The sequence below is a fragment of the Paraburkholderia ginsengiterrae genome (assembly GCF_001645125.1).
Lineage (GTDB): Bacteria > Pseudomonadota > Gammaproteobacteria > Burkholderiales > Burkholderiaceae > Paraburkholderia > Paraburkholderia ginsengiterrae.
This window is the reverse complement of record NZ_LXKA01000176.1, coordinates 57672-112711: the sequence shown is the minus strand read 5'-3', so window position 1 is coordinate 112711 and position 55040 is coordinate 57672. Positions and strand designations below refer to the sequence as shown.

Annotated in this window: 59 protein-coding genes and 2 pseudogenes (2 of these 61 cut by a window edge); 29 read left to right on the top strand and 32 right to left on the bottom strand. The window is 63.2% G+C overall.

What is annotated here, in order from left to right:
• The 4 genes in view from A6V37_RS14175 to A6V37_RS14165 are tightly spaced (at most 7 nt apart) and all read right to left on the bottom strand, a layout consistent with a single transcriptional unit that may run on beyond the window.
• Nucleotides 1-673, bottom strand: partial view of an ATP-binding protein gene (locus A6V37_RS14175; RefSeq protein WP_064265363.1) — the 5' portion only. Its footprint begins 653 nt before the window's first position; 673 of the gene's 1326 nt are visible here — the first part of the coding sequence; the start codon lies at nucleotides 671-673; the stop codon falls past the left edge of the window.
• Entirely contained in the window at nucleotides 670-1410 is a 741-nt protein-coding gene (locus A6V37_RS14170; protein WP_064265362.1) for a response regulator, read from the bottom strand. Before A6V37_RS14170 ends, A6V37_RS14175 begins: the two co-directional genes overlap by 4 nt.
• A gap of 7 nt (nucleotides 1411-1417) precedes the next feature.
• A complete protein-coding gene (locus A6V37_RS42825) occupies nucleotides 1418-1540 on the bottom strand; it encodes a hypothetical protein (protein WP_278185255.1) in 123 nt (40 codons plus the stop codon).
• Nucleotides 1537-1908, bottom strand: a complete 372-nt coding sequence (locus A6V37_RS14165) for a GFA family protein (protein ID WP_064265360.1) — start codon at nucleotides 1906-1908, stop codon at nucleotides 1537-1539. The genes A6V37_RS42825 and A6V37_RS14165 overlap by 4 nt, the downstream gene beginning before the upstream one ends.
• Before the next feature lie 300 nt (nucleotides 1909-2208).
• Between A6V37_RS14165 and A6V37_RS14160 the strand changes: the two genes are divergently transcribed.
• Together A6V37_RS14160 and A6V37_RS14155 are read left to right on the top strand one after the other, a co-directional pair.
• A complete protein-coding gene (locus A6V37_RS14160) occupies nucleotides 2209-2688 on the top strand; it encodes a thioredoxin family protein (protein WP_064265503.1) in 480 nt (159 codons plus the stop codon).
• 211 nt (nucleotides 2689-2899) lie between these two features.
• The gene (locus A6V37_RS14155) at nucleotides 2900-3154 is read left to right on the top strand and encodes a DUF4148 domain-containing protein (protein WP_064265358.1); all 255 of its coding nucleotides are present in this window, start codon (nucleotides 2900-2902) and stop codon (nucleotides 3152-3154) included.
• Between the two features lie 133 nt (nucleotides 3155-3287).
• Here A6V37_RS14155 and A6V37_RS14150 read toward each other — a convergent pair whose 3' ends face one another.
• The 10 genes from A6V37_RS14150 to A6V37_RS14105 form a co-directional block, all read right to left on the bottom strand.
• A complete protein-coding gene (locus A6V37_RS14150) occupies nucleotides 3288-3797 on the bottom strand; it encodes a nucleoside deaminase (RefSeq protein ID WP_064265355.1) in 510 nt (169 codons plus the stop codon).
• A gap of 131 nt (nucleotides 3798-3928) precedes the next feature.
• Complete coding sequence (locus A6V37_RS14145; protein WP_064265353.1) at nucleotides 3929-4594, bottom strand: OmpA family protein; 666 nt, start codon at nucleotides 4592-4594, stop codon at nucleotides 3929-3931.
• Nucleotides 4595-4609: 15 nt separating this feature from the next.
• Nucleotides 4610-5374, bottom strand: coding sequence for a flagellar motor protein (locus A6V37_RS14140; RefSeq protein ID WP_064265351.1), 765 nt, complete (start codon nucleotides 5372-5374; stop codon nucleotides 4610-4612).
• Between the two features lie 33 nt (nucleotides 5375-5407).
• Nucleotides 5408-6652: a Crp/Fnr family transcriptional regulator gene (locus A6V37_RS14135; protein ID WP_064265349.1), complete on the bottom strand. Its 1245-nt coding sequence runs from the start codon at nucleotides 6650-6652 to the stop codon at nucleotides 5408-5410.
• A gap of 278 nt (nucleotides 6653-6930) precedes the next feature.
• The gene (locus A6V37_RS14130; protein WP_131799794.1) at nucleotides 6931-7431 is read right to left on the bottom strand and encodes a lysozyme inhibitor LprI family protein; all 501 of its coding nucleotides are present in this window, start codon (nucleotides 7429-7431) and stop codon (nucleotides 6931-6933) included.
• 315 nt (nucleotides 7432-7746) lie between these two features.
• Nucleotides 7747-8598: a carbohydrate ABC transporter permease gene (locus tag A6V37_RS14125; RefSeq protein WP_064265345.1), complete on the bottom strand. Its 852-nt coding sequence runs from the start codon at nucleotides 8596-8598 to the stop codon at nucleotides 7747-7749.
• A 10-nt stretch (nucleotides 8599-8608) separates the two neighbouring features.
• Complete coding sequence (locus A6V37_RS14120) at nucleotides 8609-9586, bottom strand: carbohydrate ABC transporter permease (RefSeq protein WP_064265343.1); 978 nt, start codon at nucleotides 9584-9586, stop codon at nucleotides 8609-8611.
• A 153-nt stretch (nucleotides 9587-9739) separates the two neighbouring features.
• Nucleotides 9740-10993: an ABC transporter substrate-binding protein gene (locus A6V37_RS14115; protein WP_064265342.1), complete on the bottom strand. Its 1254-nt coding sequence runs from the start codon at nucleotides 10991-10993 to the stop codon at nucleotides 9740-9742.
• A 78-nt stretch (nucleotides 10994-11071) separates the two neighbouring features.
• A complete protein-coding gene (locus A6V37_RS14110; protein WP_064286072.1) occupies nucleotides 11072-13057 on the bottom strand; it encodes a beta-galactosidase in 1986 nt (661 codons plus the stop codon).
• A gap of 11 nt (nucleotides 13058-13068) precedes the next feature.
• A complete protein-coding gene (locus A6V37_RS14105; RefSeq protein WP_064265340.1) occupies nucleotides 13069-14223 on the bottom strand; it encodes an ABC transporter ATP-binding protein in 1155 nt (384 codons plus the stop codon).
• Between the two features lie 192 nt (nucleotides 14224-14415).
• Here A6V37_RS14105 and A6V37_RS14100 point away from each other — a divergent pair, with 192 nt between their 5' ends.
• The 6 genes from A6V37_RS14100 to A6V37_RS14075 all read left to right on the top strand — a co-directional run bounded on the left by A6V37_RS14100 (nucleotide 14416) and on the right by A6V37_RS14075 (nucleotide 21049).
• Nucleotides 14416-15453 (top strand): LacI family DNA-binding transcriptional regulator, encoded by a 1038-nt coding sequence (locus tag A6V37_RS14100; protein ID WP_064265339.1) that lies wholly within the window; start codon nucleotides 14416-14418, stop codon nucleotides 15451-15453.
• 262 nt (nucleotides 15454-15715) lie between these two features.
• Entirely contained in the window at nucleotides 15716-16498 is a 783-nt protein-coding gene (locus A6V37_RS14095) for a flagellar brake protein (RefSeq protein WP_082902560.1), read from the top strand.
• A 357-nt stretch (nucleotides 16499-16855) separates the two neighbouring features.
• Nucleotides 16856-17860, top strand: a complete 1005-nt coding sequence (locus tag A6V37_RS14090; protein ID WP_064265337.1) for a sugar ABC transporter substrate-binding protein — start codon at nucleotides 16856-16858, stop codon at nucleotides 17858-17860.
• Between the two features lie 107 nt (nucleotides 17861-17967).
• Nucleotides 17968-18954 carry an ABC transporter permease gene (locus tag A6V37_RS14085; protein WP_064265336.1) on the top strand — a complete coding sequence of 329 codons (987 nt, stop codon included), beginning with the start codon at nucleotides 17968-17970 and terminating at the stop codon, nucleotides 18952-18954.
• A gap of 34 nt (nucleotides 18955-18988) precedes the next feature.
• A complete protein-coding gene (locus A6V37_RS14080; RefSeq protein WP_064265335.1) occupies nucleotides 18989-19786 on the top strand; it encodes an ATP-binding cassette domain-containing protein in 798 nt (265 codons plus the stop codon).
• 36 nt (nucleotides 19787-19822) lie between these two features.
• Complete coding sequence (locus A6V37_RS14075; protein WP_064286071.1) at nucleotides 19823-21049, top strand: ROK family transcriptional regulator; 1227 nt, start codon at nucleotides 19823-19825, stop codon at nucleotides 21047-21049.
• 46 nt (nucleotides 21050-21095) lie between these two features.
• On the opposite strand, the gene A6V37_RS14070 is transcribed toward A6V37_RS14075, so the two are convergent.
• On the bottom strand, nucleotides 21096-24182 hold the full coding sequence (locus A6V37_RS14070; protein ID WP_064265333.1) for a transglycosylase domain-containing protein: 3087 nt from the start codon (nucleotides 24180-24182) through the stop codon (nucleotides 21096-21098).
• Between the two features lie 539 nt (nucleotides 24183-24721).
• Between A6V37_RS14070 and A6V37_RS41785 the strand changes: the two genes are divergently transcribed.
• The 4 genes from A6V37_RS41785 to A6V37_RS14050 are packed head-to-tail and all read left to right on the top strand — an operon-like array spanning nucleotide 24722 to nucleotide 27024.
• Entirely contained in the window at nucleotides 24722-25411 is a 690-nt protein-coding gene (locus tag A6V37_RS41785) for a PAAR domain-containing protein (protein ID WP_207547564.1), read from the top strand.
• Nucleotides 25408-25956, top strand: coding sequence for a PAAR domain-containing protein (locus A6V37_RS14060; protein WP_064265331.1), 549 nt, complete (start codon nucleotides 25408-25410; stop codon nucleotides 25954-25956). Before A6V37_RS41785 ends, A6V37_RS14060 begins: the two co-directional genes overlap by 4 nt.
• Nucleotides 25956-26552, top strand: a complete 597-nt coding sequence (locus A6V37_RS14055) for a lysozyme (RefSeq protein ID WP_131799793.1) — start codon at nucleotides 25956-25958, stop codon at nucleotides 26550-26552. The genes A6V37_RS14060 and A6V37_RS14055 overlap by 1 nt, the downstream gene beginning before the upstream one ends.
• Complete coding sequence (locus A6V37_RS14050) at nucleotides 26536-27024, top strand: lysozyme inhibitor LprI family protein (RefSeq protein WP_064265329.1); 489 nt, start codon at nucleotides 26536-26538, stop codon at nucleotides 27022-27024. Before A6V37_RS14055 ends, A6V37_RS14050 begins: the two co-directional genes overlap by 17 nt.
• A 59-nt stretch (nucleotides 27025-27083) precedes the next feature.
• Here the strand turns inward: A6V37_RS14050 and A6V37_RS14045 are convergent.
• Nucleotides 27084-27707: pseudogene (locus A6V37_RS14045) on the bottom strand (LysR substrate-binding domain-containing protein); the annotation flags it as partial.
• Here A6V37_RS14045 and A6V37_RS14040 point away from each other — a divergent pair.
• The 5 genes and pseudogenes from A6V37_RS14040 to A6V37_RS14020 form a co-directional block, all read left to right on the top strand.
• Nucleotides 27699-28259 (top strand): annotated as a pseudogene (locus tag A6V37_RS14040) (dihydrodipicolinate synthase family protein); the annotation flags it as partial. The pseudogenes A6V37_RS14045 and A6V37_RS14040 sit on opposite strands and share 9 nt — an antisense overlap.
• 107 nt (nucleotides 28260-28366) lie before the next feature.
• Complete coding sequence (locus A6V37_RS14035) at nucleotides 28367-28936, top strand: RNA polymerase sigma factor (RefSeq protein WP_064265328.1); 570 nt, start codon at nucleotides 28367-28369, stop codon at nucleotides 28934-28936.
• Nucleotides 28936-29718 carry an anti-sigma factor gene (locus A6V37_RS14030; protein WP_064286070.1) on the top strand — a complete coding sequence of 261 codons (783 nt, stop codon included), beginning with the start codon at nucleotides 28936-28938 and terminating at the stop codon, nucleotides 29716-29718. Before A6V37_RS14035 ends, A6V37_RS14030 begins: the two co-directional genes overlap by 1 nt.
• Nucleotides 29719-29841: 123 nt before the next feature.
• Complete coding sequence (locus A6V37_RS14025) at nucleotides 29842-31131, top strand: NAD(P)/FAD-dependent oxidoreductase (RefSeq protein WP_064286069.1); 1290 nt, start codon at nucleotides 29842-29844, stop codon at nucleotides 31129-31131.
• A 106-nt stretch (nucleotides 31132-31237) separates the two neighbouring features.
• Nucleotides 31238-31948, top strand: coding sequence for a TetR/AcrR family transcriptional regulator (locus A6V37_RS14020; RefSeq protein WP_064265325.1), 711 nt, complete (start codon nucleotides 31238-31240; stop codon nucleotides 31946-31948).
• Nucleotides 31949-32027: 79 nt separating this feature from the next.
• Here the strand turns inward: A6V37_RS14020 and A6V37_RS14015 are convergent, their stop codons facing one another.
• From A6V37_RS14015 to aroQ, 3 genes are all read right to left on the bottom strand, one after another.
• Complete coding sequence (locus A6V37_RS14015; RefSeq protein WP_064286068.1) at nucleotides 32028-33389, bottom strand: MFS transporter; 1362 nt, start codon at nucleotides 33387-33389, stop codon at nucleotides 32028-32030.
• 70 nt (nucleotides 33390-33459) lie between these two features.
• The gene (locus A6V37_RS14010) at nucleotides 33460-34344 is read right to left on the bottom strand and encodes a shikimate dehydrogenase (protein WP_064265323.1); all 885 of its coding nucleotides are present in this window, start codon (nucleotides 34342-34344) and stop codon (nucleotides 33460-33462) included.
• Entirely contained in the window at nucleotides 34341-34796 is a 456-nt protein-coding gene (gene aroQ / locus A6V37_RS14005; RefSeq protein WP_064265322.1) for a type II 3-dehydroquinate dehydratase, read from the bottom strand. Before aroQ ends, A6V37_RS14010 begins: the two co-directional genes overlap by 4 nt.
• A 319-nt stretch (nucleotides 34797-35115) precedes the next feature.
• Here aroQ and A6V37_RS14000 point away from each other — a divergent pair, with 319 nt between their 5' ends.
• The 3 genes from A6V37_RS14000 (at nucleotide 35116) to A6V37_RS13990 (ending at nucleotide 37939) form a co-directional block, all read left to right on the top strand.
• Nucleotides 35116-36999, top strand: a complete 1884-nt coding sequence (locus A6V37_RS14000; RefSeq protein WP_064265321.1) for a bifunctional sugar phosphate isomerase/epimerase/4-hydroxyphenylpyruvate dioxygenase family protein — start codon at nucleotides 35116-35118, stop codon at nucleotides 36997-36999.
• Nucleotides 37000-37188: 189 nt separating this feature from the next.
• A complete protein-coding gene (locus A6V37_RS13995) occupies nucleotides 37189-37521 on the top strand; it encodes a hypothetical protein (protein WP_064265320.1) in 333 nt (110 codons plus the stop codon).
• Between the two features lie 157 nt (nucleotides 37522-37678).
• A complete protein-coding gene (locus A6V37_RS13990; RefSeq protein WP_064265319.1) occupies nucleotides 37679-37939 on the top strand; it encodes a hypothetical protein in 261 nt (86 codons plus the stop codon).
• Nucleotides 37940-37961: 22 nt separating this feature from the next.
• On the opposite strand, the gene A6V37_RS13985 is transcribed toward A6V37_RS13990, so the two are convergent.
• The 6 genes from A6V37_RS13985 to A6V37_RS13960 all read right to left on the bottom strand — a co-directional run bounded on the left by A6V37_RS13985 (nucleotide 37962) and on the right by A6V37_RS13960 (nucleotide 42846).
• Nucleotides 37962-38288 (bottom strand): hypothetical protein, encoded by a 327-nt coding sequence (locus A6V37_RS13985; RefSeq protein ID WP_064265318.1) that lies wholly within the window; start codon nucleotides 38286-38288, stop codon nucleotides 37962-37964.
• A 10-nt stretch (nucleotides 38289-38298) separates the two neighbouring features.
• Complete coding sequence (locus A6V37_RS13980; protein WP_064265317.1) at nucleotides 38299-39066, bottom strand: AraC family transcriptional regulator; 768 nt, start codon at nucleotides 39064-39066, stop codon at nucleotides 38299-38301.
• A 142-nt stretch (nucleotides 39067-39208) separates the two neighbouring features.
• Nucleotides 39209-40489, bottom strand: a complete 1281-nt coding sequence (locus tag A6V37_RS13975; RefSeq protein ID WP_064286067.1) for an FAD-dependent oxidoreductase — start codon at nucleotides 40487-40489, stop codon at nucleotides 39209-39211.
• Complete coding sequence (locus A6V37_RS13970) at nucleotides 40486-40773, bottom strand: 2Fe-2S iron-sulfur cluster-binding protein (protein ID WP_064286066.1); 288 nt, start codon at nucleotides 40771-40773, stop codon at nucleotides 40486-40488. The genes A6V37_RS13975 and A6V37_RS13970 overlap by 4 nt, the downstream gene beginning before the upstream one ends.
• Nucleotides 40766-41893, bottom strand: a complete 1128-nt coding sequence (locus A6V37_RS13965) for an NAD(P)/FAD-dependent oxidoreductase (protein ID WP_064265314.1) — start codon at nucleotides 41891-41893, stop codon at nucleotides 40766-40768. Before A6V37_RS13965 ends, A6V37_RS13970 begins: the two co-directional genes overlap by 8 nt.
• A complete protein-coding gene (locus A6V37_RS13960; RefSeq protein WP_064265313.1) occupies nucleotides 41890-42846 on the bottom strand; it encodes a 4-hydroxyproline epimerase in 957 nt (318 codons plus the stop codon). Before A6V37_RS13960 ends, A6V37_RS13965 begins: the two co-directional genes overlap by 4 nt.
• A gap of 348 nt (nucleotides 42847-43194) precedes the next feature.
• Between A6V37_RS13960 and A6V37_RS13955 the strand changes: the two genes are divergently transcribed.
• Nucleotides 43195-44100, top strand: a complete 906-nt coding sequence (locus tag A6V37_RS13955) for a dihydrodipicolinate synthase family protein (protein WP_064286075.1) — start codon at nucleotides 43195-43197, stop codon at nucleotides 44098-44100.
• 44 nt (nucleotides 44101-44144) lie between these two features.
• On the opposite strand, the gene A6V37_RS13950 is transcribed toward A6V37_RS13955, so the two are convergent.
• Entirely contained in the window at nucleotides 44145-44867 is a 723-nt protein-coding gene (locus tag A6V37_RS13950) for a response regulator transcription factor (RefSeq protein WP_064265312.1), read from the bottom strand.
• Nucleotides 44868-45265: 398 nt separating this feature from the next.
• Between A6V37_RS13950 and A6V37_RS13945 the strand changes: the two genes are divergently transcribed.
• Entirely contained in the window at nucleotides 45266-46567 is a 1302-nt protein-coding gene (locus tag A6V37_RS13945; protein WP_064286065.1) for an MFS transporter, read from the top strand.
• Nucleotides 46568-46744: 177 nt separating this feature from the next.
• On the top strand, nucleotides 46745-48220 hold the full coding sequence (locus tag A6V37_RS13940; RefSeq protein ID WP_064286064.1) for an MFS transporter: 1476 nt from the start codon (nucleotides 46745-46747) through the stop codon (nucleotides 48218-48220).
• Between the two features lie 140 nt (nucleotides 48221-48360).
• On the opposite strand, the gene A6V37_RS13935 is transcribed toward A6V37_RS13940, so the two are convergent.
• From A6V37_RS13935 to A6V37_RS13915, 5 genes are all read right to left on the bottom strand, one after another.
• Nucleotides 48361-48633, bottom strand: a complete 273-nt coding sequence (locus A6V37_RS13935) for a hypothetical protein (protein WP_064265309.1) — start codon at nucleotides 48631-48633, stop codon at nucleotides 48361-48363.
• Between the two features lie 64 nt (nucleotides 48634-48697).
• Nucleotides 48698-49129: a DoxX family protein gene (locus A6V37_RS13930; protein ID WP_064265308.1), complete on the bottom strand. Its 432-nt coding sequence runs from the start codon at nucleotides 49127-49129 to the stop codon at nucleotides 48698-48700.
• Between the two features lie 194 nt (nucleotides 49130-49323).
• On the bottom strand, nucleotides 49324-49788 hold the full coding sequence (locus tag A6V37_RS13925; RefSeq protein ID WP_064265307.1) for an RbsD/FucU family protein: 465 nt from the start codon (nucleotides 49786-49788) through the stop codon (nucleotides 49324-49326).
• The gene (locus A6V37_RS42310) at nucleotides 49782-50297 is read right to left on the bottom strand and encodes a hypothetical protein (protein ID WP_242665702.1); all 516 of its coding nucleotides are present in this window, start codon (nucleotides 50295-50297) and stop codon (nucleotides 49782-49784) included. Before A6V37_RS42310 ends, A6V37_RS13925 begins: the two co-directional genes overlap by 7 nt.
• Before the next feature lie 28 nt (nucleotides 50298-50325).
• A complete protein-coding gene (locus A6V37_RS13915) occupies nucleotides 50326-50694 on the bottom strand; it encodes a nuclear transport factor 2 family protein (protein WP_064265306.1) in 369 nt (122 codons plus the stop codon).
• A gap of 125 nt (nucleotides 50695-50819) precedes the next feature.
• Between A6V37_RS13915 and A6V37_RS13910 the strand changes: the two genes are divergently transcribed.
• The 6 genes from A6V37_RS13910 to flhC all read left to right on the top strand — a co-directional run bounded on the left by A6V37_RS13910 (nucleotide 50820) and on the right by flhC (nucleotide 54776).
• Nucleotides 50820-51359, top strand: a complete 540-nt coding sequence (locus A6V37_RS13910; protein WP_341271995.1) for a type II toxin-antitoxin system RelE/ParE family toxin — start codon at nucleotides 50820-50822, stop codon at nucleotides 51357-51359.
• Nucleotides 51356-51658, top strand: a complete 303-nt coding sequence (locus A6V37_RS13905) for an addiction module antidote protein (RefSeq protein ID WP_064265305.1) — start codon at nucleotides 51356-51358, stop codon at nucleotides 51656-51658. The genes A6V37_RS13910 and A6V37_RS13905 overlap by 4 nt, the downstream gene beginning before the upstream one ends.
• 180 nt (nucleotides 51659-51838) lie before the next feature.
• Nucleotides 51839-52690: a helix-turn-helix domain-containing protein gene (locus A6V37_RS13900; protein ID WP_479724534.1), complete on the top strand. Its 852-nt coding sequence runs from the start codon at nucleotides 51839-51841 to the stop codon at nucleotides 52688-52690.
• A complete protein-coding gene (locus A6V37_RS13895) occupies nucleotides 52690-53226 on the top strand; it encodes a GNAT family N-acetyltransferase (protein ID WP_064265304.1) in 537 nt (178 codons plus the stop codon). Before A6V37_RS13900 ends, A6V37_RS13895 begins: the two co-directional genes overlap by 1 nt.
• A gap of 645 nt (nucleotides 53227-53871) precedes the next feature.
• Complete coding sequence (flhD, locus tag A6V37_RS13890) at nucleotides 53872-54192, top strand: flagellar transcriptional regulator FlhD (protein ID WP_007177882.1); 321 nt, start codon at nucleotides 53872-53874, stop codon at nucleotides 54190-54192.
• A gap of 14 nt (nucleotides 54193-54206) precedes the next feature.
• Complete coding sequence (flhC, locus tag A6V37_RS13885) at nucleotides 54207-54776, top strand: flagellar transcriptional regulator FlhC (RefSeq protein ID WP_007177883.1); 570 nt, start codon at nucleotides 54207-54209, stop codon at nucleotides 54774-54776.
• A 130-nt stretch (nucleotides 54777-54906) separates the two neighbouring features.
• Here flhC and A6V37_RS13880 read toward each other — a convergent pair whose 3' ends face one another.
• Nucleotides 54907-55040 carry the final stretch of an Nramp family divalent metal transporter gene (locus tag A6V37_RS13880; protein WP_064265303.1) on the bottom strand. The gene runs 1195 nt beyond the window's last position, so 134 of the gene's 1329 nt are visible here — the last part of the coding sequence; the start codon falls outside the window, past its right edge; it ends in the stop codon at nucleotides 54907-54909.

Genomic DNA, 55040 nt, shown 5'->3' with positions numbered 1-55040 from the left:
TCCGGTCCTGCATCGCGTTGAAGGCGCGCGCGGCGCGCGACACTTCCGACGGGCCGTCCTCCGGCAAGCGGGACGCCTTCAGATCAGGCCCAAGCGTATCCGCGGCGAGCGCGAGCTGATGCAGCGGCCGCGTGGCGAGCCGCACCGCCAGCCAGCAGCACGCGGCGAGCACCGCCAGTTGCACGATGAGCACGAACGGCAGCCAGCCCGACAGCGGCGCGCCCTGCATGGGCCGCATGTCGATGGTGAGCGGCGTGCCGTCGGTCAGTTTCAGATGAACCTGCAGGCGCTCCCGGTCGCCGGGGACGGCGTTCACCGTCAGCGGATAATGCGTGCCGATACTGTTCTCGATGGATTGCGCGAAGCGCGTGGACAACTGTGCGTCGACGGGTCCGCCCGTCACACCCGGCCCGAGAGTGAACTCGTAGCTGCGCCGCGCGAGCCGCGGCAACCATTGAGCGCGCTCGCTGGCGGGCAAATGATCGAGCAATGCCACCGAACTGGTCACTTCGCGCCCGACGTAACCCATCATCACGTTGGTCATGCTCTGGTCGCGCTCCGTCATGGTGAGCCAGAACGACAGCGTCTGCGCCAGCGCCAGACTCACGAACAGAATCAGCGCGAGCCGCGCGAACAGCGTGCGCGGCCAATGCAGCCACGACCATGCCTTCATTCCGGCTCCCCAATGGCGGTCACCGCCGCGGAGAACACATAGCCCTCGCTGCGTAGGGTCTTGATGTAACGCGGCTCACGCGCTTCGTCGCGCAGGCGCTGGCGCAGACGGCTCACCAGCAGGTCGATCGAACGGTCGAACTGATCGGCCTGGCGGCCCTGCGTCAGATTGAGCAGTTGATCGCGCGTCAAGACCCGCTGCGGGTTATCGAGGAACACGCGCAGCAAGCGGTACTCGGCGCCGCTCAGCGCGACCATGGTGCCTTCGGCGTCCAGCAGATGGCGCGCGGTGGTGTCGAGGCGCCAGTCGCCAAACACCAGCATCGGCGCCGATTCCGTCACTTCCATGCCGGGCGGCAGCATGCGGGTGCGGCGCAGCACGGAGCGAATGCGCGCGAGCAGTTCGCGCACGGCGAACGGTTTGGTCAGGTAGTCGTCGGCGCCCATCTCCAGACCAACGATCCGGTCTGCTTCCTCGTCGCGGGCGGTCAGCATCAACACCGGCACCGCGCGGAACTTGCCGGCGCGCAACTCGCGGCATAGCACCAGACCGTCCTCGCCCGGCATCATCAGGTCCAGCACGATCAGATCGGGCGCGCCCTGCTCCAGCGCGGCACGCATCTGCCGCCCGTTGGCGGCGAGCGTCACCCGCATGCCGTTCTTCTCGAGATAGCCCGCGAGCAGTTCGCGGATGCCGCGGTCGTCGTCGACGATCAGTACGTGGTCAGTGGTTTCCATCAAGGTCTCATCTCTTTCGGCGTTTGAGCTCCGCCCGGCTCGAAGAAATCAGCGAACAGTGCACCGGATGCGCGAGTTCGGCGGCGAATCCGCCGGTCACGAAGACGAGAATGGCCAGCAGGCGTTTCATGCGTCCTCCACCACGGACAGGCTGGCGCCGTTTGCCACTTCGGCTTCCAGGCTATAGGGGTCGACACCCTCCAGGCAACCGATGTTGACGCGCCACTGCTGCGGGTCCTTACGCGGCCGATGAAACGGATAAATGCCGCAATGCTTGCAGAAGTAGTGCCGGGCTGTCTTCGTATTGAACTGGTAAAGCGTCAGCGCGTCTTCGCCGCTGAGAATCGTCAGTTGGCTGGCGGGAACGAGCGGCGTCATCAACGCCCCTTTACGCCTGCAGAGGCTGCAGTTGCAGCGCTGGGCCGGGACGATCGCAGCTCGAAGTTCGAATTTGACGGCCCCGCAGTGGCAGGACCCTTGCAGCTTGTCGGCGCTCATGGAGTTCTCCGTGTTTGGCAATGCCTGCTTTATAGCGCGGCTCGCACGGTGAATTGTGTCGCAGTGTATCTGGAGCTTGTACAGATACACAACATTGCATCCGCGCAGTGTAGCCGACACAAGCCAGATACCTGAGGACGCTCCAATAGGGTCATTCGCGGCACACGCCCGAACCGCCTCGAACCACCGCTTCCTCGACCTCACTCAAAGGAGTCTGACATGCTCTCCAATTTAAAACTCAAAGTTCTTGCCGGCGGTGCCCTGGTTGCCGCCGCTGCGGCAACCGGCATCGCGGCCGCCATGTCGGGGGGCACCGCCACCGTTGACCGCCCGCTCACCAACGCGTCCGCGCCCGAACTCACCGGTATTTCGAACTGGATCAACAGCGATCCGCTGACCCTGCAGCAGCTGCGCGGCAAGGTGGTGCTGGTCGACTTCTGGACCTATACCTGCATCAACTGCATCAACACGCTGCCTTACGTGAAGAGCTGGAATGAGAAATACAAGGACCAGGGACTGACGGTGATCGGCGTGCACACGCCCGAGTACCCGTTCGAGCGCGACACCGGCAACGTGAAGACCGCCGTCAAGCGCTTCGGCATCACCTACCCGGTGGCACAGGACAACAGCTACGCCACGTGGCGCGCCTACGGCAACGAGTACTGGCCGGCGTTCTATCTGATCGACAAGACAGGGAAGATCGTCTACACGCATTTCGGCGAAGGCGACTATGCGAAGACCGAAGCGGAAATTCAGACCTTGCTTGCGCAAAAGGGCTAGGAACCGCTTCGTATCGGAATGTATCCGCGGTGACGGGCGATACACAACATTGCAAATCGCCCGTTTCCCGACACATGCCAGATACGCCCGCGCGGTTCAATGTATCAACGCCGCTTCATTGAAGCAATTGCATCGCAGCAGACCCCCGTTGGCTTCTGCTCACACTTGCGGATTGGCGGGCGCCACTATCCAACCGTTCCAGGAGAATGACATGAAAGTTTCCATGATTGCTTTGACCTTCGCAGCTCTCACGATCGGCGGCGTTGCTCATGCGGCCAATCCGGCGGCCGACCAGGCTGGCGCCCTCGCGAAGAACGCGGCGACGCAAGTGGTGCAGACGCAATGGTCCGTAGACTCGGCCAGCGCCGCGCCGAAGACGCGCGCGCAGGTTCGTCAGGAACTCGCGCAAGCGGAGAAAGGCGGCCAGCTTGCCCGCCTGAATCAGGAACTGTATTCGGGTAGCTGATTGCCCGCACGGCGCGGATCGTTGCCGAACGCATGACACGTGGTACGTCCCGCATCGCGCGGGGGGCTGGCAACAGCCTCCCGCGCTTTGCGCTTCATAGGGCGCTTTTTTGCAGGTGGCGTTTCTACAGTTTCTACACCCAGAAGCCGATATGGGATTGCGCCGCTTCATCCTCCAGCAACGGACCCACCACTTCGACATGCCGCTGGCCGCGTACGAAGACTTCCCGACATGGCAGCGAGAAAGTCGGATTCTCCGGATGATCTCCCGTGAGACCCAGCAAGCGGTGCTCAGAGAGCGCGTACACCACTCTGCCGATATTGCACCAGTAGATCGCGCCCGAGCACATACAGCAAGGCTCAGCGCTCGTGTAAAGCGTGCATTTCGCGAGTTCCTCGGGTGAGAGCAAGCGCGCGGCCATCGCCGCGGCTCGCAGCTCGGCATGCTGCGTCGGGTCGCCTTCGGGCGGCATCGAATTATTTCCCGCCTTGGCCACGATTTCGCCGCGCTCATTGGCAACGATCGCCGCAAACGGATGGCGGCCGTTCTGTTTCGATTCCTCTGCCAATTCGATTGTCGCCCGCAACAGCGACAGATCCGTTTCCGACAGATTCGACGCGGTAGATCCGGCTTCTATGCTCATGATCCGACTCCTTCCTGAGATGGGGCTAGAGAGCGCCGGACACTCGCCAGGCGCTACTCCCTCAATCAGCGTGAAATGTTCGCCCGGGTAGTCAAGCCCGTCAAGGACGATGTGGATCTGGGAATTGCGGCTCAGTACTCGACAAGAATGGTCACGCGCCGGTTCGCGGCGCGCGCCGTTGCGTCGTCGCCGATAATCAAGGGGAAATTGTCGGCACGGCCGATGGCGGCCATTCTGTGCGCTTCGATGCCTTTATCCGCAAAGTAGCGAACCACCGCCCCTGCCCTCGCCGACGACAGTTCCCAATTCGATTCGTATTTTGCCGTGGCAATGGGCACGTTGTCAGTGTGCCCTTCCACGAGGATATTGTTCTTCGAACCGTCGCGCAGCACGCCGGCAATCTGGGTCAGCACGCCGAACGATTCCGGCAGGAGCCGCGCGTCACCGGAGTTGAAGAGAATTTTCGCGTTGATGGCGATTTCAACGCCTTGAGCCGCATTCGAAATCGTGATCTCGCGGTTGCCGCGAAGCGGCTCCAGCGAAGCAAGAAGGTGTTTCTTCGCGGCATCCGGTGCGGCGGCCGCTTCCTTCACGGAGTGATGCTCGAGCGTCCTCATTTCGAGCTCGCGGTTTTTCGCCAGCTGGAGCGAATAGAGCGCGAGGAACAACACCATCAGCGTGGTGATCAGGTCTGCGTAGGAAATCAGCCAGCGGCCGGACTGCTCCTCGCCTTCGTCGGCCTCCGCGTGGCCGGCCTTGTCCGCCGTGAGGCGCTTGCTACCCGAGGAGATACTCATAACTGAAAAGTCTCTTTATCCCAGCAATTCAGCCGATCTTTCCCGCACATCGCCCGCCAGCCGGGTCTCGATGGTATGGGGCGATTCCTTGCGCGAGATGGCAAGCAGGCCGTCGAGATAGAGCCGCCTGAAGCGCAATTCGCTATCCACCTGAGCCCGGATCTTGCCGTACAGCGGCAGAAACACCAGATTCGCGAGAGCAAGGCCGTACAGCGTTGCCACGAAAGCGGTGGCGATGCCTTGCCCGAGTTGCGCGGGCTCGAGCATATGGCCAGTGACCTGAATCAGCCCGAGCACCGCGCCCAGAATGCCGAACGTGGGTGCGTACCCCCCCGCCTGCTGCCAGATCCGCGCGGCGGCCATGTGATTGCGCTCGTAGGCATCCAGCTCTCGCTGCAGGGCGTCTTCGAGTACCGCCGTCGACACGCCGTTTGCCAGCAATTCCAGACCTCGTTTGGCAAACGGGTTTATACCGCCCGCCTCGATCGACTCGAACGCGAGCAGGCCGTTCAGCTTGGCCTGATCACCCCATTCGAGCAGCACGGAGAGGCTCTCGCGGTCGACCTGCCGCGCCGTCAGGAAAGCCAGGCGCAGTTGCTTGACGCCATCGGAAAACCTCGCCCAGGTGTTCTGGATCATCACCGCGCCGAGGGTGCCGCCGAGCACGACGACGAGCGCCTGCAACTGAAACAGCGATGCGAAGTGTCCGCCTTCAAGCGCGAAACCCGCCACGATGGCCGACACACCAAACACCGCGCCAAATAGCGTCAAAAGATCCATACGTCCTCCCGAATGACCGCACGCGCCGTCGCGTCAGACATTCAGATTGGAAAGCGGCGCTGCAGTGGCCGCGGGAGACTTGATTGCTCGCACGGTCTCGAGGAATCGCTCTTCGATCTCCGCAATCTCGAGCGGATCGATCTTGATCTCGCGGCGCATGACCCACGAGACTTCTTTCTTCCTCGCCTCGGTCATCACCGACAGCAGGCGCTCGGCAACCGGCTGGCCCGTCAATGCGGAAAGCAGTTTTGCGAGCTCATACGTGTCGAACGCGCTCACGGCCTCGAACAAGGTTCGCTGGTCGACGAACTCCAGATCGTCGATCGTTTTCAGGTCGCTGAGACCGCGGGTGGTGCGGCGCGAAAAATAGCTGATGCCCTTTTCCTCGACGTAATTCAACACCTTGGTCTTGCGGAACGCGAACAGGTCCTCGGCGATTTCAGCGTGTGACAGCTTGTTCAGAATCACTTTCTTTTCGACGCCGATCAGCGCTTCCAGATCGTCCAGCTCGATCAGTTCCAGTTCACTGCTGATGGAAAGATCGAGGTCGTGGTCCGCCACCTGCTGAGCCCGCTCCGTGATCCGCACGGGATCGAACGTGACCAGTTGGCGGCCCGTCGCGCCGTCCTGCGCCGAATAGCGTGCCGACGTGGTGCTGGGGCGATCGGAGCGGCCGGGTTCGAGCGAAACCAGATTGAGCTTCTCCATGCGCTTGAGCATGGCCATCACATGCGGACGTGAATGACCGGCAATCGCATTGCACTTCTTGATCACTTCGGGCAACGGCACCGACACCTCTTCGCCTTGCGCACGGCGCATGCGGTTATCCATCCGATCAGCGGAATCGCCTCCCGCCATCAACGAAAGAACATGCGCGTACGAAACGACACCGGGCAAGAAATCAGCGTGCGTGTTGGTGGCGAGAATATCGTCCTTCTTCTTCACCCGCCGGATCATGGTGCGCACGATATGGCGAAGCAACGGCGAGACCCGCTCCAGTTCGTCCTCAACGACGCTCGCCGCGATGACGGTCAACTGACAGAAGCTGAGCGCCTTCGCGGTATGCGAGCGCGGCTCGGGCGGCAGCAAGGCCGCTTCGCCGAAAAACTCGCCCTTGCCCAGGGTGGCGAGAATCACTTTCTTCTCGTCGCATTGAGTGGAGATTTCGACTTTGCCATCTGCAATGACGTAGACGACGGCGTCGCCCGCGAAGCCTTCCGAATAGATGACTTCGCCCGGAGCCGCTGCGCGCGACCATGGCGATCGTTGTTGATTCACGATTGATTCCCCCGAATTGCGTATTCCTCGTTCAGCGCACGCCTTGCTTAAGGCTTGAGCATGTCCGATGGCCCAGACTTATTTGCCTAGATAACGACATGCAAAACGCAAACCTTTAACAAAAGCAATCGTCAGACCTAATTGCGCAAACGTTTGACAGCCTTGCTGGACAAGGCTTTGCGGGATTTCAATTTGGACGGGGGAGGCTCGGCGCGGCAAGACGGTTGAGCTGAATCGCGTACTGCCGAAAGGCCGCGCGGAGGGCACTTGCAATGCGGTTACCGCGCACTCGCCGTCGTCGCATTCACCACTGAATCGCCTTTCATCTTCCTGACCGCATCCGCCGCCGAAGGCGCGAGATTCTGTTTGACCAGTGACGCTTCGAAGGCTTCGCGGCGCGCATGTTTCGCCTGCTCAAAGTCGGCGTCCAGTTCCGCGATACGGCGGTCGTACCAGCCCTTCACGCAGGCTGCATCGGTGCAATTGTGCTGGCGCCAGAGCCATTGCTGGGTGCGTGCCGATTCGAGCGCCGCGGTGTCGAGCGTCGTGTCCTTCGCGTGTTGCCAGGAGGCGGCGAGGCGGTCGTCGAGCGCCGACAGCGCGGGATCATTGCAGACGATCTTTTCCGACGCAGACATCTTGCTCGTGCATTTGAAACTGACTGCGGACGCCTCCAGCGGCAGCGTGGCGCCTGCGGCCAGCATGCCGATCGACAGCAATGCGGCCGGCTGCACGAGGCATTCAAGGGTGCGGAAGAAAACAGTGTGGATAGTGGACATACCGGGCCTTTGTTCAGGGAAGTAACCGGGCTGGGACATAGCGGGGCAATGCCGCGGCCCGCCTTCATGCGTTCAGGGATGCGATCCCTGTGCAGCAGGATAGTGCGGGCTAGATTGCGCGATGACGGGAGAAGGCGCCGTGATTCAAAGGTGCTTACACGGTATTTCCGCGTCTTGCACGGAATGCACGTAACGCACGTATTGCAGCAGTTGCCGGTTGCCCATCGGCCAGGCGACACGCAAAAAAAAGCCCGCATTACGCGGGCAAACTTCTCTACTTAACACGCAACCGAACGCACCGGAACCATCACCACCTCAGCCTTTCGTCGCCCCGAACGTCAACCCGGCCACGAAGTGCTTCTGCATCGCGAAGAACATCGCCACCGACGGCAAAGCCGCCAGAATCGAGCCGGCGGAAACCAGATTCCACGCGGTCGTCCACTGCCCTTTCAGCGCAGCCACGCCCACGGTAATCGGCGCGGCATCGTCGCCTTGAGTCAGGCACAGTGCCCAGAAGTAGTCGTTCCAGACAAACGTAAACACGAGAATCGCCAATGCGGCGAGCGCGGGCCGGATCAACGGCAGCACGATCCGGAAGAACACCGTCCATTCATTCGCACCTTCGATCCGCGCCGCTTCGACCAGTTCGAACGGCAACTGCTTGATGAAGTTGCGCAGAAACAGCGCGCAAAATCCGGTCTGAAACGACACATGAAACAGAATCAGCGCACTGACCGTATTGAACAGACCGAGTTGCAAGGACAGATCCCGCACCGGAATCATCAACACCTGCACCGGCACGAAGTTCCCTGCCACGAACGTCGCGAACAAGGTCGAGTTGCCGCGAAAGCGGTAGATCGCCAATGCGAATCCGGCCATCGCCGCCAACGCGATCGATCCAACCACGGCGGGCACCGTAATCAGCACGCTGTTCCAGAAGTAATGCAGCATCGGCGAGGTGGTAAGCGCCTCGCGATAGTTGTCGAACATCGCGAAGTGCTTCGGCCATCCCCAGTAATTGCCTTCGCTCAACTCTTCGGTCGAACGTACGGACGTGATGAGCACGGCGATCATCGGCAGCAGCCAGATCAGCAGCGCGATCGGCAAGGTCAGCTTGTACGCGCGGCGGTTGGCTGGTTTCCATTTGTCGATGGGAATCGGAAACATGGTCGGCTCCTTATTGCTCGGCGCGCAGCATCCGCCGCAAGTGATAAACGATGTACACCAGCATGATCGCGAACAGCACGACCGCCACCGCCGCCGAATAACCAATGCGGTAGTACTTGATCGCCTGGTCGTACATGTAATACGCGAGCACGGTCGAACTCTCGAACGGACCGCCGCCCGTCATCACGGAGATCAGATCGAAACTGCGCAACGCGCCGATGATGGTGACGACGATCGCCATGAACGTGGTGGGCCGCAGTTGCGGCAGGATCACGTGCCACAGCATGGACCAGCCGCGCGCGCCTTCCATGCGCGCGGCTTCGATCTGCTCGGCGTTCAGCGACGTGAGTCCGGTCAGATAGAGAATCATGCAATAGGCGGTTTGCGGCCAAAGTGCTGCAAATACGATCCCCAGCGTCGCGTAGCGCGCGTCGCCGAGCACGGGTACGCCATGGCCGAGAATCATCGCGAGCAGGCCGAAGGTCGGGTCGTAGAACCACGAGAAGATCAGGCCGACCACCACGCCCGACAACACGAACGGCGCAAAGAACAGCGATTTGACGATGCGGATGCCGGCCACCGCCTGATTCAGGTACAACGCGACGGCAAGCCCCATTGGCGGAGCGAGCAGGAACAGCAGCAGCCAGATGAGGTTGTTCTTGAGCGCTGTGTAGAACGTCTGCGTATGGAACAACTCGATGTAGTTCGCGAGGCCGACGAACGACGGTTCGGTCATGCCGTCCCAGTTGAAGAAGCTCAAGCGGATGGTCGAGAGGATCGGGCACACGACGTAGACGGCCACCATCACGCAGGCCGGCGCAAGGAACAGGAACGCGGCACGCCGCTGGCGGCGCGCCGTGGGCGACGGGCCGCGCCGCCGCGTTCCCGCGGGCGAGCCGCCGCGCAATGCGCCGCCTGGCGCGGGCACGCCCGGGCCACCGGGTTCGGCGGGACCGCCGACGGTGTGGCGGGTGACGGAATGCGACACGATAAGTCTCCTGTCGACTGGAGTTCGCGCTTTAGCGCGCTACTCCAGTCCCATGCAGCTTGCTGCGGTCCCAGAGTTGGCACTTTAGTGCCTTACTCTGGTCCCATGCAACCTGTTGCCGAGTAATCAGGCGGCCACCCGGCCGCCCCCCACTCACTTCTTGTAGATCCGCTTACGCGTCTGCTCCAGCTGCGCGAGCACCTCATCCAGCTTCGTAGGATCGGCGATGAACTGCTGCATCCCCTTCATCCCTTCATCGGCCATTTCCTTGGTCATATCGCGATCATAGAACTGCGCGATGCCGCCCTTGGTGTTCGACAGAATCTGGAAGCCGATCTTGGAGATAGGATCCTCCGGTTCCGGCGACTTGCTGTTCGCCGACAGCGAGCCCAGGCCAGTTGCGAGCTTCGCGCCGATCTCCGGCGTCTCGACAAACGCGAGGAACGCATGGGCGTCCGCCTTGTTCTTCGCTTTCGACGGAATATGCAGCGACTCGACCGGTCCATCCTCGGCGGTCGGCACGTTCGCGTCGATGATCGGGAACTGGAAATAGCCCATTTCCGGTTTCACGTTCGGCGGAAAGCCGGCCGTGATGAAGGTGCCCATCAGCATCATCGCGGCTTTGCCCTGGAACAGGAACGGCTGCACCGCATCCAGATCGTAGGAGAGCGAATTGTCGATAAAGTAACCCGCGTCGATCAGCTGCTTCCACGCCGTGTACACCTTCTTCACGCGCGGATCGGTATAGGCAATATCGCCCGCCATCAGTTTCTGATGGAACGCGTTGCCGTTCAAACGCAGGTCCAGATAGTCGAACCAGCCGGCCAGCGTCCAGGCATCGCGCCCCGCGACGGCAATCGGCGTTATGCCGGCGGCTTTCAGCTTCTTGCAGGCGTCGAGAAACTGATCCCACGTTTTCGGTTCGGCGCTAATGCCGACCTTCTGAAACAGATCCTTGCGATAGAACATGCCCCACGAGTAGTAAACCGTCGGGGCAGCGTACTGCTTGCCCTTATACGACGACGCCTCCTTGGTGGACGCATACATGTCGTTCCAGCCATTCTTCGCCCAATCGCCGCTCAGATCTTCGAACAGGCCGCGCTGCGCGTAATACGCCATCCGTTCGCCGTCGTGCCAGTTGACGACATCGGGCGCGACCGTGGAGAGCCAGCCAGGCAACTGCACCTTGTAGGCTTCTTCGTCGACAAACGACACCTTCACGTCGACGCCGGGATGCGTCTTCTTGAAGTCGTCGATGACCGATTGCCAGACCGCGCGCTGGCTTGCGCCCTTGAATGCGATATTGACCGCGAGCGTGCCGGCCTGCGCCGTGCTGACGACGGAGGTCCCCGCAGCCGCCGCGGCGAGCGCGAGTGCCAACAGAATCTTGCGTGGTTTCAGCTTCATGTTGCCTGTCTCCTATATGCCTTGATTTTGCGTCGTTGTCGTTACTGCGTGGAATTCGCCGGCCAACACATCAGGCCGTCATGTGGATTGGTAGACGGATACGCCCTGTGGTTCGACCGCACGCGAGCCGATCACGAAAGCATCGTCGGCTACCTCGGTGAGCGTGTGGGTTTCGTGGCCGTAGTTGAAGACGTAGGTCAGCGCGCCGCGGCGGCTGATCCGCACGGAATCGCCAAGCGGCAGTGTCCCGAGGCCGGCCTCCCGCGCGATCAGCCCGAACAGCGGCCCGGTGAGCGCGTCGTCGAACAGGCTCGCGAGGTAGTGAAACGCGCCGCTTCGCACATACGCGGGATGGCCGTCCGCGAAACGGGCACGCACGTCGAGCGAAGCCGCCGCGTCACCTTCGATGAAATCGCGCCAGTGACGCGCGAAGCCGTCAGCGCCGCTCGCGTCCTGGCTGTCCTCGAGCCGCACCGCTTCCGTCACGTTCGGCCGCATCGACTCGACGCGCCAGACGCGCAGCGGCAACACCGAGGCCAGCGCGCCAGGCGGCAGGTTCGCGGGAATCTGCAGATCCGCGGTCTTCGAACCGGTGCGCGGACCCAATACCACCTGCGCGCCCGAGTCGGCCAGCCGCGCGCCAAAATCGGCCGGCACGACCGGCAGCGGCGGCACCACGATCAGGCTGTAGCCATCGAGCGGCGCGTCGACCGGCACGATATCCACGTCGAGCCCGAGCGAGCGCAGCGCCGAGTAGTACTCGAAGGCGAAACGCGGATAGTGAAAGTCCGCCCCCTGCGGATGAATCTCGAACAGCCACTTCGCTTCATAGTCGTACACGAGCGCGACTTTCGAACGAATCGCGGCGTTGGCATCGGCATTCGCGGCGAGTACCTTGCCGATCTCGCCCGCGACCTGCGCAGCCTCATTGCCGCCCACGTCGAGCCGGTTATCGGGCGTGTTCAGTCCCGCATGCATCTGTTCCTGCGCGAACGGCGCCTGACGCCAGCGGAAATACGACACGCAGCCCGCGCCATGCGCGAAGGCCTCCCAGCTCCACAGCCGCACCATGCCCGGCAACGGCGCCGGATTCCACTGCGCCCAGTTTACCGGCCCCGGCTGCTGCTCCATCACCCAGAACGGCAGCTTCGACATGCCGCGATAAACGTCGTGATTGAAAGACGCGAAGTCGGGATGGCCGCTGCGCAGCCAGCGTGCCTTGATCTCCGGCGCGAACCATTGTTCTTCGAGCGCGCCGAGCGGGTAGCTGTCCCACGCCGCCACGTCGAGATCGGCGGAGACCTTGTAGTGATCGAACTCCGTGAACAGCTGCATGAAGTTGTGCGCGACCGGCCGCCCCGGCGAATGCGCGCGGATGATCTCGACCTGCATGCGGTTATAGCGCGCCACCTCGTCGGAAGCGAAGCGCCGGTAATCGAGACGGTGCGATGGATGCGCTTCGGTCACTGTCGCCACCGGCGCGTCGATCTCGTCGAAACTGCGGTACTCCATGCTCCAGAACACCGTGCCCCATGCGCGGTTCAATGCGTCCACGGTCTGATAACGCGCCTTCAGCCATTCACGAAAGCGGCCGACGGCCGCTGGCGAATAACTCACCACCGTGTGATGGCAGCCGAATTCGTTATCCGTCTGCCAGTAAGCGACCGCCGGATGCTTGCCGTAGCGCTCGGCCACCGCCGTGCAGATCCGCTGCGACGCGGCGAAATACGCCGGCGACGAGAAGTCGTAATGACGGCGCGAACCGAAAGCTCGCGCACGCCCATCCGCGCCGATCGGCAGAATGTCGGGATGACGGTCGATCAGCCACTTGGGCGGCGTCGCGGTCGGCGTGCACATCACCACTTGCAGCCCGGCCGCGCCCAATACGTCGATGGAACGATCGAGCCAGCCCCAATCGTACTCACCCGGCGTGGGTTCGATCCGGCTCCACGCAAATTCAGCAATCCGAACCTGTTCGATGCCGAGTGCCTTCATGCGACGAGCGTCGTCTTCCCACATCGACTCCGGCCAGTGTTCCGGGTAATAGCAGACTCCAAGGCGCATCCGATTGTCCTCTAGGCGTAGTGTTCGGCGGATTCGAGCGAGGCGGCGGCGAAGCCGTCCTCGGTAAACAAATGGCAAGCGAGACGGTGCACACGCAAGCTCGCGCGCTCACCGGGCGCGAGGCGCGTATTGCCGGGCGCTTTGGCGACCAGCACGGCGCCGCCGGGCTGATCGAGGTGGACGTAACTGTGCTCGCCGAGCTGTTCGACGAGGGACACGGTGCGAGTCAATACACCGTCTTCAGCGTCGGCCGACGACGCGTCGGCAAACTCCAGGTGCTCAGGCCGCACGCCGAACGTGACAGGCTGCGCGATCTGCAGCCCTGCCCCGCTCACCGGCACCCGCACGCTTTCTCCGGTGTGATCGAGCGTGACGGTCACGCCTTGCGCATCCACCGACGCCACTCTCCCAGGCAGAAAATTCATGCGCGGCGAGCCGATGAAGCCGGCAACGAAACGGCTCTTCGGACGGTGATACAGCTCGAGCGGCGCGCCGATCTGTGCGATGCTGCCGTAGCGCTCGGTGTCCTTGCCCGCATGCAGCAACACGATCTTGTCGGCGAGCGTCATCGCTTCGATCTGATCGTGCGTCACGTAGACCACGCTCGCTTTGGCAAACTGCTTGTGCAGGCGCGCGATCTCGACGCGGGTTTGCCCACGCAGCGTGGCATCCAGATTGGAGAGCGGTTCGTCGAACAGAAAGACGCCCGGCTCGCGCACAATGGCCCGGCCGATCGCCACGCGCTGGCGCTGACCGCCCGAGAGCGCCTTGGGCCGGCGCTCGAGCAACGCTTCCAGTTGCAGGATGCGGGCGGCTTCACGCACCCGGCGGTCGATTTCGTCTTTGGATGTTTTGGCGAGCTTCAGACCGAATGCCATGTTCTCGAACACGGTCATGTGCGGAAACAGCGCATAGCTCTGAAACACCATCGCCACGCCGCGTTGCGCGGCGGGCACGTCGTTGACGATGCGCCCGCCAATCGACAGGTCGCCGTCGCTCACGTCTTCAAGGCCGGCGATCATGCGCAGCAAGGTGGATTTGCCGCACCCGGACGGACCGAGGAACACGCAGAACTCGTTCTCGCCAATCTCGAGATCGACGTTGCGGATCACCGGCGCGCCGTCGCCATATGCCTTCTGCACGCCTCTTAACGAAATACTCGCCATCGCATCGACTCCGTGATCTAATCGGCTCGATGTCGGAGATTAAGCGCTTAATCAGCCGGGCCGAAAAAATCGACCGCGTGCGATCGTTGGGCCTGACCTGTCTCCGATATCGTTTTGTCTGTGCGACAGATGGTGCCGCGCCTTGGGCCGCGATGCAAATGTCGGACAGTCGTCCCATATATTGAAAATGCCATGCCCACACTCAGCGAAGTCGCGCGTCATGCCGGCGTCACCCCCGCTACGGTGTCCAATGTGCTGCGCAATCGCGGCCGGGTCGGCGCGACGACGCGGCAGCGCGTGCTCGATGCCGTACAGGCGCTCGGCTACCGCCCGCATCTCGCCGCCCGCGCGCTCGCTGAGGGCCGCGCGCCGACGCTCGCGTTGATGGTGTCGAGCATCGCCAATCCGTTCTATCCCGAGTTCGCCCTCGCCGTCGAACGCGCGGCGCGTACGAGCGGCCACTTCGTGATCATCTGCAATACGAACGAAGATCCGCTGAGCGGCCGCGCGTATCTCGAACAGATAGCGGGGACGCTTTCCGAAGGCGTGCTCGTGACGAACGCGAATCTCGACTTCGCCGACCTGCACACCACCGAAGCGCGCGGTACGCCGGTCGTGCTGTGCATGTGGGAACGGCCGGCAGAACCGCCGGGGCTGCCGTGCGTCGCGGTGGATTTCCGGCGCGCGGGCGAATTGGCCGGCCTGCATCTGCTGGAACTCGGCCATCGGCGCATCGGCGCGATTGTCGGCAGCAAGGCGTCGGGCATTCACGCGGCCCGTTATGAAGGTTTTGTCGACGCCTTGCGCACCGCCGGCGTGCCCAAAGCGCGAGTCAAGCACGCGGCCGACACCATACAAGGCGGCTATGCGGCAGCGCGCGCGCTGCTGGAAAGCGATCCGAAGCTCACCGCGATCTTCGCGACCAACAACCTGCCCGCGCTCGGCGCAATGCATGCCGCCGCCGATCTTGGCCTGAACGTACCGGCGGACCTGTCCGTGATCGGCATCACCGACATCCAGCTCGCACGCGAGTCGCGCCCCGCGTTGACCACGGTAGCCGTGCCAACAGTCGAAGTCGCCGAACTGGCGGTGACGCTGTTGCGCGAGCTGATCGAGTCGTCGTACGGCCAGCAGGCGGCGGGACGCGGCACGGCACGCGTGCCGATGCGGACCGCCTCGTCACCCGAACTGGTTGTACGCGCCTCCACCGGCGCGCCGCGTTCGCGGTGATGTGACCGTAACAGGCTCGCGCACGTTACGTAGCGAGCCCCGCCTTCTGCCCCCTTCGTCCCAGCCGCCTTTCTGGCGTAGCGCCCGCCAATGCCCGTAGCAAAAGGGTTTGGCGGCCGCGGCGCCGCGTCCCGTCATCGATCCATGCAGTTGGCACGGTCCCTGCAATAAGGCTAGCAAAGGCCGAGCGCCGGCATGCCATCCAGGCTGCCCGCGCTCCCCCAACCGGCCAGGCCAAGGCCCCATACGCATGGATAGAACAATGATTGCCGATCTTCTGCCAGATACCGCATTCGCCGATATTGCCGACGCCGCCGAACTGCCCCACGACGCCGATGCGAACTTCGTGCAACGCCACCCCCTGCAAATCGCCGTTTGCCTGCGCAAGCTGGTGGCTGGACAAGACTTCGTGACAGTGGAATTCAACGGACGGCAAATCGTCACGCAAGTGCTCGACGTCGACTCGCGCAACGCGCGCTTCGTCTTCGACGCCAGCAGCATGGCCGACGGCAATTACGCACTGCCTGCTGCGCGCCAGTTGATCTTTCGCAGCCTGCCTGGTGGCATCCGCACCGAGTTCATGACGCTCAATGCCAACCCGATCGCGTTCGAAGGACAGCCGGCCTTCGAGGCGCCGTTCCCGGCCCTCCTCTACTACGTTCAGCGCCGCGAATTCTTCCGCGTGCAGACGCCTGTGCTCGACCCCTACGTCGCGAGCGGCCCGTATGCGGACGGCGGCTCGTTCCGGCTGGAATTGCAGGACCTGTCGCTCGGCGGCATCGCCTTGAAAACCGCCGACGAACGTTTCGCTTCGCTTGAAAGCGGCACGGTGCTGCGCGACGTCGTGCTGCAACTCGGCAGCTTCGGCACACTGCGGCTCGATCTGGAAATCGTCGCACCGCGCCGGCTGAGCATGCCGAATGGCGAGCGGCGCTTCGTGGTCGGCTGCAAGTTCGTGGCAACGCCGGGACCGGCCGAGCGGACCTTGCAACGCGTCGTCACGCAGCTCGAGACGAAGCGGCAAGCGCTGATACCCCGGCGCTAAGTCCACCCGGCCTTCAAGTCACGGTCGCACGACACGAGCCAGGATTTTCCCCAAGCCCCGGCGCTCGATCACCCCTCGCATTACACCGCCCAGGCCCCGTCACGCAAGGCTCGCCGCCTTCTGACGGGGTGCCGCGTTGCGTCGTCATTGGCAATCGCTGCCTTGACGGGCGCCGTTGCGCCTGCTGTACTAATTCAACCAAAATGAATTAGATAGCCTGAAACGCGGTTCATCCGATCTGCTTCGAACCGCCCTCATCACTCATCAGGCCGCACACCGGGTTGCCCGCGCGCAGCGTTCGCGTGGACCACCGCCAGCAGTTCCTAACGTCGTTGTCAAAAACCGGAGGAGCGTCCCATGAATCTGAATTCCCGCAGGCATCCCGCCGCCAGGACCGTCGTGTCGATGTGTGTAGCCGGCCTGGCGGTATGGTGTGCGAGCGCGAGCCAGGCGGCCGACCAGCCTGTCATCGGTCTCATCACCAAGACCGACACCAATCCATTCTTCGTGAAGATGAAACAGGGTGCCGAAGCGGCCGCCTCGAAAGACGGCGCGAAGCTGCTCACCGCGGCCGGGAAGTTCGACGGTGACAACGCCAGCCAGGTCACCGCGATCGAAAACATGATGACGGCCGGCGCCAAAGCGATTCTGATCACGCCGAGCGACACCAAGGCCATCGTGCCGAGCATCAGGAAGGCACGTGCCGCCGGCGTGATGGTGGTCGCGCTCGACACGCCGACCGATCCGCAGGACGCCACCGACGCCCTCTTCGCCACCGACAACTTCAAGGCCGGCGTGCTGATCGGCAAATATGCGAAGGCCGCGCTGAACGGCAAGCCCGCGAAGATCGCCACGCTCGATCTCGCGCCCGGCGTATCGGTCGGCGTGCTGCGTCATAACGGCTTTCTGGAAGGCTTCGGCGTGAAGGAAGGCGATCCGGCGGTGGTCTGCAGCCAGGACACCCGCGGCGATCAGGCGAAGGGGCAGACGGCGATGGAAAACTGCCTGCAGAAGGCGCCCGACATCAACGTGGTCTACACGATCAACGAACCGGCCGCGGCGGGTGCTTACCGTGCGCTCAAGGCGGCGGGCAAGGACAAGAACGTGATGATCGTGTCGATCGACGGCGGCTGTGAAGGCGTGCGCAACGTCAATGCCGGCGCGATTGCCGCGACCTCGCAGCAGTATCCGCTCAAGATGGCCGCACTCGGCGTGACGGCAGGTGTCGACTACGCGAAGACGGGCAAGAAAGTCTCCGGCTATCAGGACACGGGCGTGACCCTGATCACCGACAGGCCGATGTCCAGCGTCGACAGCAAGGATACGAAGTTCGGCCTCGACAACTGCTGGGGCAACAAGTAACCCGTGCGGTGCGGCGACCGGAGCCTGGTGCGCAAGGTCGCCGCCGGGCGGCCGCCGGATTGGCCGCGTGATCCGCTCGCCAAGCTCAAGCTTCAAGGACCATCATCATGTCGACTCCTTCCGCGCCCGCCGGCCACTCGCGCTCTCTCGCCGACCGTCTGCCGTCGCTTGCCGAGGCCGGGCCGCTGATCGCGCTGGCTCTCGCGTGCGCCTTCTTCATTTCGCAGAGCAGCCGCTTCCTGTCGTTCCAGAACCTGTCGCTGATCCTGCAGCAAACCATGGTGGTCGCGGTCATTGCGATCGGCCAGACGCTGATCGTGCTGACTGGCGGGATCGACCTGTCATGCGGCATGGTCATGGCGTTCGGCTCGATCGTCATGACCAAGTTCGCGGTCACGCTCGGCGTGCCGCCCATTCTTGCGATTCTGTGCGGTATTGCCGCGAGCATGCTGTTCGGCGCGCTCAACGGCGTGCTGATCACGCGGATCAAACTGCCCGCCTTCATCGTCACGCTCGGCACCCTGAACATTGCGTTCGCGCTGACGCAGATCTATTCGAACGCGGAGAGCGTGTCGAACCTGCCGGACGCCATCATGTTCTTCGGCAACACGTTCAGGCTCGGTCCCGCGGAAGTCACCTACGGCACCGTCCTCACGCTGCTGATGTATCTCGCCACCTGGTTCGTGTTGCGCGACACCGTGCCCGGCCGTCATCTCTATGCGCTCGGCAATAATGCCGAAGCCGCGCGCCTGATGGGCCTGTCGTCGCAGAAAATCCTGCTCACCGTCTATTCGCTGGCGGGCGCGATCTACGGCATCGCGGCGCTGCTGTCCGTGTCGCGCACCGGGGTGGGCGATCCGCAAGCGGGGCAAACCGAGAATCTCGACAGCATTACCGCGGTCGTGCTCGGCGGCACGAGCCTGTTCGGCGGACGCGGCTCGGTAGTCGGCACGCTGCTCGGCGCGCTGATTGTCGGCGTGTTCCGCAACGGTTTGACGCTGATCGGCGTTTCTTCGGTCTACCAGGTGTTGATCACCGGCATGCTGGTGATTCTCGCGGTGGCCGCCGACAAACTATCCCATCGTCGCGGTTGAGCATTCAGCCGCCATTAGCCGACAGGAGCCCGTCATGTCGACACCTGCTTCCGGTTCTGCCGTGATGCCCGTTCTGCAGGCGCGCGGACTCGTCAAACGCTACGGCAACGTGACAGCGCTCGACGGTTGCGACTTCGAAGTACTGCCTGGCGAGATTCTCGCTGTGATCGGCGACAACGGCGCGGGGAAATCGTCGCTCATCAAGGCCTTGTCCGGCGCCACGGTGCCGGACGAAGGCGAGATTCTGCTCGACGGCAAGCCGGTCAAATTCCGCAGCCCGCTGGACGCCCGCGAGCAAGGCATCGAGACCGTGTACCAGGAACTGGCGGTGGCGCCCGCCATGAGCATTGCCGAAAACCTGTTCCTCGCCCGCGAACTGCTGAAACCCGGCTGGCGCGGCTCGATCCTCAAGATGATCGACAAGCGCCGCATGCTGGAGGAAGCGACCTCGCATATGAAGGATCTGCAGATCGGCATCCGTTCGATGCGCCAGGCGGTCGAAACCCTCTCGGGCGGCCAGCGCCAGGGGGTGGCCGTGGCGCGCAGTGCGGCCTTCGCGCGGCACGTGGTGATTCTCGACGAACCAACAGCCGCGCTCGGCGTGAAGGAAGGCAACATGGTGCTCGAACTGATCCGGCGCGTGCGCGATCGCGGACTGCCGGTGATCCTGATCAGCCACAACATGCCGCACGTGTTCGAGGTCGCGGATCGCATTCATATCCAGCGGCTCGGGCGCCGCGCCGCGCTCGTCAATAAGAAAGACGTGCACATGTCGGAAGCGGTGGCGATCATGACGGGCGCAAAGGAAGCCGACGTCAAGGCAATCGCATGATCATGACGCTTACCTCCTGCTGAGCGGGGTTCGGCTATGGATACCACCGGCAATCTCTCTCCCCTCAAACGCACGGTCGGCTCGAATCAGGTCGGCATGCGGCAATTCAACGAACGCATCGTGCTGCAGGCGATCCGCTTGCATGGGGCGCTGCCGAAAGCCGACGTGAGCCGCCTGACGCGTCTGTCGATGCAGACGGTATCGATGATCATTGACCGTCTGATCAACGACGGCCTGCTCGAAAAGCAGGCCCGGGTACGCGGCAAGATCGGCCAGCCGTCGGTGCCGATTGCGTTGCGCGCGGAGGGCGCGTTCACCATCGGCATCAAGGTCGGACGGCGCAGTCTCGACGTGCTGGCGATGGATTTCGCCGGGCACGTGGTGAGCCGCGATGTATTCGAGTATGCCTATCCCGACCCCAACACCCTGTTTCCGGCGCTCGAAAGCAGACTGGCCAACGTGAATCACGCACTCGGTGCCAAGGCGAATCAGGTGGTCGGCGTCGGCGTCGCGGCGCCTTTGTGGCTAGGCGGCTGGCGCGACTTTCTCGGCGCGCCAGCCGGCGCGCTGGAAGCATGGAACGAGATCGACCTGCGCGCCCGCATCGCCGCCATGACCGGCTTGCCGGTCGAATTCGCCAAAGACACCACGGCCGCCTGCGCCGCGGAACGCGGGATGGGCCAGGTCCGCGGAATTCATCATTTCCGGTATCTGTTCGTCGGCACGTTTATTGGCGGCGGCCTCGTGATCGACGGCCGTTTGCATGGCGGCCCGCACGACAACGCGGGCGCGGTCGGTTCAATCCCGCTGCGCGAAGGCGGCGCGCGCAAGCCGGCGCGGCAACTGCTGCACGCAGCATCGGGTTTCGTGCTTGAAAAGCTGTTGAGCGATGCCGGCGCGCCGGCAGCCGCCGCTCACGATCAGCGCGCGATGTCACCGGAGCTATGGCCATATACGGAGCAATGGCTCGACAGCGCGTGCCCGGCCATCGCCAATGCGCTGACCAACGCGGCCGCCCTGCTCGACCTCGAAGCGATCGTGATCGACGGCGAACTCGACCGGGAACTCGTGCGGGAGGTCATTCGACGCACCGAGCGCGTGCTCGATCGCTTTGAATGGGAAGGCATGGTGCGTCCGCAATTACTGGAAGGCGCCATCGGCGCCGATGCGCGTGCGATGGGCGGAGCGATTCTGCCGCTCTACGCGCATTTCGCGCCGGTGCATGAGCTGTTTTTGAAACCCGCGGCGCAGACGGGTTATTAGAGGCGGCCGGCGCGATCCATTTGCGCCGGCACGTTTTCGCCTGTGTTTATTTCGCGGCGACGGCGACTTTATCGACGGAGGCTGTTTTGGCAGGCGGATTGTCGAGCAACGGCTGCAACACCGGCGCCATCGACTTCAGCAACTGCACCGACAGCGCGCTCGTGAACTCGTAGTGCGACGCATACGGTTCGTGCACCCATGCGGTCAGCGTGCCGTAGAAGCGGTCGCCCATCGCGAAGACGAACGTGGCGCTGCGGTTCACCTTGCGCGATTCGATCAGGCGCGCGCCTTTGGCCCAGACATTGAAGCGCTGATCGCCGGTGCCGGTCTTGCCGTACACCTCGAGGGTCTGGCCGTTCGGGAACACCATGCCTTGCGCGAGGCGCTTGGCCGTGCCGCCCGACACGACATCACGCAACAGCCCCTTCACCACGCCGGCGATTTCCGGCGACAGTTGCTGTTGCGGCGCCACCGCCGCGCGCTGGAAATGCGTTTCGTAAGGCGTGTCTTTGGCGAAGTCGAGTTGCGTGAGGCTTTCGGTCGGCACCTTGTTGCCGTCGTTGGCGATCACGCCGATCAACTGCGCGAGCGCCGCGGGCCGGTCACCCGACGCACCGATCGCCGCTGCAAACGACGGCGTGAGCGTCGCGAACGGATAGCCGAGCGCCTGCCACGATTTGCCGATGGCATCGTAGGCGCGCAACTCGACCATCCGCTTGATGCGGCGGTCTTGCGTCGCGTGATAGCGCGTCTTGAAGAGCCAGGAATAGGTCGACAGACGCACGTCGCTGCTCGCCTTCTGGACCTGGTCGAGCGTGGCGTCGGGATGCTCGCGCAGATAGTTGAGCGTCCACAGTTCGAGCGGATGGACGCTCGAGATATACCCGCGGTCGTTCAGGTTGAACCGGTCGATTCCATATTTGCTGTACAGATTCGCGAGGTCTTCGTCGTCCAGCATGGAAGCCGCCGGCGTGTTCTTCAGCGCGGCGCGCATCTTCGCGTTGAACCATGCATTCGATTCGTCAGGCGCGACGCTGCGCAACACGGTCGCCACTTTCGGTGGAGACTTGCGCACGCCGAGCAGCAGCAGGGTCAGCGCCTGATCGGGCGTCTTGCCGTGGTACTTCGTATAGAAGCGATTCATGTACACGCGGCTTTCCTGATCGGCGAAGCGCGTCAGGTACATCTTGCGGATCGCCGGATCGCCGAGCCATTGCGCCGAAGGCCCGGTGGTCTGCACCATTTCGTAATGGACGATATCGCGCATCAACCGCACGAACACCAGGTTCACCGAATGCTGGAACGCGCGATGCACGGTCAGGATGCGGCTGTTGTCATCGGATTCGAAATTGTTGAAGGTCTGCGCACCGCCGCCTGTATAGAACGTTTCGCCCGGATTGGCCGAGTACTTGCGCTCCACGGCTGCGTCGAGCATGGCCTGGAGCGAACGGTCAGACGTATGCGACAGATAGTCGAGCGCCCAGCGCGTGAGCTGATCATTCGGATCGGGTTTGACGGCCTTCAACTCCGCTGTGCTCAGCGGGGCATAACGCTTGTGCAGGTCGGAGACGATCTGCAAATACGTCACCACGGTGCGCAGTTTCGCGGTCGATCCGAGGTTCAGCCGCGCGCCGGAATTGATATCGAATGGTTCGTTGACGCTGTCGGTTTGCACCCGCACGAGGTTGGCACCGTCGCGCCGTTCGTACAGCGTGAAGCTGTAGGAAATTCTCGACGGATCGTCCGACGGGCGCAGCATTTCAAAGCCGACGAGACCGGCGGCTTTCGCGCCATCGCGTGTCGCGGCGTCGGCGAGCCGTTCGCTCACGGCCTGCTGCACGGCATTGTTGAGCGTGCCGGTGGCCTGCATGTCGAGGCGGTCGAGTTCGTAGAAGCTTGGAATGCCAAGCGCGGCCAGCAGGTGCGAGCGCATCGAAGTCACCGCCTTGCGCGACACGAACGAGTCTGCGTTTGCTGTCCTGACTGGCGCGCGATGCAGTTCGACCGATGCGGACAACGCGGCATCGCGCAACGGCATCGAGATCACGCCGCCGCTCGCCAGCAAGCGCAGATAACTGTCCGTCAGCCGTTCAAGGTCGGCATAGCCGCGATGCAGGAAAAACGAAGGTGCGCGTTGCGCGATCATCAGCGAAAGCACCTGGCGGAACGCCACGCCCTGCGCGGGCAGATTCTCCTCCGTGGACGGCGCTTTCAGAATACGGTTGACGTCGCTGAAATCGCGGCCGTACCAGGCGGCAAGACCGTCGCCGATACCGTTGATTTCACCAATGCCCGGCTGGGCCGCGAGCGGCACCGAGTTGAGATAGTGGACGACGATCTGCCGGCGTGCCGGCATGGTCTGCGGACCATCCAGATACGCGCGCACCGAGGCCGACGCGATCTGCCGCAACTTCTCTGGCGGCGTCGCGGTGCGGCCGCCCGCGGAATGGCGGAATTTTTCGATCTGCGTGGCGAGCGTGCTGCCGCCAGGCGTCGACTGATGGTGGTTGAATACGCGCAGGCCCTGATCGGCCAGCGCGCGGCTGAAACGCCCCCAGTCGATCGCAGGGTTGCGGTTGGGTTGGTCCGGGTCGAGCAGGTAGCGGTCTTCGATAAACAGCAGCGAATTCACCACGAGCGGCGGAATCGCCTCGAAATTGTCATACGCGCGGCCCGGAAATTGCGCGGCGAAGAGCGGCGCGCCGGTGCCGTCGAAGAGTTGTAAGCCGGCCTGATCCTTTTCTTCATACGGCAGGAAGAGACCGTTATCCGCCAGCGAGAGCATCCGTTCGGAATCGCGGGCCTGCGCACGGATTTCAAAGCCGCGTTGCAGCAGACGCTGTTGGATCGAAGGCAGCAACGCGTAGCCGAGCCGGCTGTCGTACGGGCCTTTGTCGGTTTGCGGAAAACGGATGGAGTGACTCGGACCTTCGTCGACCGTGAAGCCTACGTCGCGAGTCAGTTCGGAGAGGTAACGCGCCTGCAATCGTGAGGTTTCGATCTCAACCTGGCAAAAGCGTGCCGCCAAAGCCAGCGCAAGCAGAAATGCCGCTGCCAGCCCCCATTTGAGCCACCTCCGGACAGGCACTGTGCCTGCCGCTCGAAGCGGTAACCGAACCACTGGCCGATTCATGGCTGTACTCCCCGAGCCGGCGCCATGCTTTTTCATCTGGCGCACCTTCAAAGAAGTGTAGCGCGGAACAGGACCCAGTATTTGGTTCGGATTTACCCGAGAGTGTCGCGGCTACAACACCCTTTTGCGGGGCATGGCGGAGGGTCGGTTGGCGTGCGATATTGGGGGGCTTGCAGGTGCCGAAAATTGCCGCCTCAGACTAATGCCGTTCAGTTAAAAGCTGAACGGCATTTTTATTTGCGGGGCAGCAAGAGGTGTAAACGTCATGCCAGCCTGAAACGCCTGCGCGAGCGCATCAAGTCGCTGCACAACGAAAAACGCCCCCACCGCTGATGCGCCCGAGTTATTAAATCTTGCTCTCAACGTTATGCGGTTCCGATGCAGCGCGCATCGATTGCGCCCTTTTTTCGGATTTGCCTGATATCCGTACGCACAAGCTGCCATTGATCCTCTGGGCTGGCGCGGCAAAAAAGTCGCCGCTCTCGCGCCGGTCGTTTTACCGGGCCGGTCGTTGCAGTCTACTTTGAGGAGGTATGGAAATGTCGGACAGGCAGGAACGCAAAGGCACGACGTACGCATTCGCAACCATCGGCGCGCGCACCGAGCGCGGCGGCTATCTCACCTACGCATCGTCGGGGCTGGTGATTTGTGGGCTTCGAGCGGCACTGGTGGGCGACATCGTCACTTATCACGACGGTAGCGAGGCGGTCGTAACGGACGGCTCAGGCACACTCAGTGTCTACCGGGACAAATGTTTCGCTCTGGTCGGGAGCCGCCTGAGCAACGGCGACCATATTGTGTTCACGCCGTGGGACGATGGGGAATCCGGCCTGTTTGTCTCTGAAGGCGAATATCCCCAAGGCCTGTTCGATCCGTCCTATGTGCCGCCACCCGTCGAGCCGGGCTATCGCTTCGCGCTGTCTGGTTCCACCACGGCACGCGGAGGCGTCCTGCGCGAGACGGGCGGCAACTGGTGCATCAATGGCGAAGACGTGAGGGTCGGCGTAATCGGCGACCTGGTTCATTACGCGGACGGCACCACCGCACGCATCACAACCGGCCTTGCGCTTGCTGCGAATCGCGGCCTTGCACAGCTCGCATATGTGGGCAGCACGCTCGATAACGGCGACACGATTACGGATAGCCCGGAGCGCGATGGCGCAGCCCATCCTGGCATCTACGAGCCCGTCGCCGAAGCGCAGATAAGGCGCGAAAGCGAGCGCGTATGATCCGATACTTTCTCGCCAGAGGTGATCGTGGCGGCAGTGCCATGATCACGGAGGGACTGGATTCGGTTACCTGTTCCAATCCGCCGCCACGAGTGAATATCGCTACGCTCTACATGAAAACCTATTGCACGGCCTGCAAGCGGGAAGGCTACATTGCACCGCGCGGGCCGCGCTGGCCCGGCACCGCTGTCAATGGCAAAGCGTGGGCACTGAGCGGTGATATCAACATCTGCGGCTGCAATCCACCGCCGATTTTCTACGCCGAGCGCGGTATGTCCATGTCCTTCAAATCCGAGCAGGTGGCGGCGCTGATGGGCAACGGCGCTAGCACTTCAGTCCGTCAAACTCAAACAGCGCAGTACGACGAACAATTCACCCTTCACGATGCGAACGGCCGCGTTGTATGCGACACGTACTACACGGTCTGTCTGCCATCGGGCGAACTGCTACACGGCGTTACTGATTCACAGGGACACACAACACGTTATCAGACGGACGGCGCCTGTTCTCTTCGAATCTACCTTGGTCACAAACAGGAGGTCTAGTGCCTGACGCACTCGCAGCTGCAGTAACAAACACCAACCCGAATTCCTGCGTGAATGTCCAAACAGACCGACTGTGCAAACCTTGGAAGCTTTCGACTCAAGGCTATACATTTATGGCCGTTCTCGAAAGCGGCGTGGTAAATGGGGCTTATCTGGGAAAACCCGTTGTAGAAGGGTTCATTGTAAAGGTGTACGACGACGGCTATGGTATTCCGACCGTCGGCTTGGGACACAAGGTTCTTCCAGTAGACCACCTCAGGATCGGTGACGTGATATCAGTTGAGCGCGCCAGAGGATTCTTCGAAATTAATTTGCTGCCCATTGAAGCCGCAATCAATCGGGACGTTAAAGTGCCCCTGTACCAGTACGAATATGACGCACTCGTATCAATCCTGTTTAACTCGGGACCGTATCCACGGTCGGGCGACCCGTGGTATCCGGAATCTCGTTCCAAGTATCTCGCTGATTTTCTAAACCACGGTGAGTACAACAGGATGCGTGACATAATTCGCTCATTTATTGCGCAGCGCGTGCCTTGGCGGCGTCGTCTGGAAGCACAACTTTTTGTAACGGGGATTTATGATGCGCGCCACTAGCCTATTCGCTGCCTTATTTCTGACAGCACAAGCGGCTTATCCCTCGACATCGATTTATGGATCTACCTTTGACTATAAAAAGGCACAGCCTGCAAGCGTATATTTCTCTGGAAAAAGTCCGGTAGAGATTGCATCGTATTGCAAAAACGAATCCCTCGGAACAATGGATTTGTCGGCTTGCGCCCAATTCGGGTATGAGGGTGTCGTTAAGACCTTAAACAAAAAGGTTGCGGAAATCGAAAAAGCTACGAAACGCTATGACCTCGAGCATCGAGCCAATGGAGAACCCGAAGCACTGCCTTTCTTTGAGAAGGCGCAAGCGAATTGGCAACTCTATAGGGACAATAACTGTTACTCGGAGGTATATCAGGTAGGCCAAGCGTCATTGCACTTTGTATACTTCTGGGACTGCATGACCCGAATGACAAAAAACAGGTTTGATGAGTTGACCAAGCCTCACGCGAATGATTGAAGCATGGCGCCGCCTTGATGCTAACGCCGTCCAGTTACGAACTGGACGGCGTTGGCGCCTCAGGCGGTTTTTTTCTTTCGCGCAGCGTACTCCCGCAACCGCCCCTGGGCCCGCTGCGCCTGCGGCCCATACAGCCCATGCAGCAATTCAATAAAACGTTCCGCCGGCGGCGACAGCACCCCGCCCTTGCGCGTCACAATGCCGAAAGTCTGCGACGGCGACTTGAGCTTCACCAGCACGAGCCGCAGCATTTTTCGCCGGACGAACAAGCCGGCGATCGCGCTCGGTAACAACGACACCAACTCGTGGCTGCTTTGCAGCAACGCAACCGTCACGAAGGTAGAAGCCGTCGAAATCGCGTTGTCCGGCATCGCGAGACCCGCCAGATCCATCACCCGTTCGAGCAGCGCGTGCAACGGCATATGCGATGGGTACACCACCCGGCGGTGACCGGCCAGATCGCCCAGCTTCACCTCTTTCCTCGGCAGCGGCGGGTGGCCATAACCCACCACGACCGACAACGGTTCGTCACCCAGCGGACGATAGTTATATTTCGACGGATCGGCCGCCACCGCCGCGCGGCCGATCACCAGGTCGAGCCGGCCATCGTCGAGTTGTTGCAGCATGCGCGCGCTCGTGTCCTCCACCACTTCGACGGAAAGATCCGGCTGCCCGGCATGCACGAGTTCTACCGTACGGTGTCCGACGCGATCGGGATTCCTATCATGATCCAGGACGCGCCGGTCAGCGGCACGGCGTTGTCCGCGCCGTTTCTCGCTCGCATGGCGCGCGAGATCGACAATGTGTCGTACTTCAAGATCGAAGTGCCGCAAGCCGCGAACAAGCTGCGCGAGCTGATCGAACTGGGCGGCGACGCCGTGGTGGGTCCGTGGGACGGCGAAGAAGTGATCACGCTGATGGCCGATCTGGATGCGGGCGCAACCGGTTCGATGACGGGCGGCGGTTACGCCGACGGCATCCGTCTGATCGTCGACGCCTATGCGGCCGGCGATATTGAAGCGGCGGCCGCGCACTATCAGCAATGGCTGCCGCTCATCAACTACGAAAACCGCCAGGGCGGCCTCGCGTCGTGCAAGGCGTTGATGAAGGAAGGCGACGTGATTCGCTCGGACGCGGTGCGCCAACCGCTGCCGCCGATGCATCCGACCACCCGCGAAGGCTTGTTGAAAGTCGCGCGGCGGCTCGATCCGCTGGTGCTGCGCTGGGGCCGCTAAGGTGCGTCTAGGCGCGTGAAAAAGCGGCCCCGCAAAAAGAACGGGATATAAGGGGCCGGAGAAATTGAGTAACATAGGGCCGCAACAGGCTCACACACACTCTTTCCATGACCGCCAATCCTCGGGAACTGACGCCGGAAACCCTTGCCGGGCTGCTCGAACGTGTCGCCGGGGAAGACGCGTCGGCGCTGCGCGAGCTCTATGATCTCGCCGCGCCGAAACTGTTTGGCGTTGCGCTCCGTATATTGAGCAGGCACGAGTGGGCTGAAGAAGTCCTGCAGGACAGCTTCGTCAATATCTGGCGCTTTGCCGGCGACTACCGCCGCGCACTGTCCGCCCCAATGACGTGGATGTCGGCGATTGTCCGCAACCGTGCTCTCGATCACCTGCGGCGGGTCAACACGCAGGAAACGGAATGGAGCGATGTGTTGGACGAGCTTGTGGCAACCGGCGACCCGGATCCCGAAGCGCTAAGCGCGGTCAGCCTGCAAGCACGCTTGTTGGCCGGCTGCATGCAGCAGCTGGAGCCGGCGCAGCGTCAGGCGGTTGCCCTCGCCTACCTGCGCGACCAAAGCCATAGCGAGATCGCCGAAGTGCTCAGTGTGCCGCTCGGCACCATCAAGTCGTGGATCAGGCGGGGCCTCGCCAAGCTCAAAACCTGCCTGGGGGGCGAGTGATGAATCTCAGTCGCTATCCCCAGCTCGTCGATCTGCTGGCCGCCGAATACGTGCTCGGCACGCTGCGCGGCGGCGCCCGGCGCCGCTTCGAACAGTACGCGGACCGTGACGCGACAATTCGCGCGGCCGTTAGCGCATGGCAGCGGCGCATCTCGCCCATGGCCGAACTCGCGGAGCCGCGCATGCCGCCGGCCGGCGTGTGGGAAGCCATCGAGCGGCGTCTCGGCCTCGCCGCCACGCGCGAAGCGGCACGTCCCCGCACCGTGGTGGAAACGCCGGCACGTCCGGCGCGCGGCCTGTTCGAGAACCTGGCGTTCTGGCGCGGCTGGGCAATCGGTGTCACCGGCATCGCCGCCGTCGCCGTAGTGGTCGCCGTGCGCTCGCTGCTGCCGTCCGCGGGCGCACCTTCCACTGCGCCAACCGTGGCGCAGCAAGCCGAAACAGCCGTCTCGCACGTCGCCGTGCTGAACAATCAGGACGCGCATCCGGTCATGCTGGTCGCGTGGGACGAAGCGCATTCGACCATGACCGTGCATCCGCTCGGCAAGGTCGAGCTGCCTGCCGGCCGGGCCATGGAGTTGTGGGGCATTCCCGCGAGCGGCCATCCGGTGTCGCTGGGCATGCTGCCGGACAGCGCGAATGGCAAGGTCCCGGCGGGTCAGCAGAAGCCGGAAAGTTACGCGGCGCTGGCGGTGTCGATCGAAGCGCCGGGCGGCTCGCCCGACCACAACGCACCAAGCGGTCCGGTGGTGTTCACCGGCAAGCTGCTGCCGGTGTCCTGAACGATTTCTGCGTGGGACCCGCACGGCCGGCATCCGCTTGATAGCGATGCCGGCCTTCGATTGTTGTCATATGCCGTGCGCGGCGGCTAGACGCGGCCGCAAGATTGCCGCTACCCTAGCCGGATGCAAAACCTATACGAAGCTACAGTCACCCGCTCGTCTGTCTATGCGCCGCTGTCGGGCCGACGCAGCGTCAATGTCTGCATCATCGGCGGCGGGCTGGCGCGATTGTCCACGGCGCTGGGACTCGCTGAGCGGGGCGTCGCCGACGTCGCGGTGCTCGAGGCCAAGCAGGTGGGCTTCGGCGCCTCCGGGCGCAACGGCGGATTCGTGTTCGGCGGCTACAGTCTCGATTGCGCCGACCTGCTGAAAACCCTCGGCGCGGCGCGCGCCCGCGAACTGTATGCGCTGACCACCGACGCCGTCGATCTGATGCGCAAGCGCATTGCGCGTTATCACATCGACTGCGAAGCGACCGACGCGGGCGTGATACTCGCCAACTGGTTCGACGAACCGGCGCGGCTCGAATCGCAGCGGCGGCTGATGCGCGATTCGTTCGGCGTGGAGTGGGAACCGGTGACAACGGCGCAACTCGCTTCGCAATTGAAGACGAGCCGTTATCACGGCGGTCTGTTCGAGCGCAACGCGTTCCACTTTCATCCGCTCAAATACGTGCTTGGTGTGGCCGGCGCCGCGGCGCACGCGGGCGTGCAGATCCATGAGCACTCGCCTGTCGTGCGCCTCGCGCGCGAGGGCGCCGGGTTCGTGGTGCATACGCCGCAGGGCGCGCTCGAGGCGCGCCATGTCGTGATGGCGGGCGGCGGCTACGCGCGCCACGTCTACCCGCGGGTCGAACGCGCGGTGCTGCCCATTGCCACCTACGTGATGGCGACCGAACCGCTCGGCGCGCGCCTGCAAGACGCGATCGGCACCCGCGCCGCCATCTACGACACCCGCTTCGCCTTCGACTACTACCGGCCGCTGCCCGATACCCGCATTCTGTGGGGCGGCCGCATCTCGGTGCGCGAGCGCGAGCCCGAGGTGATCGCGCGCCTGCTGCGCGGCGATCTGCTGAAGGTCTATCCGCAGTTGCACGACGTGCGCATCGAGTACGCCTGGGGCGGCTTGATGAGCTACGCCCGGCACAAGATGCCGCAAATCGGCCGCAGCAATGACGGCGTCTGGTACGCGGTCGGCTTCGGCGGACATGGCATGGCGCCGACCACCGTGTCCGGTGAACTGCTGGCGGCAGCGATTGCCGGCGAGCGGCCGGTGCCCGAAGCGTTCGCGTCGTTTGGCTTGACACGCACCTATGGGGCGCTCGGTCTGGCGGCCGCGCAACTGACCTACACCGCCATGCAAACGCGCGACGCGCTCGCGGCGCGCCGGCGGCCGGTTCGTGCTGCCGTTTGAGGCCGGCCATGAGGTCGGCGAATACGCGCCCGCTTATGCCCGAAACCCGCTCCAGAGGCCAGTTTCGCCATGCTAGAATGCGCCGTCACCGCCGCTCGAATACACAATGAAAAAGGGAAGCAAGGCCGCCGAGCCTGATACCAACGGCATCACGTCCGACACCGCACCGGGCGACGTCCGGCGCGGCGACGCCCGGCGCAAGTACGATCCCGAACAGACGAAGCGCAACATTCTCGACGTCGCGACCCAGGAGTTCTCCGCCATGGGGCTGACGGGTGCACGCGTCGACGCGATCGCGGAACGCACGAACACCACCAAGCGCATGCTGTACTACTACTTCGGCAGCAAGGAGGGGTTATATCAGGCGGTGCTGGAAAAGGTGTATGGAGACATTCGCGCGCTGGAACAGGATCTGCACGTCAGCGAACTCGATCCGGTCGAGGGCATGCGCGCGCTAGTCGAGTTCACATTCGACTATCACGACCGTCAGCGCGATTTCGTGCGCCTCGTGACGATCGAGAATATTCACGGCGCGAAGTACGTCGAGCAGGTCAAGAGCTTCAAAGGCCGCAACGTCACCGTCATTCATACGATAGAAGATCTGCTCGCACGCGGTATCGCGGCGGGACAGTTTCGCAGCGACGTCGACGCGATCGATCTGCATTTGCTGATCAGCTCACTGTGCTTTCACCGCGTCGGCAATCGCCACACCTTCGGCACGGCGTTCGGCCGCGATCCGTCGCACCCGCGCTTGCGCGTGCGGCATCGCGCGATGATTGTCGATGCCGTGCTGCGGTTCGTGCGCAAGGAAGACTGACGCACACCTGCGCACCTGAATAGCAAAACGGGACGTGGCCTTCGCCACGTCCCGTTTTTTTTGTCAGACCTGCAGCCGGTCAATCCGCCAGCACGATCCGCTTGATATCGCCGACGATAAAGATATACGACAGCGCACCGATCAGCGCGATCGCGCCGATGAACACCAGCGCACCGACGAACGAGCCCGTTGCCGCGACGATAAAGCCCACCACCAGCGGCGTCACGATACCGGCCAGGTTGGCCGCGAAGTTGAAGATGCCGCCGGTCACGCCGAGCAGGCCGTCGGGCGCGATATCGGACACCAGCGTCCAGCCCAGCGCGGCCATGCCCTGCGCAAAAAACGCCACGGACAGAATCACGATCACCACCACGTTGCTCTCGACGTAATTCGCGAGAATGATCGTCGACGCGAGCAGCAGGCCGGCAATGATCGGCAGCTTTCGGGCCACGTTCGGCGACGTCCCGCGGCGCAGCAGCCAGTCGGAGAAAATGCCGCCGAACATCACGCCGACCGATGCGGCAATGAACGGCATGATCGCGAAGAAGCCGATCTTCAGCCACGCCATGTGACGCTCAGTCGCCAGATACGTCGGGAACCACGTGAGGAAGAACAGCAGCGTCGAATTGCCGGCGAACTGGCCGAGGCAGATGCCGGTCAGCTGACGATGCTTGAGCAGGCGCCCAATCGTGCGCCACTCGAAGCCGCCCTTGGCCGGTGCGGCCGCAGCGTCGGCGTCCTTCTTCCGATGCGTGAGGCCGCCGCCTGCTTCGATATAGTCCAGCTCCGCCTGATTCGCGGACGGATGATCGCGCGGCTCACGATAGAAGATCCACCAGATCACGCCGAACACGAGGCCCACGCCGCCCACCACGTAGAACAGCGAACGCCAGCCGAACGCGCCCATCAGCATGAACAGGAACGGGCTGAAAAACGCGAGGCCGATATATTCGCCGACCGTGTACGTACCGGTCGCCATCGCGCGTTCGCTCTGCGGAAACCAGGTGGCCACCACGCGGCTATTGGTCGGAAAACACGGCGCTTCCGAGACGCCGAGGCCCAGACGGAACGCGAACAGCGCGCCGATGCCGTGCACTGTCCCTTGCGCGAGCGTGCACAGGGACCAGAAAGTCATGGAGAGAAAATAGGTGAGCTTGCTGCCGAAGCGGTCGAGAAACAGGCCGCCCGGAATTTGCGAGGCCACGTAGCTCCACGAGAACACGGAGAACAGCAAGCCCATGAGCGCCGCGTTGATGCCGAGCTCCTTGGTCAACTGCGGCGCGGCAATGCCGAGCACGGTCCGGTCGAGATAATTGATCATGGTGCCGACCGCGAGCAGCGCCAGAATCTGATAGCGGGCTTTCGTGCGGACCGCGGTGCCAACCGCCGCGCCCTTCGGCGTGGCGGCGTCGGCCGGACTGGTTTGAGTGGAATGCTGCATGGCGTTTGTGTCTCCTTGATAGGATTAATACCGGTTAGTGCGCTACCGGTTAGCGCCCCTCAAGGGGACTTCAGGCGGGACGTGGCAATAACGACTGGAAATGGCTGTACACGCGTTCGGCGTCGGGTTCGAGCCCGGTAAAGATGCGCATGGCGTCCACTGCCTGGTACACCGCCATGCCGCCGCCGCTCAGCGTGCGGCAGCCGAGCGCTTCGGCCGCCTGCAACAGCGCGGTGCGAATCGGAAAATAGACAATGTCCGCGACCCACAGATCGCGATGCAGCAATTCCGCCGGCAACGGCAAGCCAGGCAATTTCGCCATGCCGGTGGGCGTAGCGTGAATCAGGCCATTAGCGGCCGCGACCGACTGCGCGAGTGACTCGCCGGCGCGGACGGTGGCGGCGGGAAAACGCTTCTGCAATTCGTCGGCCAGCGACGTTGCGCGCGCGGCATCCACGTCGAATATCGTCAGCGACTGTGCGCCCATGGCCAGCGCGGCATGCGCCACCGCCGCGCCCGCGCCGCCCGCGCCCAGTTGCACGACGCGCTCGAGCGAGACGTCCGGCAAGCCGCGCTGAAATGCGCGCGCGAAACCGGAGCAATCCGTGTTGTGGCCGATGCGCTTGCCGTCCTTGAAGAGCACGGTGTTGACCGCGCCGAGCTGGCGAGCGTCGTCGGACAATTCGTCGAGCAGCGGAATCACTGCCTGCTTGCATGGGTACGTGATGTTCAGACCGTTGAAGCCCATGCGTTCGGCCGCCTCGAGCAAATCAGGCAGCGCGGAGCTGTCGAGTTTCAACACGTCCAGATCGATGCGCCGGTACACATAGTGCAGGCCGAGTTTGCTGCCCTCCTCTTCGTGCATCGGAGGGGTCAGCGACGCGCCAATGCCCGCGCCGATCAGGCCGACCAGGAAGGAATGGGGAGTGGCCGGTGAGTTCACTTGTGCGCTCATTTCGCCGCCCTATTCTTAAGAATGGTCGCCATCCGCTCCAGCGCGAGAACATAACCCTGCGTGCCGCAACCGACGATGATCGCGTCCGCGACCGCCGACACGTACGAGTGATGCCGGAAGGCCTCACGGCGGTGCACGTTTGAAATATGCACTTCGATGACAGGCTTTTCGATCGCCGAGAGCGCGTCCGCAATCGCAACCGAGGTGTGCGTATAAGCCGCCGGATTGATCACGATGCCGTCGGCCTTGGTGCGCGCCGCATGCAGCCAGTCGATCAGTTGATGCTCAGCGTTCGATTGGCAGAACTCGACCGACAGATCCAGGCGATCGCCCGCGTCGCGGCAAAGTTTCGCGACGTCGTCCAGTGTTTCCGAGCCGTAGATGGCCGGCTCGCGCGTGCCGAGCAGATTGAGATTCGGCCCGTTGAGGACCAGTACGGATGCAAAACTCATGACAGCCACTCCCGCAAATTAAGGCACGAAGCAAACCGCGGCACCTGCGGCGGATTAGCAACGTGAAGCAAGTTTGCGCGCTTTGTCGGCTGCCGTCATTCGGGGTTTATACGAATTTGTACCATCTAGTTAGTTTGTATAGACTGTCGATAAATTGCTATACCGTGGGTGATTCCGGGTTGCGTTTCATCTCCAGAAGTAACGGACTAGCCCATTTTGCGCATTGCAGCATAACCGCCGACCGGGCATGCGAGTGCGCCGCGCCACCCGCCGTGGGTCTATTTCATACAGTCGTTTGATAGTTTTGCAGGAGCCGTTCATGCAACGTTCGATTGCCACCGTGTCCATCAGCGGAACCCTTGTCGAGAAGCTGACCGCGATTCAGGCGGCGGGCTTCGAGGGCGTCGAGATCTTCGAGAACGACTTGCTGTATTTCGACGGCTCGCCCGCCGACGTGCGGCGCATCGCCGAAGATCTCGGGCTGAAAATCATGCTGTTTCAGCCGTTCCGCGACTTCGACGGCGTCAGCCCGGAGCGCCTCGAACGCAATCTCGATCGCGCAAAACGCAAGTTCGACGTCATGCACGAACTCGGCACTGACCGGATTCTGGTGTGCAGCAACGTATCGCCTGACACCATCGGCGACGATTCGCTCATGACCGATCAGCTTGGTGCGCTGGCGCGCGCGGCCGAGGCGGCCGGCGTGATCGCCGGTTATGAAGCGCTCGCGTGGGGCAAGCACGTCAAAACTTACCGTCACGCCTGGAAGCTCGTGAACGCGGTGAATCATCCGAATCTTGGGCTCGTGCTCGACAGCTTCCACACGCTCTCGCTGAACGACACGGTGGACGGCATCGCCGACATTCCGGGTGAACGCATCGCCTTCGTGCAGATCGCCGACGCGCCCAAGCTCGCCATGGACGTGCTCGAATGGAGCCGCCACTACCGCTGTTTCCCGGGCCAGGGCGACTTCGATCTGGCGAACTTCACCGCGCAGGTCGTGAAAACGGGCTATAGCGGGCCGCTTTCGCTGGAAATTTTCAACGACGGCTTTCGCGCCGCCCCCACCACCATTACGGCGGCGGACGGCCATCGCTCGCTGCTGTTCCTCGAGGAACAGACCCGCGCGTTGCTGGACGCGACGCAGCAACCGGTGGACGACCTCTACCGTTCGCCCGCGGTACCGGCTCACGTCGGCTATCAGTTTCTCGAATTCGCGGTCGACCACACCACGCGCGCGCATCTCCTCGACTGGCTCGGCAAGCTGCGGTTTCGCGAGGCCGGCCGGCATCGCTCGAAAGACGTGACGCTGTTTCAGCACGGCGCGGCTTCGATCGTGCTGAACGCCGAGCCGGATTCGTTCGCCAACGCGTTCTTCCAGCAGCATGGGTTATCGCTGTGCGCGTCGGCGTTTCGTGTGGACGACGCCAATCAGGCGTTCGAGCGCGCCGCCGGTTTTGGCTATTCGCCGTTTTCGGGGCAGATCGGACCGAACGAACGCGTGCTGCCCGCCGTGCAGGCGCCGGACGGCAGCCTGAACTATTTCGTCGACGAAACGCCGGACCAGCCCACCCTGTTCGAAGCCGACTTCGTTCTCACCGACATCAATGGCCCGACGGAAGTGGGGCCGCTCAGCCGCATCGATCATGTCTGCCTGTCGGTGCCGGCGAGTTCGCTGGATACCTGGGTGCTGTTTCTGCGGACGGCTTTCGGCTTCCAGGCCGAGCCCGGCGTGCTGGTGCCCGATCCGTACGGGCTGGTGCGCAGCCGCGCGCTGCGCAGCCGCGACGGGTCGGTGCGGATCGCGTTGAATGCGTCGGTGGATCGCCACACGGCGGTGGCCGAGGCGTTGCAGACCTATCACGGCTCAGGCCTGAACCACGTCGCCTTCAGCACCGACGACATCTTCAGCGCGATTCCCGGGTTTATCGCCGATGGCTTGCCGGTGCTGCGCATTCCCCGCAATTACTACGACGATCTGGCCGCCCGCTACGCGTTGCCGGACGACATGCTCGAAGCAATGTGCGCCCATCACATCCTCTATGACCGCGACGAGCACGGCGGCGAGTTTTTCCACGCTTACACGGAACAGCTCGACCAACGCTTCTTCATGGAGATCGTCGAGCGGCGCGGCGGTTACGACGGCTATGGCGCGGCCAATGCCGCCGTGCGCCTCGCCGCCCAGGCGCAGCGCCGCAAGTAGGCGCCGGGCCGCTCAGACTGGCAAACCACGATCCGTCGATCCGGACCAGGTACGGCACGTGCGGCGCCAGCCGGGGGGCGGGCGCGCCGCACCGATATAATGGCGCCTGATTTCGCGGCCGATGCCGCGCGACCAGACTGCGAGTGAGCCTCGCACGCACCGTCAGCCGAATGTAAAGCCAGGAGAGATATGAAGAAGTTTGCCGTTGTCCTGTCAGTCCCCCTGCTACTCAGCGCTTGCGCGTACTTCCAGAAGGATCCGGATGCCGGCGAGCCCGTCACGGACACCACCACGCAACGTTCCGTCAACGACGTGGTGGCCTGCCTGACGCAAGTGGCCACGAGCCACAATGCCTCGTTCAAGTCCACGCAGATTCCGCAGGGCCAGATGCTCGACTTTGGCGACTCGAATATCGTCAAGGTGCGAAGCGACAACGGTGCGACGACTTACCGTTTTTATGCGGGAAAACGTCACATGAGTAATCTATGGATTGAGACAGCGAGCAAAACCTGCGCCCCGTAAGGGTTTGCGGGGTAAGGGACCGTAAGTGTGACAATCGGTAACTCGTGCCGGCCGCAATCTTCATGTCATGGTGTTACAGGATAATGGAGTCTTAAGAATCGTTTAAGACTTCGTCCGCATCATCCACCGGACATTACCCCCGCACAAGGTGCGCACCATGAATCACCCCGATCCCAACACCATCGGCGCCCCGGCGCCGGCCAAGCGGCCCACGATACTGCGCCGCCTGCTGAGCCACCACGAACTGGCGACGCTGCTGCTGTTGCTGCACGCGCCGATCGACGCGTCGGCGAAACCCGAGATTCCGCAACTGCGCGAAGCGGGCCTGATCGAATCGATCGCCGACGACGCCGGCGTTTCGCGGATCCGTTTGACGTCTGAAGGCAACGCGGTATTGCGCGGCCTCGGCGTGAAGTAACGCGCGGTTTACAGCGGCCGGCTCATGCCTGCCACACGCCGTATCCCGCTTCGCGTAAGCCGATTGCCAGCTCTACCTCCATCTCCTGAGCACCGCGGTACGGCATCGGATTGAATACCTCATACAATTCGGGCACTAGGCGCAAGCCGTAATCGCGCACGTAGCGATTGGCCTGAATGCCGGCTTTATGCCGGTCGAACCGCAAGTCCGGGTCGAGTCCCGTCATTCCCACATACACGCACGGTTTGTCGAACCGGTAGTCCGGATTCGCGCGGCGAAAGCGTGCCTCGTTCCAGACTCGGTCGTCGAGCACGACGACGTAGACGTAGTAGTGATGCTTGCGGCCCATGTGCGCCGGATCAGCTCCGCGATGTGCCGTGCAGCAGCATCCGGTATTCGGTCGGCGTGATGCCGACCGTCGCCTTGAATTGCCGCGTAAACGCACTGTGGTCGGTGTAGCCGCACAGCGCGGCGACGTCAGTGACCTTGTCGTGCGAGACCAGCAGCGCCGTGGCGGCGTCGAGCCGCGTTTTCAGCAACACCTGACGCGGCGTCAAATGAAACACTTTGTGAAAGTAGCGCTCCAGTTGCGCGACCGACATATCCGCCATGGCCGCCAACTGTTTCAAATTCAGCGGCTGCACATAGTTTTCCTGGATCGACTGCACCACCGCCGCCAGCCGGCTGTAGGCCGGGTGACTGCTTTCGTCCGCTTTCAGATCGCGGGAAATGCCGGCGAGTCCCACCACCTTGCCCGCCGGATCGCGCAGCGGCTGCTTGCAGGTCAGACACCAGCCGGGCTGCCGGCCGGGATACAGGTGCAGTTCCAGCTGATCGATCATCTGATTGCCGACGTTGATGATCGCCTGGTCCTGGGCGGTGTAGATGCGCCCGAAACGGCGCGGAAACACGTCCTCGGCCGTTCTGCCGAGCAGCGCGGCTTTCTCCTTGAAACCGCAACGCGATGCCAGCGTGCGATTGACCAGCGCATAGCGAGCCTCGGCGTCCTTGACGAAGAACACGACGTCCGGCATTGCGTCGAACACCGGCTCGAGCAGCCTGAAGTGCGACAGCATGCCGGCCAGCGATGCGTCGTCCGGTGCGAGCGGATGTGCCAGCGTGTTCATCGTGCGGGTCCGGTGGGTCCGTGCGGTTGTGAGTCCATTCTCGGGTCGAGGTTGGGATAGGTTCAGCCGGTCAGCAGCGTGTGCGGTCGATTATAGGGCCGCGTCGGCGCCGGCCATATCCGCAGGCGTACGGACACAAGGGTCATTCGGCCGGTGGCGGTTTCGATCCCGCTGCGATCAGCGTACCGATTTGCGCCGGGCTGAACGGCGGCCGCGGCGCGGGCGACGGCCAGCCGAAGTACATGCTTGCCGCTGCTCCGCAGATTCGCCCCTGGCAGGCTCCCATGCCGCAGCGCGTATGCAGCTTGGCTTCGCGCCAGTCCGCCAACGCGCGCACTTCGCCGATACTCACGTCCTCGCAGCGGCACAGCAGCGTGGTGTCGGCGGGCGGTGTGCACGCGGCCTCCTGTAAAGCGAACGCGGTTTCGACGCGATGGCCGAAGCGGCGCCAGCGCGCGCGTTGCGCGTCGAGCGCCGCGCGGTCCGCACTCGCACCGCTTGCCGAGAGGCCGGCAATTTCGCCTTCGACGCCGGCCAGTTCCGCGCCGCCGACGCCCGTGCACTCGCCCGCCGCAAATATGCCTTCAAGCGAGGTTCGCTGCGCGCCATCGACGACGATTCCGCCCGCATCGTTGATCGCGCAGCCGAGCGCCTGGGCTAGCGTGACGTTCGGCATGAGCCCATAGCCGCAGGCGATGCGATCGCAGTCGAGTGTGACGCGCCTCGTGCCGCGCCGGATCGTGACCTGCTCGACACGGCCGTCGCCGTGCGCCTCTTCAACGAGACTGCCGGTCCAGTAAGACAGCCCGGCGAAACCGCGCGTCATACCGACGGCCTGCCTCAACTTCGCAGGCTCGCCCAGCAGCGACACGCCGAAGCGCGCGACATCCCACGCCGAAGCCTGCTCGACCACCGCCACCACCCGCGCCCCGGCTGCGCGCGCGGTGGCGAGAGCGGCAATCAGCAAGGCACCGCTGCCGGCAATCACGATCCGTTCGCCGCGCACCGGCATGCCGCCTTTGATCAGCGCCTGCAATGCGCCCGCGCCGGTCACACCGGGCAGGGTCCAGCCCGCGAACGGCAACAGCCGCTCGCGCGCGCCGGTCGCAAGAATCAACCGTTCGTAGCTGACGCACACGCCGCCGTGTTGCGCCGATTCAAGCAGCAATCCGCGCGAATCGCGCGCCGCGACCACGCGCGTCGACGGCCAATGCTCGACGTTAGTTTGCGCGCCGAGCGCCACGAGCAGGTCGTGCAGCGGCGCCTGCGGCGGATGACCCGGCCCTTGACGCCAGATCTGGCCGCCTGCGCGCGGATTGTCGTCGAGCAGCGCGACCGTGGCACCCGAGCGCGCGGCGGCGCAGGCCGCGTTCAACCCGGCCGGGCCGGCGCCCACCACGACGATATCGACGTGTTGCCTCATCGCTTAATTGCCTTAATCGCCTGGTTGTGCGTAAGAACTATCTGGCCTTCGCGGCACAGGGTCTGACAGGCCAGCGCGTGCGCCCGGCCGTCGATGGTCACACGGCATTCCTGGCACACGCCCATGCCGCAGAGCGCGGCACGAGGCTGACCGCTCACCGACAGCCGCGTGCCACCCGCCTCGGCGAGGACGAGCGCGGCGGCGACGGTCGTGCCGGCTTCGACTTCGATCTGGCGGCCGTCGATCGTCAAGTGGAGGCGCGCTGCGGCGCTCGTGCTACTCATGCGTCACCTGTTGCGCAAAACGGGCCGGCAGATACGGCTCGAGCGGAATCGGCGCGGCACTTGCCGTGATCTGCGCCGCCAGCAGCTTCGCGGTGGCGAGCGACGTCGTCACGCCCAGACCTTCGTGACCGACCGCAAGCCAGACGCCGGGCGCGAAATCGCCGGCCGGACCGATTAGCGGCAGTCCGTCCGGCGAGGCCGCGCGAAAACCGGTCCACGCGCGAATGCCGTTGAGCGTGGGCAGCACGGGCAGATAGCGTGCGGCGCGTTGCAGCATTTGCGCGAGCACGGGCATCTCGACGGCGGGATCGGTGGTATCGAACTGACGCGACGAGCCTATCAGCAGTTGTCCCGTGGGCCGTGGCTGCGCATTGAATGCCACCGATGTGCCGGTCGCGTGATGCGCGCTCTTGATATAGCCGAGTTCAAGCAATTGATGCCGGATCAGGTGAGGATAGCGGTCCGTGATCAGCAGGTGGCCTTTCTTCGGTTGCAATGGCAGCGCTGGCGCCAGGTGCCGCGCGTCCAGACCGTTGGCCAAGATGACGCACGCCGCGCCGATGCGTTCGCCGTCGGCTAGCGTGGCGCCGCGCGCGCTGATCGACGTCACCGGCGCGCCCAGACGCACGCGGATATTCGCCGCATGAGGCGATTGCTTCAGCAGCCACTCGGCAACGGTGGGCGCGTACACAATGCTGTCGTGTTCGATCCTTAAGCCACCCGCCAGCTGGGGCGCCAGCGCCGGCTCGCAGGTCCGCAACGCAGATGCGTCGAGCAATTGGGCGACCACGCCCTGAGCGTCGAACGCGGCGTGCATCGCGCGGGCGGCTTGCCATTCTTCTTCGTCAGCGGCGACCCAGAGCGTGCCGCAGCGCGCGAACGCGTCCCGCGCGCGCAGCTGCGGCGCCAGTTGCAGCCACAGGTCTCGCGAATAGCGGCTCAGCGCGAATTCCGGCGGCGAGTCGTTCATCACGACGATATGGCCCATGCCCGCCGCCGTCGCGCCGCCGCCGATGCCCCGCGCGTCACACACTTCGACCTGCATGCCGAGCGTGGCCAGCTCCGCGGCGCAGGCCGCGCCGACAATGCCGGCGCCGACGATCAACGCGTCCGCTGTCATGCCGTACGGATGCCCCACGCAAAGGGATCGCGTTCGTCGAAACACAGGCGCGCCTCGGCCGTGACGTACGCATGGCCGGTGATGGTGGGAATCACCGAGACGCCATCGCCGGCATGCCGGTAGCTCGCCTCGAACACGCTGCCGATAATGCTCTCCTGGCGCCATACCGCGCCCTCGGCCAGCTTGCCGTCGGCGGCAAGGCAGGCCACTTTCGCGCTGGTGCCGGTGCCGCAGGGCGAGCGGTCGTATGCGCTGCCAGGGCACAGAACGAAACTGCGGCTGTCGAGGCCGTCGCGCGAAGCGGGTCCGAAGAGTTCGACGTGATCGATCAACGCGCCCTCCGCGCCCGTGATGCCCTGCGCGATCAGCGCGTCGCGAATCGCCGCGCTAAAGGCCGTCAGTTCACCGATGCTCGCCGCCTCCAGCGAGCGTCCATGCTCAGCGACGAGGAAGAACCAGTTGCCGCCCCAGCCGATGTCGCCGGTCAATACGCCATGCCCCGGCACATCCACTTGCACGGCTTTGCGATAGCGATACGCCGGCACGTTGCGCACGGTCACGCTGCTGTCTTCGTTGAGCGTTGCTTCGACCACGCCGACCGGCGTCTCGATCCGATGACGTCCGGGCGCGATCCGCCCCATATGCGCCAGCGAGACGACGAGGCCGATCGTGCCGTGTCCGCACATGCCGAGATAGCCGACGTTGTTGAAAAAGATCACGCCGGCCGCGCACGTAGGGTCGTCCGGCTCGCACAGCAGCGCGCCCACCACCACGTCCGAGCCGCGCGGTTCGGTGACGATGCCCGCGCGCCAGTCGTCGAATTGCGTGCGGAACACGTCGAGCCGTTGCGCCAGGGTGCCGCCGCCGAGATCCGGGCCACCCGACACCACGAGGCGGGTCGGTTCACCGCCGGTGTGCGAGTCGATGATGTCTAAGGTTTTCATGATGTCCATGTTAGGAACAGCGGACAGTCGAGTCTTGGTGGGCTTACGCGTGGATTGTGACGATTTCAGCATAATCAAGCGACGGTTCCGCACGCATGCTACTTATTGGGAGACGGAGCGGACGCGCTGGCCCGGCTTGCGGCAGACGTGACCGGGCAGGCATCGCACAGCACTCGTCATGCGGCTTCGGCGCGCCGTTGCCCAATGTATTGAAATAAGCCAACAGCCTTGCTCAAAAGCCACAATCGGCAAAGCGCCTATGCTGAAATCGTCATCGGCCACGCGCGATTCGCGCAAGACGGCACGATTTTCCCTGCTTACACTGCGCTTGAACACATCACAATCAGGAGAGCAGTCGTGGCGCATATCTGGGAAGGCGTATTGCCCGCAGTCACCACCAAATTCAACGCGGATTTCAGCATAGACCGCGCTTGGACCGGCAAGAATATCGAAGCGCAGATCGAGGCCGGTGTCGACGGCATCATCGTGTGCGGATCGCTGGGCGAAGCGTCGACGCTCTCGCTGGACGAAAAACTGGAGGTGCTCGACATCGCCGTCGAGGCTGCGCGCGGCCGCGTGCCGGTCCTGCTGACGATCGCCGAAAACAGCACGCTCGACGCCTGCCGTCAGGCCGAAGCCGGCAGCCGCCACGGCGCGGCCGGCTATATGGTGCTGCCGGGGCTGCGCTATCTGTCGGACCGTCGCGAGACGCTGCACCATTTCCGCAGTGTCACCGACGCGAGCGCGCTGCCGCTCATGATCTACAACAATCCGCTCGCCTACGGCGTCGACATGACCCCCGACATGTTCGCGGAAATCGCCGACGAAAAGAAGATCGTGGCGATCAAGGAATCATGCGGCGACGTGCGGCGAGTGACCGATCTGATCAACGCGGTCGGCGACCGCTTCGCGATTCTGTGCGGTGTCGACAATCTCGCCATGGAAGCGATCCTGATGGGGGCGCATGGCTGGGTGGCCGGTCTCGTGTGCGCATTTCCGCGCGAGACGGTGGTGATCTACCAACTGTTGAAGGCGGGACGCCTTGAAGAAGCGCGGGCGATCTACCGCTGGTTCGCGCCGTTGCTCGCCCTCGATGTGTCGCACAAGCTCGTGCAGAACATCAAGCTCGCGGAAGCCATTGTCGGGCTGGGCACGGAGCCGGTACGGCCACCGCGTCTGCCGCTCGCGGGCGAGGAACGCGCAGCGGTAGAAGCGCTGATTCGCCAATGTATTGAAACGCGGCCAGCGCTGCCGCAGGTTTGAGCTGACCGGTTTGACGCAACTGCGTTGAACTGACTGCGCGTGCTTCAGGCGGCTTGCTTCTCGGCTTCGGCCGACGCTTCCTGGCGCACGTGCAGCAGCCTGTAGCCGCTTTTATAAACCGGCTGAAGCCGGAACTCGTTTTGCGGCTCGATCTCGAGCAGCAGGCGCAGACGCGAGACGTGACTGTCGATCGTGCGGGTAAATTCGCGGAACTCGCGCCCCCACACCATGGCGAAGATGTGATCGCGCGACAGCACCCGGCCGATGTTGGAGAAGAACAGCGCCGCCAGCCGGTACTGCGTGCCGGACAACTGCACTGGCTGACCGCGCAGCGTGACGAGCTGGCGGTGCGTGTCGAAATGATAGGGCCCCGCGTCGAAGCTCGTCGTGCTGAAGCGATCCGGATACGCGCGCCGAAGCACCGCCGCGACGCGCTCGCGGAACTCGGCCGGGCGCAGCGGCAGTGCGACGTAGTCGTCCGCGCCGCCGGTGAAGGCGCGCACGACGCTCTCCTCTGACGTGTCCCGCGAAGCAAACACGACCGGCAGGCGGTCGCCGCCCACCGACCGCACCGAGCGCAGAATCTCGGCGCCGGTCAGGCGCACGCCCTGCCAGTCCAGCACCAGCAGATCCGCGGTGGAACGGGCGAGGGTTTTCGACATGCTCAGACCGTCGTCATAGCCGATACAGGTATGGCTAGCGCTCGTCAGGATGTTTTCGATCGACTGCCGCATGAGCGGGTCGCGTTGAAGGATGGCAATACGCATGGGATGACTCATAACTAGTAGCTTGGACGCGATTCTCAAAGGCACGTCCCCGCCATCCCATCGGAGCAATCCTAATTTACATATCAATCGAATTTACCCCGCAATCATGAGGAACATTCCAGCAGGTGATTGCGAAATATCTGAATGCGCAGGCCGCTTGCCGCTGAAAAAACACGCCTTCTGGGAATATTCTCCAATCTAATTAAGCACTTCCCGAGGCTGCCGGCTTTCGTCCTGTAAAATCCCCCGCCTGGCCTCAGTCGTCATCGTGCTTACCCTATCCGGGCCGGCGCGCCGGTGTCCCGTGCTCTACCCAGCGCTTCTCACACTTCTCGCCCGACGACCGCCGTATTTCCACGCGCTACACGTGGCTCCCAATTCAAAACAAGACTCAAGCAATGCAAGCGACAAATCTGGGTGGAGCGCAGGCTGTCACCCCACGCCCTCTCGGGCACAGCGATTACAAGACGCTCGGCCTCGCCGCGCTCGGCGGAGCACTGGAGTTCTACGACTTCATCATCTTCGTGTTCTTCGCGCCGGCGATCGGCCAGCTGTTTTTCCCCGCGGCGATGCCGGAGTGGCTCCGCCAGGTGCAAACCTTCGGCATCTTTGCCGCGGGCTATCTGGCGCGGCCGCTCGGCGGCATCATCATGGCCCACTTCGGCGACCTGTTCGGCCGCAAGCGCATGTTCACGCTGAGCGTGCTGCTGATGTCGGTGCCGACGCTGATGATGGGCCTGCTGCCCACCTACACCAGAATCGGCGTGCTGGCGCCGGTCCTGCTGCTGCTGTTCCGCGTGATGCAAGGCGCGGCGGTCGGCGGCGAAGTGCCGGGCGCATGGGTGTTCGTCTCCGAACACGTGCCGCAGCGACATATCGGCTATGCGTGCGGCACACTGACGGCGGGGCTCACGGCGGGCATTCTGCTCGGCTCGCTGATCGCCTCGGCGGTCAACCACCAATTCGCGCCGGCCGAGATTGCCGCGTACGCGTGGCGCATCCCGTTCCTCGTGGGCGGTGTGTTCGGCATGTTCTCGGTCTATCTGCGCCGCTGGCTGCATGAGACGCCGGTGTTCGCCGAGCTCAAGCAGCGCAAGGCGATTGCCGCCGAAGTGCCGCTCAAGGCCGTGCTGCGCGACCACGGCCGCGCCGTGATCGTGTCGATGCTGCTCACGTGGATGCTGTCCGCCGCGATCGTGGTCGTGATCCTGATGACGCCGACGCTGCTGCAAAAACAGTTTCATATCGCCCCTGCCACGGCCTTGCTGGCCAACTGCGTGGCGACGCTGTGCCTGACGATCGGCTGCGTGATGGCGGGTTCGATTGCCGGGCGCATCGGCGCGGGACGCACGATCTTCATCGGCGGACTGGCGCTGGCGGTGACCTACTACGTGATGTTCCAGCAGCTTGCCGTCGACACCTCGGCGCTGGTGCCGCTGTACGCGCTGGCCGGTCTGTTCGTCGGCGTGATTGGCGCGATTCCGTTCGTGATGGTCAAGGCGTTTCCGCCGGTCGTGCGCTTCTCGGGCATTTCGTTTTCGTACAACGTCGCCTATGCGATTTTCGGCGGCCTCACGCCGATCGCCGTCTCGCTGATGATGAAGTCGAACCCGCTGGCCGCGCCCCTGTATGTCGGCGCGATCTGCGTGCTCGGCGCCGTGACCACGCTGTTCATCAAGGACGCGCCGCAAGCGCGCTGATCCAGCGGCTTTCAACTGTTTCTCGCGGTTTCTGTTTTGCCAGGACGGCGCGCCCCAGGGCGCGCCGTTTTTGTTTGCACCGCAGCCCGCGCCCGTGGTTCCGATGCCGTTCTGGCGACATCCATACTTCACGCCGCATCAAAACGTCATGCGCTGCATCGGATCTACGATGGGTCCATGAACTCATCGATCCTCCCTCACTCGCGCGCGTTCGGCCGCGTCCTCGCGACGGTCAGCGTCGGCTTCGTCGTCACGCAGCTCGACGTGACCATCGTCAACATCGCCTTGCCGAAAATCGGCGCGGACCTGCACGCGAATGTCGCGGGCCTGCAATGGGTCGTGGACGCTTACACACTCGCCTTCGCCGTACTGATGCTGTCCGCCGGCGCACTCGGCGACCGGTTCGGCGCACGGCGCATGTACGCGGCCGGCATCGTGCTGTTCGCGCTCGCGTCGCTCGCCTGCGGTCTCGCGCTCGATGCCCCCATGCTGGTCGCCGCGCGCGCCTTGCAAGGCATCGGCGCCGCCGCCATGCTGCCGAACTCGCTGGCGCTGCTCAATCAGTCCTACGGCCACGATCCCAAGCTCCGGGCCCGCGCGGTCGGGTTATGGACCGCTGCGGGAGCGATCTCGATCGCGGCCGGGCCGGTGGTCGGCGGCCTGCTGTTCGCGGCATTCGGCTGGCGCAGCATCTTTCTCGTCATTCTGCCGATCTGCGTGGCCGGCTTGCTGGCGACCTTGCGCTGGGTGCCGCGTCCGGCGGCCGAACTGCATCACAGCCGGCAATCCGTGGCGGCCGGCGCAACAAATGCAAGCCCGCGCGGCATCGACCTGAGCGGCCAGTGTCTCGCCATCGTCGCGCTGACGGCCTTCGTCGCCGCTGTGATCGAATGGCGGCCGCTAGGTCCGGGTCATCCACTCGTGGCCGGCGGCTTCGCGCTCGCGCTGGTCGCAGCCAGCGCCTTTGTCGCGGTGGAATCGCGCAGCACGGCACCGATGCTGCCGCTCTCGCTGTTCCGCAAACGCACCTTCAGCGCGGCGGTGCTGTTCGGCATCTGCGTGAATCTGACCTACTACGGCATGGTGTTCGTGCTGAGCCTGTATTTGCAGCGCGCGCGCGGCTATACGCCGCTGCAGGCAGGCCTCGCCTTCCTGCCGCTGACGGGCGGTTTTCTGCTTTCGAATGTGGCAAGCGGCTGGGTGGTCGGCCGCTTTGGCGTGCGCGCGCCGATGACAGCGGGTGCGCTCACCGCCGGGCTCGGCTACGGCCTGCTGCATTTCGTCGACGCCAATACGCCGATCGCCGGCCTGCTGCTGCCGTTCCTGCTGATTCCGTCCGGCATGGGCCTCGCAGTCCCGGCGATGACCACCGCCGTGCTGGCCTCAGCCGAAGCGCAGCGCGCCGGCACAGCGTCAGCAGTATTGAATACGGCGCGACAGGCAGGCGGCGCGGTGGGCGTGGCGGCCTTCGGCGCGTTGGCGAGCGGCGCGGCCGCCACGCAAATCGTCGCCGGCATGCAGGTGGCGACCGCCGTGTCGGTTGGCCTGCTGATGCTCGGTGGCGCGCTGAGCCGCTTCGTGCATCCGCAACCGCGGTCGTCGCACTCGAGTCGTCACCAGGCGGGACGTGAACGGGCAAGCGATTCGCCCTGACCTGTCAAGCGCTGTGCGGTCCACGCAAAAAATAAACCCCTGCGATGCTTTCGCACCGCAGGGGTTTATTTCTTGACGGCAAGCCGGCGGAAACGGACGCGAACCGACGCACGCCACGACTCGCCGTTACGCCATGCCGCTTAGAGCGACGCTTCCTGAATCGTGCCGGTATCGATCGCGCGCTCGATCAACCCTTCGCTTTGCGCCTTCGCAACAGCGTTGGCAATCAGCTTTTCCGGATCCTCGATCTCGGCCTTGATCGCGCCGATAATTCCGGACGCATCCAGAACCACCAGTGTTTTGGCTGAATCGGCCAGACTGATGATCACCCGATGAGGCGTGGCCCCTTCTCCGAGGCTCGCGCACAACTGCGTGACCTTGCCGTCAATAACCTGCTCGAAACTTTGGATCATCGCTTACTCCCAGGATGGCCGCCGGAATCGGAAGCGACCTGTTCAGACCCTATCGGCCACCGTGCTAGAGACCCAATCCGCCGCGCGGCGCGCGCATCCCGTCGATACTGATACGGCCCGCACCGGTCACGAACAGCAGCAGAAAACCGCCGGCGATGCCGATGTTCTTCCAGAAATGAATCACCATCTCGCGTTGCAAGGCGGCGTCGGTAACATTCCAGAAGTCGTGCCCCAGCACCGCGGTCGCCACCGTGTAGACGGCCATGATGAGCGCAAGCGGACGCACCTTGAAGCCGACGATCAGCAGCAGACCGCCGAGCGCTTCGACAGCGGTTGCAACGGGCGCGGCGACCTGCAGGAACGGCACGCCCTTCGAATGGAGGTAGCCGACGAAGCCCGCATAGCCCAGCAGTTTCATCACACCGCCCCACAAAAACAGCACCGCGAGCGCAATACGTGCAATGAGGATAACGCCGGAATCGACGGGACGCGTCATGAGGGGCTCCTGTAAATGAATAAGCAGCAGACCCGGCTAAGGAGCCGCAGTTCCCCGCTTTGCACCTGAGAATAAGTGCATTGCCCGTCTTTTCCAAGTTCGGACTGCAATGTAGCGCACCTTACCGCCCCCCGCGTGCCGGTGCGCGACTCGCCCGCCGCCACATGGGGCGGACGGCGCAGTGCCTGGAAAGGCTACGACCGGGGCGCGTCCGGCGCGAGCAGAACGCCTTTCGTGAACACGAAGCAGCCGTAGCCACGTTCTTCGCCGGTCGCTATCACGCAGTACGCTTTGCGCGCCCGCTCGTAAAACGCAAACCGTTCAATCGACGCAAACGGCACATCGCGCCCTTCGGCGGCGTTGATCTCGATCTGCGCTTCGCGTTGCACGGCGGGAATCGTGTTCGGCTCGCCAACCACTTCCATGCGCGAAGCAGGGCGCTCGATGAACGTATCCAGCGGCATCACCGACAGCACGGCGCGAATCGCACGCGGCGAGCTCACGCCGTCGAGGCGGAGCAACTTGCCCAGCACGCTCTCGCGCGCGACTGCACTGGCAGGGAAATTGGCGTCGCAAATGACGAGTTCGTCGCCATGGCCCATCGAGCGTAGTGCATGCAGTATGTCGGCATTCAGCAGCGGGTCCAGATTCTTCAGCACGGTGTTTCCTTGAGATCCGACTGGCGGCAAGCCGCCCGGGTTGGGACGCGGGGTCCTGGCAGTTTCGAGCGATCGACGCATGGCTGCTTCACGCCCATGTTCGAGTATGGCCAGGGCAACTGGCGTTCAACAAGGGCGGTGCCGCGCTTCGAATCGCATTCTGTCGAACGATTGTAACAAGCAACGTTGCGCCTCTCCGCCGAGGGCGGCCGGCCGCAGCCGCACGCCGCGTTACGTGGGATGCTCGCCGAGGGACTGTGCCGCACCGCAGGAAGGACAGCGATGCCGCCGCACCGCCACCGCAGCCAGCCAACCATCGCCAGCAGCACGAGACCGGCGCCGCCCAGCACCGGCTCGCGCCAGCCCAGCAACGCCGTGAACATGAAGGCGCGCGCACCGGCGAGCAGCGCAAAGCCCGCGATTGCGCTGCACAGTCCGTCGACGGCGCCCGACAGGCGCGCGCAGGCAATGCTCGTTTCGGGTGCCGTGGCGGAAGCGGCCTCGTGCATGATTGTCTCCGTGAAGTAAGAACCGTGGTCAGGCGCCGCCCGGCACCTGGTCGAGGAAACCGGTGACCGCCTGCAGGCGGCCGTGCGCATCGACCACGCCAAAGTCGGATCCCTTGACGATCGCGTCGCCCGCGGGCGTGGTCAGTTCCCACGAGAAGCGCAGCCGGTTGGCAAAGCCGTCGACCTCGCCCGTGCGGCGAAACGTGTGATGCGGGAAGCGCTCGTGCACCGCGCGGATCATCGCGTCGATGCCGTCGTGGCCCGCGCCGGCCAGCAGCGGATCGCGATAGTCGGCGTCGGTGGTCCATGTCGCGACGATCAACTCGCGACGGCGCGCGCTGTCGGTTTCGTTCCATGCATCGAAATAACGGTCGATCAGATCGGTATGGGCATTCATCTCAAGACTCCTTGGTTGGCATGACTGAGCACTACGCTCGGCAGACACGCTGTGTGCGGCGGGCTCGGAGACAAGATTGACGGCTCGCGCGCATTGCGTCGATTACGTGGGAGGTAAGCATCCGCATGCGCGAAGGGGATGACGTCTGTCATTTGCGCGCGGGATTGGCCATCTGGCTGAATCGTCAGGCGGGACGCGGGCCGCTAACCTCGTGGGGCAAATGGGCGCTGCGCACCACTGGCACGCGGCATATGACGCATTCCAACCACACGCATAGGGGCCACTTTTTCGATATGGTTTTTACACTTGCAAAGACGTATCTACACGGATACACTTATCAGCAAATCGGTTCACCTCCCGCTTATACGGTCAATCGCACTGAGGAGTTCGACACCTGGCTTTCCCGGCTCACGGATTTAAGAGCGAGGGCGAAAATTCTGGTGCGAATCCGGCGTGCGGAACGCGGGCAATTCGGCGACGTGAAGTTGCTGGAAGACGGTGTGTCCGAGATGCGCATCGACTGGGGCCCCGGCTATCGGGTCTACTTTGCGCGTGAAGGGCGCGTGATGTATCTGCTTCTCTGCGGTGGCGACAAGTCCACCCAGACAGCCGATATCAAGCATGCCAAAACAATGTGGGCAGCCATCAGAGAGGAACTGTCATGAGCAAGATCAAAACCGCACGCTTCGACGCATCGCACTACCTCGACAGCGAGGAAATGATCGCTGAGTATCTCAACGCGGCACTTGAAGAAGGCGACGCCGAAGTCCTGCTCGCCGCCATCGCGGACATCGCCAAAGCGCGCGGTATCGCCAAGGTCGCGGCAGATGCCGGACTCGGGCGCGAAAGTCTCTACAAAACGCTCGCACCCGGTTCCAAGCCGCGTGTGGATACAGTGTTGAAGCTGATGCGCGCACTCGGCGTCAAACTCAACGTGGTACCGGAAGGCACGGCAACGGCTTGAGTTGCGGTTCCAACCGGTCCATCGGCGCCGGCCGGCCACCACACCGGATTGCCGCGCCCTGCGTTGTGCGCGTTTCCGGGATTTCGTAGACGTTGCCGGGGTATTTTCCGCGTATTCCCGGGGTATTCCATTACCTGCCAGGTAATGGATCGCAAGCGCGCTTTGGCTATGATCGGTGGCATGAACACACTCTCTCTTGCGCAAACCGTCCCGCCGCATCAAGCGTCGGCCAGCCGCACCGTTGGCGACCTGCTGCGCGAGTGGCGTCAGCGGCGAAGAATGAGCCAGTTGCTGCTCGCCACGGAAGCCGACGTCTCGACACGCCATTTGAGCTTCGTCGAATCGGGCCGCGCCGTGCCTAGCCGGGAAATGGTCATGCATCTTGCCGAACGGCTCGACGTGCCGCTGCGCGCGCGCAATGCGTTGCTCGTCGCGGCTGGCTACGCGCCGCTGTTCCGTGAGCGCCCGCTGTCGGACCCGCAGTTGGCCGCCGCACGCGAGGCCGTAGAGCTGGTGCTCAAAGGCCATGAGCCTTATCCGGCGCTCGCGATCGACCGCCACTGGACCATCATCGCCACGAACAACGCGCTGGCGCCGCTGCTGGCCGGTGCGAGCCCGGAACTGCTGAAGCCGCCAGTCAATGCACTGCGCCTGAGCTTGCATCCGGAGGGCATCGCGGCATCCATCGTCAACTGGCACGCCTGGCGGGAGCACGTACTAGCCCGGCTGCAACGGCAAATCGACGTCAGCGGCGACGAGGCGTTAGCCGCTTTGCGTGACGAACTGACGGCCTATCCCACGCCGCCCGGTGCCGATGCGCCAGAGCGCGACAACGCCGCCGTCAATCAGATTGCCGTGCCGCTGCGGCTGCGCACGCCAATCGGCGTATTGTCGTTTTTCAGCACGACCACCGTGTTTGGCACGCCGGTGGACGTGACACTTTCGGAACTCGCTATCGAAGCCTTCTTCCCTGCCGATCCGCAAACCGCGGCGGCATTGCGGGAGTTCGCCGAAAGACCCCGTCCGGAGTGATGCCCTTGAACGACCAGACCGTCCTCGTACGCCAGCTCGGCCTTGCCGATCGCAACGACTATTTCCAGCTTCGCCTGCGTGGACTGAAGGCGCATCCGGATTCGTTCGGTCAGAGTTACGAAGAGGCGCTGTCGAAGGGCCCGTCACAGCACGACGTGTTGTTACAGGGCTCGTGCGCGGCCGAGGGCGACTTCCTGCTCGGCGCGTATGCGTTGGACCGTACGCAACTGGTCGGCGTAGTCGGCCTGTTACGCAACCCGAGCGACAAACAGCGGCACAAGGCCGCCGTGATCGGCATGTATGTCGCGCCGGAAGCCGCGGGCCGCGGTGTTGGGCGCGCGTTGCTCACCGAACTGCTGGCGCGTGCCGGGCGCATAGAAGGCTTGAAGCAAATCCAGTTACTGGTCGGCAGTCGAAACGAAGCGGCCCGCAAACTTTACGAGTCGGTCGGCTTTCACAAATACGGCTGCGAAATCGGCGCACTCAACGTCTACGGCGTCTTACATGATGCCGATTTGATGGCGCACTTCCTGTAACACATCACCGGCGCGCACCGGCGCCCGCGCTCAGCCGCCCTCCACCTGCCATCTGCCGCCAGCCGCCAGCCGCCAGCCGCAAAGTCCACCCCATTCCAGCGGCCGGATACAGGAAGTTACGCGCGACGTTACAAATGCGGCCTGGTTTGTAACAGGGGTCTCATCATGCTTTTGTCCATGCGTATTGTCCCCTTAACGGTAATCCAGACCGGTATTTATTACTCTTAATTCCTTCGCTTTCTATTTCCTTTCCAGTCCAAATGACAATTACCGGGTTCTCCCCGACTCGCATCACGCGCCTGCACAAACTCGTCGGACTCCCGTCATACAAGGGTTTTCATGGATCCGGCGAGCCACTTTGAAGGCAAACAATCTGCCATGCATCATCTATTACAGCGCCGTGAAAAACTTACCGAAATTTGATGCATTTTTTTGAGATATTTTTTTGAGAAGGGATTGATTTCTTGTTTTACCCTTCATACAATTCGTCCCAAGCTGTTACGAAATGTAACGCGATGTATCAAAAGGTCGCAGTCTGTATCAAGTCGCGACACGTAGCCGGAGGTCACCGTTTCCGGCGAGGTACAAAAGACATAACGGCAAAAAAAGCCGACATAGTAATTCGGGGCTTCGGAAACAGAAAAAATGGACCGTAGCAGCGAGACGCTGGATTCTATCCGCGAGATCAACTTGTCTTACATCATGCTTGCGCAACGTATGTTGCGTGAGGACAAACCGGTCGGCATGTTCCGGCTGGGCCTGTCGTCGGAACTGGCTGATTTGCTTGCCGGGCTGTCGCTCGCGCAGATCGTCAAGCTGGCCGCTTCCGATCAGCTTTTGTGCTTCTTCCGCTTCAACGACCACTCGATGCTGTCGGCGTTGACGCAAACGACGAAGCACACGGCGGTTGCACCGACCCACGCGGCGATCCTGCTTGCAGGCCAGCCCGCCGAGCAGTTTGCTTAATCAAGGTGACTGCCATGCTCAAGCGTAGCCTGACGGAAGACGCTCAAGAAGTGTTCCGTGCCATTGCGCTGATCGAACTCGGCGCTCGCATGCAGGTGCTCGAAAGCGAATTGACGCTCTCGCGCGATCGCATGATCCGCCTGTACCGCGAGGTCAAAGGCGTATCGCCGCCCAAGGGCATGCTGCCCTTCTCGGCGGACTGGTATATGACGTGGCTGGCGAACATTCACGCATCGCTGTTCTACAACACGTACCTGTTCCTGAAGAACGAAGCGCGCTGCTCGCATCTCGACGCGCTGACCAAAGGGTATCGGCTGTATCTGGAACATTGCCAGCACAGCGAAACCGAACCGGTGCTCGACCTGACGCGCGCATGGACGCTGGTGCGCTTCTTCGACGCCGACATTCTGCAATTGACCAAATGCTGCCGCTGCACCGGCAAGTTCGTGGCGCACAAGCACGATCTGCAGCATAACGTGGTGTGCGGCGCCTGCCAGCCGCCTTCACGTGCCGGCAAGACGAAGAAAGCCGCGGCCGCGCGCCAGGAAGCGCTCGAAGCCGCGCAGATCGCGCAAGCCGCTTGAACCAGCTCTGACGCGAGGCAGGCGGGGCCAGCCTGACTCAAAAAACCGAAGCCTTGAAAAATCCGCGCTTGCGCGGATTTTTTTTCGCCCGCATCGAGCGAGGCGCCACGTAGCGGCGCGAGGCCGCGGCTCAGCCGGCCAATCCCACTGTCTGCACCACCAGCCAAAGATTCGCCGCGCTGATCACCACGAACAGCGTCCACGCAATCACGCGCGTCAGCAGCGTGTTGGCGAATGCCCCCATCAACGAGCGGTCGCTCGTCA

Coding starts and splice junctions, on each gene's coding strand:
- A6V37_RS14170 (WP_064265362.1), bottom strand. CDS start 1,410: ATGGAAACCACTGACCACGTACTGATCGTCGACGACGACCGCGGCATC.
- A6V37_RS42825 (WP_278185255.1), bottom strand. CDS start 1,540: ATGAAACGCCTGCTGGCCATTCTCGTCTTCGTGACCGGCGGATTCGCC.
- A6V37_RS14165 (WP_064265360.1), bottom strand. CDS start 1,908: ATGAGCGCCGACAAGCTGCAAGGGTCCTGCCACTGCGGGGCCGTCAAA.
- A6V37_RS14160 (WP_064265503.1), top strand. CDS start 2,209: ATGTCGGGGGGCACCGCCACCGTTGACCGCCCGCTCACCAACGCGTCC.
- A6V37_RS14155 (WP_064265358.1), top strand. CDS start 2,900: ATGAAAGTTTCCATGATTGCTTTGACCTTCGCAGCTCTCACGATCGGC.
- A6V37_RS14150 (WP_064265355.1), bottom strand. CDS start 3,797: ATGAGCATAGAAGCCGGATCTACCGCGTCGAATCTGTCGGAAACGGAT.
- A6V37_RS14145 (WP_064265353.1), bottom strand. CDS start 4,594: ATGAGTATCTCCTCGGGTAGCAAGCGCCTCACGGCGGACAAGGCCGGC.
- A6V37_RS14140 (WP_064265351.1), bottom strand. CDS start 5,374: ATGGATCTTTTGACGCTATTTGGCGCGGTGTTTGGTGTGTCGGCCATC.
- A6V37_RS14130 (WP_131799794.1), bottom strand. CDS start 7,431: ATGTCCACTATCCACACTGTTTTCTTCCGCACCCTTGAATGCCTCGTG.
- A6V37_RS14125 (WP_064265345.1), bottom strand. CDS start 8,598: ATGTTTCCGATTCCCATCGACAAATGGAAACCAGCCAACCGCCGCGCG.
- A6V37_RS14115 (WP_064265342.1), bottom strand. CDS start 10,993: ATGAAGCTGAAACCACGCAAGATTCTGTTGGCACTCGCGCTCGCCGCG.
- A6V37_RS14110 (WP_064286072.1), bottom strand. CDS start 13,057: ATGCGCCTTGGAGTCTGCTATTACCCGGAACACTGGCCGGAGTCGATG.
- A6V37_RS14105 (WP_064265340.1), bottom strand. CDS start 14,223: ATGGCGAGTATTTCGTTAAGAGGCGTGCAGAAGGCATATGGCGACGGC.
- A6V37_RS14100 (WP_064265339.1), top strand. CDS start 14,416: ATGCCCACACTCAGCGAAGTCGCGCGTCATGCCGGCGTCACCCCCGCT.
- A6V37_RS14095 (WP_082902560.1), top strand. CDS start 15,716: ATGATTGCCGATCTTCTGCCAGATACCGCATTCGCCGATATTGCCGAC.
- A6V37_RS14090 (WP_064265337.1), top strand. CDS start 16,856: ATGAATCTGAATTCCCGCAGGCATCCCGCCGCCAGGACCGTCGTGTCG.
- A6V37_RS14085 (WP_064265336.1), top strand. CDS start 17,968: ATGTCGACTCCTTCCGCGCCCGCCGGCCACTCGCGCTCTCTCGCCGAC.
- A6V37_RS14080 (WP_064265335.1), top strand. CDS start 18,989: ATGTCGACACCTGCTTCCGGTTCTGCCGTGATGCCCGTTCTGCAGGCG.
- A6V37_RS14075 (WP_064286071.1), top strand. CDS start 19,823: ATGGATACCACCGGCAATCTCTCTCCCCTCAAACGCACGGTCGGCTCG.
- A6V37_RS14070 (WP_064265333.1), bottom strand. CDS start 24,182: ATGAATCGGCCAGTGGTTCGGTTACCGCTTCGAGCGGCAGGCACAGTG.
- A6V37_RS41785 (WP_207547564.1), top strand. CDS start 24,722: ATGTCGGACAGGCAGGAACGCAAAGGCACGACGTACGCATTCGCAACC.
- A6V37_RS14060 (WP_064265331.1), top strand. CDS start 25,408: ATGATCCGATACTTTCTCGCCAGAGGTGATCGTGGCGGCAGTGCCATG.
- A6V37_RS14050 (WP_064265329.1), top strand. CDS start 26,536: ATGATGCGCGCCACTAGCCTATTCGCTGCCTTATTTCTGACAGCACAA.
- A6V37_RS14035 (WP_064265328.1), top strand. CDS start 28,367: ATGACCGCCAATCCTCGGGAACTGACGCCGGAAACCCTTGCCGGGCTG.
- A6V37_RS14030 (WP_064286070.1), top strand. CDS start 28,936: ATGAATCTCAGTCGCTATCCCCAGCTCGTCGATCTGCTGGCCGCCGAA.
- A6V37_RS14025 (WP_064286069.1), top strand. CDS start 29,842: ATGCAAAACCTATACGAAGCTACAGTCACCCGCTCGTCTGTCTATGCG.
- A6V37_RS14020 (WP_064265325.1), top strand. CDS start 31,238: ATGAAAAAGGGAAGCAAGGCCGCCGAGCCTGATACCAACGGCATCACG.
- A6V37_RS14015 (WP_064286068.1), bottom strand. CDS start 33,389: ATGCAGCATTCCACTCAAACCAGTCCGGCCGACGCCGCCACGCCGAAG.
- A6V37_RS14010 (WP_064265323.1), bottom strand. CDS start 34,344: ATGAGCGCACAAGTGAACTCACCGGCCACTCCCCATTCCTTCCTGGTC.
- aroQ (WP_064265322.1), bottom strand. CDS start 34,796: ATGAGTTTTGCATCCGTACTGGTCCTCAACGGGCCGAATCTCAATCTG.
- A6V37_RS14000 (WP_064265321.1), top strand. CDS start 35,116: ATGCAACGTTCGATTGCCACCGTGTCCATCAGCGGAACCCTTGTCGAG.
- A6V37_RS13995 (WP_064265320.1), top strand. CDS start 37,189: ATGAAGAAGTTTGCCGTTGTCCTGTCAGTCCCCCTGCTACTCAGCGCT.
- A6V37_RS13990 (WP_064265319.1), top strand. CDS start 37,679: ATGAATCACCCCGATCCCAACACCATCGGCGCCCCGGCGCCGGCCAAG.
- A6V37_RS13985 (WP_064265318.1), bottom strand. CDS start 38,288: ATGGGCCGCAAGCATCACTACTACGTCTACGTCGTCGTGCTCGACGAC.
- A6V37_RS13980 (WP_064265317.1), bottom strand. CDS start 39,066: ATGAACACGCTGGCACATCCGCTCGCACCGGACGACGCATCGCTGGCC.
- A6V37_RS13975 (WP_064286067.1), bottom strand. CDS start 40,489: ATGAGGCAACACGTCGATATCGTCGTGGTGGGCGCCGGCCCGGCCGGG.
- A6V37_RS13970 (WP_064286066.1), bottom strand. CDS start 40,773: ATGAGTAGCACGAGCGCCGCAGCGCGCCTCCACTTGACGATCGACGGC.
- A6V37_RS13965 (WP_064265314.1), bottom strand. CDS start 41,893: ATGACAGCGGACGCGTTGATCGTCGGCGCCGGCATTGTCGGCGCGGCC.
- A6V37_RS13960 (WP_064265313.1), bottom strand. CDS start 42,846: ATGGACATCATGAAAACCTTAGACATCATCGACTCGCACACCGGCGGT.
- A6V37_RS13950 (WP_064265312.1), bottom strand. CDS start 44,867: ATGCGTATTGCCATCCTTCAACGCGACCCGCTCATGCGGCAGTCGATC.
- A6V37_RS13945 (WP_064286065.1), top strand. CDS start 45,266: ATGCAAGCGACAAATCTGGGTGGAGCGCAGGCTGTCACCCCACGCCCT.
- A6V37_RS13940 (WP_064286064.1), top strand. CDS start 46,745: ATGAACTCATCGATCCTCCCTCACTCGCGCGCGTTCGGCCGCGTCCTC.
- A6V37_RS13935 (WP_064265309.1), bottom strand. CDS start 48,633: ATGATCCAAAGTTTCGAGCAGGTTATTGACGGCAAGGTCACGCAGTTG.
- A6V37_RS13930 (WP_064265308.1), bottom strand. CDS start 49,129: ATGACGCGTCCCGTCGATTCCGGCGTTATCCTCATTGCACGTATTGCG.
- A6V37_RS42310 (WP_242665702.1), bottom strand. CDS start 50,297: ATGCACGAGGCCGCTTCCGCCACGGCACCCGAAACGAGCATTGCCTGC.
- A6V37_RS13915 (WP_064265306.1), bottom strand. CDS start 50,694: ATGAATGCCCATACCGATCTGATCGACCGTTATTTCGATGCATGGAAC.
- A6V37_RS13910 (WP_341271995.1), top strand. CDS start 50,820: ATGCGCGAAGGGGATGACGTCTGTCATTTGCGCGCGGGATTGGCCATC.
- A6V37_RS13905 (WP_064265305.1), top strand. CDS start 51,356: ATGAGCAAGATCAAAACCGCACGCTTCGACGCATCGCACTACCTCGAC.
- A6V37_RS13900 (WP_479724534.1), top strand. CDS start 51,839: ATGAACACACTCTCTCTTGCGCAAACCGTCCCGCCGCATCAAGCGTCG.
- A6V37_RS13895 (WP_064265304.1), top strand. CDS start 52,690: ATGCCCTTGAACGACCAGACCGTCCTCGTACGCCAGCTCGGCCTTGCC.
- flhD (WP_007177882.1), top strand. CDS start 53,872: ATGGACCGTAGCAGCGAGACGCTGGATTCTATCCGCGAGATCAACTTG.
- flhC (WP_007177883.1), top strand. CDS start 54,207: ATGCTCAAGCGTAGCCTGACGGAAGACGCTCAAGAAGTGTTCCGTGCC.